General features: G+C 60.2%; 45 protein-coding genes, 2 tRNA genes and 1 pseudogene (2 of these 48 cut by a window edge). 34 read left to right on the forward strand and 14 right to left on the reverse strand.

Features of this window, described 5'->3' with window-relative positions; all coding sequences use genetic code 11:
- Both parC and CAF74_RS11895 read left to right on the forward strand, forming a co-directional pair.
- Positions 1 to 1065 carry the end of a DNA topoisomerase IV subunit A gene (gene parC, locus CAF74_RS11890; RefSeq protein ID WP_085746490.1) on the forward strand. 1200 nt of this gene lie to the left of the window's left edge, so only the last 1065 of its 2265 coding nucleotides appear in the window; the start codon falls outside the window, past its left edge; its stop codon occupies positions 1063 to 1065.
- A 177-nt stretch (positions 1066 to 1242) separates the two neighbouring features.
- A complete protein-coding gene (locus CAF74_RS11895) occupies positions 1243 to 1953 on the forward strand; it encodes a membrane integrity-associated transporter subunit PqiC (protein ID WP_085746491.1) in 711 nt (236 codons plus the stop codon).
- 379 nt (positions 1954 to 2332) lie between these two features.
- On the opposite strand, the gene CAF74_RS11900 is transcribed toward CAF74_RS11895, so the two are convergent.
- Entirely contained in the window at positions 2333 to 3841 is a 1509-nt protein-coding gene (locus CAF74_RS11900) for an AhpA/YtjB family protein (RefSeq protein ID WP_085746492.1), read from the reverse strand.
- Positions 3842 to 3975: 134 nt separating this feature from the next.
- Here CAF74_RS11900 and serB point away from each other — a divergent pair, with 134 nt between their 5' ends.
- Positions 3976 to 5190: a phosphoserine phosphatase SerB gene (serB, locus tag CAF74_RS11905; protein WP_039766615.1), complete on the forward strand. Its 1215-nt coding sequence runs from the start codon at positions 3976 to 3978 to the stop codon at positions 5188 to 5190.
- A gap of 39 nt (positions 5191 to 5229) precedes the next feature.
- Here the strand turns inward: serB and CAF74_RS11910 are convergent, their stop codons facing one another.
- Entirely contained in the window at positions 5230 to 6984 is a 1755-nt protein-coding gene (locus CAF74_RS11910) for a molecular chaperone (RefSeq protein WP_085746493.1), read from the reverse strand.
- 222 nt (positions 6985 to 7206) lie between these two features.
- Between CAF74_RS11910 and CAF74_RS11915 the strand changes: the two genes are divergently transcribed.
- Complete coding sequence (locus CAF74_RS11915) at positions 7207 to 7608, forward strand: lectin OAA (protein WP_085746494.1); 402 nt, start codon at positions 7207 to 7209, stop codon at positions 7606 to 7608.
- Between the two features lie 60 nt (positions 7609 to 7668).
- On the opposite strand, the gene asd is transcribed toward CAF74_RS11915, so the two are convergent.
- Genes asd through CAF74_RS11930 form a run of 3 tightly spaced genes read right to left on the reverse strand, consistent with a single transcriptional unit; the run spans position 7669 to position 10941 of the window.
- A complete protein-coding gene (gene asd, locus CAF74_RS11920; RefSeq protein ID WP_085746495.1) occupies positions 7669 to 8529 on the reverse strand; it encodes an archaetidylserine decarboxylase in 861 nt (286 codons plus the stop codon).
- Between the two features lie 18 nt (positions 8530 to 8547).
- Entirely contained in the window at positions 8548 to 9363 is an 816-nt protein-coding gene (locus CAF74_RS11925; RefSeq protein WP_064379082.1) for a rhodanese-like domain-containing protein, read from the reverse strand.
- 39 nt (positions 9364 to 9402) lie between these two features.
- Complete coding sequence (locus tag CAF74_RS11930) at positions 9403 to 10941, reverse strand: HDOD domain-containing protein (protein WP_085746496.1); 1539 nt, start codon at positions 10939 to 10941, stop codon at positions 9403 to 9405.
- Between the two features lie 167 nt (positions 10942 to 11108).
- On the opposite strand from CAF74_RS11930, the gene motA reads away from it, so the two are divergent.
- Both motA and motB read left to right on the forward strand, forming a co-directional pair.
- Positions 11109 to 11960, forward strand: a complete 852-nt coding sequence (motA, locus tag CAF74_RS11935; protein WP_007952169.1) for a flagellar motor stator protein MotA — start codon at positions 11109 to 11111, stop codon at positions 11958 to 11960.
- 3 nt (positions 11961 to 11963) lie between these two features.
- Complete coding sequence (gene motB, locus CAF74_RS11940; protein WP_085608491.1) at positions 11964 to 13031, forward strand: flagellar motor protein MotB; 1068 nt, start codon at positions 11964 to 11966, stop codon at positions 13029 to 13031.
- An 88-nt stretch (positions 13032 to 13119) separates the two neighbouring features.
- Here motB and CAF74_RS11945 read toward each other — a convergent pair whose 3' ends face one another.
- The 4 genes from CAF74_RS11945 to rsgA form a co-directional block, all read right to left on the reverse strand.
- Positions 13120 to 13611, reverse strand: a complete 492-nt coding sequence (locus tag CAF74_RS11945) for a toll/interleukin-1 receptor domain-containing protein (RefSeq protein WP_085746497.1) — start codon at positions 13609 to 13611, stop codon at positions 13120 to 13122.
- Complete coding sequence (locus CAF74_RS11950; RefSeq protein ID WP_085746498.1) at positions 13611 to 14570, reverse strand: caspase family protein; 960 nt, start codon at positions 14568 to 14570, stop codon at positions 13611 to 13613. The genes CAF74_RS11945 and CAF74_RS11950 overlap by 1 nt, the downstream gene beginning before the upstream one ends.
- 2 nt (positions 14571 to 14572) lie before the next feature.
- Positions 14573 to 14980, reverse strand: a complete 408-nt coding sequence (locus CAF74_RS11955; RefSeq protein ID WP_064379087.1) for a TIR domain-containing protein — start codon at positions 14978 to 14980, stop codon at positions 14573 to 14575.
- A 209-nt stretch (positions 14981 to 15189) separates the two neighbouring features.
- On the reverse strand, positions 15190 to 16221 hold the full coding sequence (gene rsgA / locus CAF74_RS11960; protein WP_039766628.1) for a small ribosomal subunit biogenesis GTPase RsgA: 1032 nt from the start codon (positions 16219 to 16221) through the stop codon (positions 15190 to 15192).
- 107 nt (positions 16222 to 16328) lie between these two features.
- Here rsgA and orn point away from each other — a divergent pair, with 107 nt between their 5' ends.
- From orn to CAF74_RS11990, 6 genes are all read left to right on the forward strand, one after another.
- A complete protein-coding gene (orn, locus tag CAF74_RS11965) occupies positions 16329 to 16871 on the forward strand; it encodes an oligoribonuclease (RefSeq protein ID WP_065258764.1) in 543 nt (180 codons plus the stop codon).
- Positions 16872 to 16954: 83 nt separating this feature from the next.
- Positions 16955 to 17566, forward strand: a complete 612-nt coding sequence (locus CAF74_RS11970; RefSeq protein ID WP_085746499.1) for a trimeric intracellular cation channel family protein — start codon at positions 16955 to 16957, stop codon at positions 17564 to 17566.
- 299 nt (positions 17567 to 17865) lie between these two features.
- Positions 17866 to 18897, forward strand: a complete 1032-nt coding sequence (locus CAF74_RS11975; protein ID WP_085746500.1) for a hypothetical protein — start codon at positions 17866 to 17868, stop codon at positions 18895 to 18897.
- Positions 18898 to 19307: 410 nt separating this feature from the next.
- On the forward strand, positions 19308 to 20252 hold the full coding sequence (locus CAF74_RS11980; RefSeq protein WP_139832902.1) for a hypothetical protein: 945 nt from the start codon (positions 19308 to 19310) through the stop codon (positions 20250 to 20252).
- Positions 20253 to 20343: 91 nt separating this feature from the next.
- A complete protein-coding gene (locus tag CAF74_RS11985; protein ID WP_256578368.1) occupies positions 20344 to 25107 on the forward strand; it encodes an RHS repeat-associated core domain-containing protein in 4764 nt (1587 codons plus the stop codon).
- Positions 25108 to 25450: 343 nt separating this feature from the next.
- On the forward strand, positions 25451 to 26941 hold the full coding sequence (locus CAF74_RS11990; protein ID WP_085746502.1) for a leucine-rich repeat domain-containing protein: 1491 nt from the start codon (positions 25451 to 25453) through the stop codon (positions 26939 to 26941).
- Positions 26942 to 26950: 9 nt separating this feature from the next.
- On the opposite strand, the gene queG is transcribed toward CAF74_RS11990, so the two are convergent.
- Positions 26951 to 28021 (reverse strand): tRNA epoxyqueuosine(34) reductase QueG, encoded by a 1071-nt coding sequence (queG, locus tag CAF74_RS11995; protein ID WP_085746503.1) that lies wholly within the window; start codon positions 28019 to 28021, stop codon positions 26951 to 26953.
- 63 nt (positions 28022 to 28084) lie between these two features.
- Between queG and CAF74_RS12000 the strand changes: the two genes are divergently transcribed.
- The 13 genes and pseudogenes from CAF74_RS12000 (at position 28085) to CAF74_RS29650 (ending at position 43077) form a co-directional block, all read left to right on the forward strand.
- Positions 28085 to 29584 (forward strand): NAD(P)H-hydrate dehydratase, encoded by a 1500-nt coding sequence (locus CAF74_RS12000; protein WP_085746504.1) that lies wholly within the window; start codon positions 28085 to 28087, stop codon positions 29582 to 29584.
- Complete coding sequence (gene tsaE, locus CAF74_RS12005; RefSeq protein ID WP_007950729.1) at positions 29572 to 30042, forward strand: tRNA (adenosine(37)-N6)-threonylcarbamoyltransferase complex ATPase subunit type 1 TsaE; 471 nt, start codon at positions 29572 to 29574, stop codon at positions 30040 to 30042. The genes CAF74_RS12000 and tsaE overlap by 13 nt, the downstream gene beginning before the upstream one ends.
- 51 nt (positions 30043 to 30093) lie before the next feature.
- Positions 30094 to 31479: an N-acetylmuramoyl-L-alanine amidase gene (locus tag CAF74_RS12010; RefSeq protein ID WP_371857334.1), complete on the forward strand. Its 1386-nt coding sequence runs from the start codon at positions 30094 to 30096 to the stop codon at positions 31477 to 31479.
- Positions 31476 to 33383 carry a DNA mismatch repair endonuclease MutL gene (gene mutL, locus CAF74_RS12015; RefSeq protein WP_085746506.1) on the forward strand — a complete coding sequence of 636 codons (1908 nt, stop codon included), beginning with the start codon at positions 31476 to 31478 and terminating at the stop codon, positions 33381 to 33383. The genes CAF74_RS12010 and mutL overlap by 4 nt, the downstream gene beginning before the upstream one ends.
- The gene (gene miaA / locus CAF74_RS12020; RefSeq protein ID WP_085746507.1) at positions 33383 to 34354 is read left to right on the forward strand and encodes a tRNA (adenosine(37)-N6)-dimethylallyltransferase MiaA; all 972 of its coding nucleotides are present in this window, start codon (positions 33383 to 33385) and stop codon (positions 34352 to 34354) included. The genes mutL and miaA overlap by 1 nt, the downstream gene beginning before the upstream one ends.
- Positions 34355 to 34447: 93 nt before the next feature.
- Positions 34448 to 34708, forward strand: a complete 261-nt coding sequence (hfq, locus tag CAF74_RS12025; protein WP_007902656.1) for an RNA chaperone Hfq — start codon at positions 34448 to 34450, stop codon at positions 34706 to 34708.
- 12 nt (positions 34709 to 34720) lie between these two features.
- Positions 34721 to 36022, forward strand: coding sequence for a ribosome rescue GTPase HflX (gene hflX / locus CAF74_RS12030; RefSeq protein ID WP_085746508.1), 1302 nt, complete (start codon positions 34721 to 34723; stop codon positions 36020 to 36022).
- A 96-nt stretch (positions 36023 to 36118) separates the two neighbouring features.
- The gene (gene hflK / locus CAF74_RS12035; RefSeq protein WP_039766653.1) at positions 36119 to 37288 is read left to right on the forward strand and encodes an FtsH protease activity modulator HflK; all 1170 of its coding nucleotides are present in this window, start codon (positions 36119 to 36121) and stop codon (positions 37286 to 37288) included.
- A complete protein-coding gene (gene hflC / locus CAF74_RS12040) occupies positions 37288 to 38157 on the forward strand; it encodes a protease modulator HflC (RefSeq protein ID WP_007950723.1) in 870 nt (289 codons plus the stop codon). The genes hflK and hflC overlap by 1 nt, the downstream gene beginning before the upstream one ends.
- 313 nt (positions 38158 to 38470) lie before the next feature.
- Complete coding sequence (locus CAF74_RS12045) at positions 38471 to 39658, forward strand: ATP phosphoribosyltransferase regulatory subunit (protein WP_085746509.1); 1188 nt, start codon at positions 38471 to 38473, stop codon at positions 39656 to 39658.
- Positions 39659 to 39712: 54 nt separating this feature from the next.
- Positions 39713 to 41002, forward strand: coding sequence for an adenylosuccinate synthase (locus CAF74_RS12050; RefSeq protein ID WP_085711159.1), 1290 nt, complete (start codon positions 39713 to 39715; stop codon positions 41000 to 41002).
- 1115 nt (positions 41003 to 42117) lie between these two features.
- Positions 42118 to 42171, forward strand: a pseudogene (locus CAF74_RS29645) (hypothetical protein); the annotation flags it as partial.
- Positions 42172 to 42372: 201 nt separating this feature from the next.
- Positions 42373 to 43077, forward strand: coding sequence for a methyl-accepting chemotaxis protein (locus CAF74_RS29650; RefSeq protein WP_371857335.1), 705 nt, complete (start codon positions 42373 to 42375; stop codon positions 43075 to 43077).
- A 41-nt stretch (positions 43078 to 43118) separates the two neighbouring features.
- Here CAF74_RS29650 and CAF74_RS12060 read toward each other — a convergent pair whose 3' ends face one another.
- From CAF74_RS12060 to CAF74_RS12075, 4 genes are all read right to left on the reverse strand, one after another.
- A complete protein-coding gene (locus CAF74_RS12060) occupies positions 43119 to 44684 on the reverse strand; it encodes an iron ABC transporter permease (RefSeq protein WP_085746510.1) in 1566 nt (521 codons plus the stop codon).
- Positions 44684 to 45694: an extracellular solute-binding protein gene (locus CAF74_RS12065; RefSeq protein ID WP_085746511.1), complete on the reverse strand. Its 1011-nt coding sequence runs from the start codon at positions 45692 to 45694 to the stop codon at positions 44684 to 44686. Before CAF74_RS12065 ends, CAF74_RS12060 begins: the two co-directional genes overlap by 1 nt.
- 192 nt (positions 45695 to 45886) lie before the next feature.
- Positions 45887 to 45973: transfer RNA gene (locus CAF74_RS12070), tRNA-Leu, on the reverse strand.
- 182 nt (positions 45974 to 46155) lie between these two features.
- A tRNA-Leu gene (locus CAF74_RS12075) sits at positions 46156 to 46242 on the reverse strand.
- Positions 46243 to 46467: 225 nt separating this feature from the next.
- Between CAF74_RS12075 and rnr the strand changes: the two genes are divergently transcribed.
- The 9 genes from rnr to CAF74_RS12120 form a co-directional block, all read left to right on the forward strand.
- Complete coding sequence (rnr, locus tag CAF74_RS12080; RefSeq protein WP_085746512.1) at positions 46468 to 49098, forward strand: ribonuclease R; 2631 nt, start codon at positions 46468 to 46470, stop codon at positions 49096 to 49098.
- The gene (gene rlmB, locus CAF74_RS12085; RefSeq protein WP_007950704.1) at positions 49095 to 49862 is read left to right on the forward strand and encodes a 23S rRNA (guanosine(2251)-2'-O)-methyltransferase RlmB; all 768 of its coding nucleotides are present in this window, start codon (positions 49095 to 49097) and stop codon (positions 49860 to 49862) included. The genes rnr and rlmB overlap by 4 nt, the downstream gene beginning before the upstream one ends.
- 307 nt (positions 49863 to 50169) lie before the next feature.
- A complete protein-coding gene (rpsF, locus tag CAF74_RS12090; protein WP_007950702.1) occupies positions 50170 to 50598 on the forward strand; it encodes a 30S ribosomal protein S6 in 429 nt (142 codons plus the stop codon).
- A gap of 28 nt (positions 50599 to 50626) precedes the next feature.
- On the forward strand, positions 50627 to 50857 hold the full coding sequence (rpsR, locus tag CAF74_RS12095; RefSeq protein WP_002551829.1) for a 30S ribosomal protein S18: 231 nt from the start codon (positions 50627 to 50629) through the stop codon (positions 50855 to 50857).
- Between the two features lie 36 nt (positions 50858 to 50893).
- Entirely contained in the window at positions 50894 to 51784 is an 891-nt protein-coding gene (locus CAF74_RS12100) for a hypothetical protein (protein ID WP_039766674.1), read from the forward strand.
- 19 nt (positions 51785 to 51803) lie between these two features.
- Positions 51804 to 52250: a 50S ribosomal protein L9 gene (gene rplI, locus CAF74_RS12105; RefSeq protein ID WP_003186385.1), complete on the forward strand. Its 447-nt coding sequence runs from the start codon at positions 51804 to 51806 to the stop codon at positions 52248 to 52250.
- Between the two features lie 120 nt (positions 52251 to 52370).
- Positions 52371 to 53768: a replicative DNA helicase gene (gene dnaB, locus CAF74_RS12110; protein ID WP_011332193.1), complete on the forward strand. Its 1398-nt coding sequence runs from the start codon at positions 52371 to 52373 to the stop codon at positions 53766 to 53768.
- A 112-nt stretch (positions 53769 to 53880) separates the two neighbouring features.
- Entirely contained in the window at positions 53881 to 56184 is a 2304-nt protein-coding gene (locus CAF74_RS12115) for a YgiQ family radical SAM protein (RefSeq protein WP_011332195.1), read from the forward strand.
- Positions 56185 to 56495: 311 nt separating this feature from the next.
- Positions 56496 to 57671, forward strand: partial view of a DUF2126 domain-containing protein gene (locus CAF74_RS12120; protein WP_085746513.1) — the beginning only. The gene runs 2100 nt beyond the window's last position; 1176 of the gene's 3276 nt are visible here — the first part of the coding sequence; it begins with the start codon at positions 56496 to 56498; its stop codon lies off the right edge, out of view.

Genomic DNA, 57671 nt, shown 5'->3' on the forward strand with positions numbered 1-57671 from the left:
ATCATCCGCACCGAGGAACACCCGAAAGCCAAGCTGATCGAGCGTTTTGCCCTCAGCGAGATCCAGGCCGACTACATCCTCGACACCCGCCTGCGTCAGTTGGCGCGACTGGAAGAGATGAAGCTGCGCGACGAGCAGGACGAACTGCTCAAGGAACAAGCCAAGCTGCAAGCCTTGCTGGGCAGCGAAGCCAAGCTGAAGAAGCTGGTTCGCACCGAGCTGTTGAAAGACGCTGAAACCTACGGCGATGACCGTCGGTCGCCAATCGTCGAGCGTGCCGAAGCCAAGGCGCTGACCGAACACGATCTGCTGCCGAACGAGAAAGTCACCGTCGTACTGTCGGAAAAAGGCTGGATCCGTTCGGCCAAAGGCCACGAGATCGACGCCACCGGCCTGTCGTACAAAGCCGGGGACGGCTTCAAGACCTCGGCGGCGGGGCGTTCGAACCAGTCGGCGGTGGTCATCGACTCCACGGGCCGCAGTTACTCGCTGGCCACCCACACCCTGCCATCGGCACGGGGCCAGGGCGAGCCGTTGACCGGCCGTCTGACGCCGCCGCCGGGCGCCACGTTCGAATGCGTGCTGATGCCTGAAGAGGACTCGCTGTACGTGATCGCCTCCGACGCCGGCTACGGTTTTGTGGTGAAAGGCGAAGACCTGCAAGCCAAGAACAAGGCCGGCAAGGCCCTGTTGAGCCTGCCGAACAACGCCAAGGTGATTGCGCCGCGTCCGGTCGCCGACCGCGAGCACAACTGGCTGGCCTCGGTGACGACCGAGGGTCGCCTGTTGATCTTCAAGATCAGCGATCTGCCACAATTAGGTAAGGGCAAAGGCAACAAGATCATCGGTATTTCCGGTGAGCGTGTGGCCAGTCGCGAAGAATATGTCACGGACATCGCCGTTCTTCCGGAAGGCGCCACCTTGGTGCTGCAGGCCGGAAAACGTACCTTGTCGCTAAAAGCCGACGACCTCGAACACTACAAAGGTGAACGTGGTCGTCGTGGTAACAAACTGCCACGTGGCTTCCAGCGGGTGGATGCGCTGCTCGTCGAAAACCTCAATTAAGCGTCCTAGAGCGCCGGATCTACGATTTAACCCGTAGATCGGCGCTTTGGCGCTGGAGTCGGAACGCATATTCACGGATGATATGGCCTTTCCAAGCGCCGGCGTGGCCGAGCGTTCTTCATATTTATTGAGTATTTTCACTGTGGTCAGCCTTGTGGCGGCCACCTGGACGGGATGATGACTTCTCTGCGCCCCCTTATTTTCCTGCTCGCCGGCGTTCTTGGCCTGGCGGGTTGCAGCGTTCACCAGCCGGTGTCGCTGTATCAGCTGGACAGCGGAAGTCCGGCCCAGCCTGCGCAAAGCGCGGGCATGGCAGTTTTGCTGGGCCCTGTGATCGTTGCCGATTACCTGCAACGGGAAACCCTGTTGCAGCGTCAACCGGATGGCAGCCTCCAAGCTTCGACCGATGGTCGCTGGGCCGGAAGCCTTTCGTCGGACATCGATCAGTTGCTGTTGCGTCAGGTTGCCGGGCATCTGGACAGTCAGCGCGTCGTGCTGGCGCCGGCCACTGTGGGCTTCACCCCGGATGTGCAGGTGCTGTTGACCATTACGCGTCTGGATTCTGGTCAATCGCAACCGGCGATCCTCGATGCGCAATGGCGTCTGATCGACCGCCGTGGCCAGGTGCGCGATAACCGCATCGTCCATCTGCAAGAGCAGCATGCCGGCACCACCGCCGCGCAGGTGCAGGCGCAAGGCGTGTTGTTGCAGCGTCTGGCCGAGCAGTTGTCGGTAGCGCTCAAGCCGTTGGCCAATCAGCCACCGGTCGCCGAAGCGCCGCGCAAACCGGCACCGAAACCGGCAGCACCGGCGGCGGAAGCCGAGAAGCAGCCGAAGATACCGATGGCTTCGCCGATTCGTACGGATATGGAAGTGTTTCGCTTCTAAGGCTGGATCGAGTCAGGACAGAGCCCGCCTTGTGCGGGCTTTGTCGTGTCTGGGCGTTGGTGGGACATGCATTGGTGTCCGACTCGAAAAGCCCCTCACCCTAACCCTCCCGAAACGTCGGACCGCCCGGAGGGAGAGGGGACTGATTGGGGGATATTCGGGAGGTACGCCGACTTGAAAGCTCGGCTGTGAATCCATAATCGACTCAAATTTTCAGGTCGACGGATAGCGTTATACACCTCAGTCAGTCCCCTCTCCCTCTGGGAGAGGGCTAGGGTGAGGGGCTGTTTGACGACGGGTGATATCACAATAACGCCACAAACAAAAAGCCCGCAGACAATCACTCGTCTGCGGGCTTCTTCACATCAAGGGCAAGGCCTCAGGCCCGACGCTCATGCATCCGCGCCAGTTGCCGCTCAAGCATCGACGGATAAGGCTCCATCAATCGCTCCACACAGCAAGCCCCTTCAGGGCTGGCAATCGGGCGGATCCGCGCACGCTGACGGATCAGCGCGTCGTCACCGATCTTGCGCTCCACCAGCAGCAGGTTGCGGCTGTGTTGCGACAGAGCCAGGGCGTCCTGGGCGGAGTCGGTCAGCAACAGGTCGATCTGGCTCAGGCCGAACAGCTCGTCGCCAAGTGTCAGGCCCAGCTGCAATTGCAGGGTGATGCCGCTGTCGGCGACTTCGATCTGCAACTGGTGGCCCAGCGCCCGCAGCAGCTCGCCGCAGCAGATAGCGTTGGTCAGGTAATCGTCGCCGCTGTCTTCGGTGTGGAACAGCATCAGCGTGCTGCCGTCGTTCAGGGTTTCGATTTCGCCCTGATACAGCGAAGCCGCCTGTTCCAGGCAATCGCGATAACGATCCTGCAACTCTTCCAGACGTGCGCGCGGCAAACGGCGCAGTTGCTCTTGCGAGCCCAGTTGCACCGCCAGCACCGCCGTGTGTTGCGGCACGCTTGGGGTCGGTCGGCGCACTGCCGGTTGCGCGGTTTCGTCCAGCGACTCGTCACGCAGATCGGCGAACGGATCTTCGTCATCGTCGTCTTCAACGGTGCTGACCACATGGCGTGGCGCAGGCTTCTGCGCGGCCATCGGGCGGCTCTCGTCGAAGCTCGGATCACGCAGGTTGCGCACTTCGAATTCCGGCTCGTCGTCCTCGAACTCGGGTTCCGCCTCAGGCTCCGGTTCGGCCGGCTCCGGGGCGTAGTTGGCGTGCAACTGGCGGGCAAGATCGCCGATCTCGTCCTGACGTTCGATACCCGGCGTGTATTCGTCGATCCGGCGCAACCACACGCGCAGTTGCAGCAGCGGCGTGGAGATGTGCCGGCCCAGACGCAGGCTCAGGGCCAGTGACAGTGCCAGCAGGATCGCACTCAGGATACCCATGCTTTGCAGGCTGATGGTCATCGGCTGCTGGAACTGATCCATGTCCAGGCTAATGCGCAGTTGCCCGGCGGTCACGTCCTGGAAAGTGATCTTGCTCTCGTACATGCCCTCGGCTTCGCCCAGCAGGCCGTGCTTGGGCCGCTGACCGGACTCGGCGAGGATGCGGTTGTCCACGCTGTAGATGGCGGCGTGGGCCACCAGCTTGTTCTTGGTCAGGTTGTTGAGCAGCACGTTGAGGCTGAGTATGTCGTTGGACACCAGCAGCTCGGTGGCGGAGGTGGCGGTCTGCGTGGTCAGGCTTTCGCCCAGCGCATCGGCCTGCTCGTGCATGGCCTGCTTGAACTGCAGGCCCATCACGCAGGCATAGATCACCAGGGCCAGGGCGACCAGGATCACGTTATGGCTGGCAATGCGCAATGCAATCGGTACACGGCGGTGGCGCAGTGCACGGAAGATCAGCAGGAAGAAGTTATCGGTTTTAACTGGCGTGGGCCGGTTCACTGAGCTCGGCTCTTTTGTCCGTGAAGTTGACGCGCAGTATAGCGACAGGCCCTAGACCGGCAAAGCGCTGGCGGTGCCCGATGGTCACTGAAAGTGGGTAGAATGCGGTTTTTTTCCAGTTGCGGGGGTGCGCGTTGCGCGAAATCGTCCTGATTAACATCACGGGAGTCGACCGTCCGGGTCTGACGGCGGCCATTACCGGTGTTCTGGCCCAGGGTGGTGTGAATATCCTCGACATCGGTCAGGCGGTGATCCACGACATGCTGTCGTTCGGCATCCTCGTGGAAATCCCCGATTCCGAGCAAGGCAAGTCGGTGCTCAAGGACATCCTGTTCAAGGGCTATGAGCTCGACCAGCAGGTGCGTTTCACCCCGGTGTCCGAAGAGGATTACCAGCAATGGGTGGGCAATCAGGGCAAGAAGCGTCATATCGTTACTCTGTTGACCCGCAAGGTCACCGCCGGCCAGTTGCAGGCCGTGAGCTCGATCACCGCCAAATACGGCCTGAACATCGACCATATCGACCGTCTGTCGGGTCGTATGCCGCTGGACACCCCGGCTGACAAGGGCAAGGGCTGCATCGAATTCTCCGTACGCGGTGAAGCGGCCGACCCGCAGGCCCTGCGCGCCGAATTCCTCAGCGTGGCTCAGGAGCTGAACGTCGACATCGCCTTCCAGGAAGATTCGCTGTTCCGTCGCAACCGTCGTCTGGCGGTGTTCGACATGGACTCGACCCTGATCGAAGCCGAGGTCATCGACGAACTGGCCAAAGCCGCCGGCGTCGGCGATCAGGTTTCGCAAATCACCGAGCGGGCAATGGCCGGCGAGCTGGACTTCCGCGCCAGCTTCAAAGAGCGTCTGGCGCTGCTCAAGGGGCTGGATGTCAGCGTGCTCGACTCGATCGGCGCCTCGCTGCGCCTGACCGAGGGTGCTGAAACCCTGTTCGCCGAACTCAAGCGTCTGGGCTACAAGACTGCGATCCTGTCGGGCGGCTTCACCTACTTCGCCAAACAGTTGCAGGCCAAACTCGGCATCGATTACGTGTTCGCCAATGAACTGGAAGTGGTCGACGGCAAGTGCACCGGCGTGGCAATCGAGCCGATCGTCGATGCTCAGCGCAAGGCCGATCTGCTGAAGCAGCTGGCTGAAAAAGAAGGTTTGCGTCTGGAGCAGACCATCGCCGTGGGCGACGGCGCCAACGACCTGCCGATGCTGGCGATTGCCGGTCTGGGCGTGGCCTTCCGCGCCAAGCCGCTGGTCAAGCAGTCGGCGAAGCAGGCGATCTCGACCCTCGGTCTGGATGGCGTGCTGTACCTGCTGGGCTTCCGGGATCGCGACGGGCAGCTCTGACATCGGCGCAGGATCGCAGCCTTCGGCTGCGGTCCTGGCTCAAAGGGATTTCCACAACGAGTCGAAATCCTCTTCGCTCCCGCCATTCCTGGCGGTTTCCAGCGAGCGATAGGCAAACTGATTGAAACTGTGAGTGCTGGCCACCCGCCGATCCAGCCCGGCGCGATGCTCTTCGCCCTGGGTGTTGATCAGCACTTTGTTGCCTTCCTGAAACGGCAGCCGTGGCGTCAGCAGCGTCGCCGGCAAGTCGATCGCACTGATCTCCGGTAACAGCAAACCGCGCAGGTACTGGCTGTGATCATCCCGCGAACGCACCAGTTGCAAACCGCACGGCCGCGCATGGGGCGCCACCAGTTCGATGCCCATTTGCGTACCGGCGCCGCGCACCTGGCGGATCCAGCGCACCACGGCAATGCTCCAGCCCTGATTGAGGCTGTCCTGAATTCCGACCATTTCCCCGGCCTGCAATTCGGCGGGTACATCCTTCGGCCAGGCCAGACAATAACCGCCGGGGCTGTGGTTGATCACCGGCAAGGCGTAGGTCGGGTAATGCGGCGGACTGTCGGCGTCGTCTTCATCGTCGATCAGCGGTTCGTAACGAATTTCCTCGTAGGGCAACAATTCATCGGATGTGCTTTGCGGCGCGGCATCGAACGCCTGGCTCCAGCTGTCCTTTTCGCCCTGAACCACCGCTCGGCTGAAATTCGCCGCACGGGCGCCGGGGTGCTTGAGCAGTTCGCTGAAGGTGCGTTCGCCGCCGAGGTAGAAGTGCAGGGCGCTCATGCCGACGCACACGGTCAGGTTGCCCTGGCCGACGGTGCGCTGGAAGCTGCGTTCGGCAGCTTCGCCCCAGGTGGCGTGCAAATGTTGCAGGGTGTCGAGCGTCAGGCCGGACGGCACGGGCAGCGGCGTGGTCGCATCCTGATGCAGCAGGTGGGCCTCGATGGCGTTCACCAGTGGTTGTGGATCGAAACCGAGCAGACTGGCTTGTTGCTCGCTACGGAATTGGGAGCGGTAACGCGGGCCGGCGTCGATCTCTGCCGAAACCGCGAACAACCCCTCGCCCGGATGGGCGGGATGCAGTTTCAGCCACGCACTCCACGGCTCCACTACTTGGGCCAGGCGCGCGATCTGATTCTGCCGCAACTGATTGCAACGGGCGCTGCCCAGCAGCAGGGCGGCGAGGTAGGTCTGTTCGACACTCAACTCGGCGGTGAGGCTGGCAAGGTCGTCGCGCACCCGGCGATGTTGCAGTTGCAGCTCGCAGGCGCAGCGAAACAATTGATGCAGTTCGAACCACAGCTGTTCCGGTGCGGCGCTGTACAGCTGCGTCGCGCGAACCAGTTGTCCTTTGAGCGCGTGAGCCGCCCGTTGCAGCGCTTCGCTCACCAGGGCTGCGCGATCCCGGGAATACTTGGGCGCGATCCGCAGAATGATCTGTTTGTAACCGATGGCCAGCTGACTTTGCAGGGCCTGGCACAGGTTGCTGATCTTGCGTGAGCGCTCATCGAGCATGATCGCCTGATGCAGAAAATGCCGTTCCAGATGCTGGCAGACGAAGTAAACCTCGGGTCGCAACAGTTCCAGCAGATGCAGGCGATTATCGCTTGGCGTCAGCAATTGATTGAGCTCACCTAAGCCTTGATACAGCAGGCGCGCGGTTTCGCCGATGTTTGCTTTCGGCAGGTCGGCGATCCAGCGCTTGAGGTCGCGCGGGGTGGCTTCACAGAAGGACAGGCGCAACTGCGTCGGGGTCGGGGCGCTCAGTTTTGGTTGGGAACGAGGCTCACTCATGCCGTGACAAGCTCCGGCGGCGAATAGGGCAATGCCAAAAACTCTAGCAGTTGTGGTCTGTTTCGCAGGCGATTGTCAGGGTTTTTTACCGTTGGTCTGCTGGCCTGGTGCCATTCCCGCAGGCGCTACTAGGCTCTCAGACGTGCGATCGGAAACGCACGGTTGCACGGCCTGCCGTCAACGTCGGGGCAGGTCTCCCGAAACTTCAAGGAGATGAGGTTCATGTCTAAATACGCAGTGGCAAATCAATGGGGCGGTAGTTCGGCACCCTGGCATCCGGGTGGAACCTGGGTGCTGGGCGCGCGGGACAACCAGAACGTCGTCGCGATCGAGATCAAGTCCGGCGACGGTGGCAAAACCTTTAACGGCACCATGACTTGCGCCGGCGAAGGCCCTATTGGCTTCAAGGCTCAGCGCACTGGCCAGAACCAGTACAACGTCGAAAACCAGTGGGGTGGCAACGATGCCCCGTGGCACCCAGGTGGCAAGTGGGTGATCGGCGGGCGGGATAACCAGAATGTTATCGCGTTGAGTGTCACATCCAATGACGGAGGGAAAAACCTCAGTGGCACCAATACCTACGCCAACGAAGGCCCGATCGGCTTCCGTGGGCAGATAGAGTAACGGCGCCACTCAGGTCGTGTCCGCCCCTTCGCAGACGTGCGAAAGGGCGGATCAACAGGTTCAGGCGTTGGACAGTGCCAGGGCCTGACCCATCTGTACCGGCGAGCCGGCTCTCAGTTCTTCAACCCATTTCACCTGATCTGGCCCGAACAGCACGATCGCGGTCGAACCCAGCTTGAAGCGCCCCAGTTCCGCACCTTTTTCCAGATGAATCGGCGCACGGGCGGCTTCGTCGTAACGGAAGGTTTTCAGCTCGCGCTTCGGCGGCGTGACCAAACCGGCCCATACGGTTTCGATCGATGCCACGATCATCGCGCCCACCAGCACCACGGCCATCGGCCCGCGCTCGGTGTCGAAGATGCACGCCACGCGCTCGTTGCGGGCGAACAGTTCAGGAACGTTTTCCGCGGTGGTCTGGTTGACCGAGAAGATCCGGCCCGGAATGTAGACCATTTCGCGCAGGGTGCCGGCCAGCGGCATGTGCACGCGGTGGTAGTCCTTCGGCGACAGGTAAACAGTCGCGAATTCACCGCCCATGAACGGCGCCGCATTGGCCGCGTCGCCGCCCAGCAGCTCCAGCACGCTGAAGCTGTGGCCCTTGGCCTGGAGGATACGACCGTGTTCGATCGGACCGAGCTGGCTGATCGTACCGTCGGCCGGGCTGAGGATTGCGCCCGGGGTCTGGTCCAGTGGACGTGCGCCGTCTTTCAGCGCGCGGGTGAAGAAGGCGTTGAAGTGCTCGTAAGCGGTCACGTCTTCAACCAGCGCCTGCGACATGTCCACTTGATAACGCTTGGCGAACCAGGTGGTGAAGGCATTCTTGAACCAGCGCACGCGGCACTCGGCGACGCAGCCGGCCAGGCGCGACAGCAGGTGATGAGGCAGCAGGTACTGGCTGATGATAAACAAACGCTCTTTCATGACTGTCCTTAAAAATCCTTAAAGCTCGACGGGGGTGTCGGGGTGGTTGCCCCATTCGCCCCAGGAACCGGCGTAGCCCTTGACCCGCGGATAACCGAGGGCCTTGGCCACCAGATAAGTGAAACCGGACCGGTGATGGGTCTGGCAGTGGGTAATGATCTCTTTGTCCTTGGTGATCCCGAGGTTTTCGAGGATCTGCGGCATGTCGGTACGGATGCGCAGTTGGCGCGCCTGATCCATGCCTGCCGTCCATTCGAAATTGACCGCGCCGGGGATGTGCCCGCCCTTGGCCGCCAGGACCTTTTCGCCGGAATACTCCAGCGGGCCTCGAGCGTCCCAGATCGCCAGGTCAGCGGCGCCGAGACGGCTCTGCAGGTATTCGCGGGTGGCGGTGGGTTCCTCGTGCAGGGTCAGGGCAACCGGGCCGCCCGCCGCTGGAGGAATCTGGATCGACATCGGCGAGCCTTCCGCCAGCCACGCCGGCAGACCGCCGTCGAGGTAGTGGTATTTGTCATGGCCGATCACGTCGAGCAGCCAGATGAAGCGCCCGGCCCAGCCGCCGCCTTCGTCGTCATAGACCACGTAGACCGCGTCTTTGCGATGGCCGAGTTCACCGAACAGTTCTTCGAGTTTCTCTTTGCTCGGCAACAGGCCCGGAGCCGGCGCCTGACCCAGCTGGGTGCGTTTCGGATCAACAAAACGTGCGCCGGGAATGTGTCCCTCGGCGTAGCGGGCGGCACTGGTCAGATCCACCAGAATCAGATCGCGGGATTCGAGGCGCGGCAGCAGGTCGCTCGGCTCGATCACCAGGGCCAGGCCAGAGAAATCAGACATGTGAGGTCTCCAGAGCACAAAGGGGAAGGATTGTAGCTGTCATTGGCCGCGCTGGCTAAAACTGTGCAGGGCTTTCTCGATGCACTGCGCGGTTTTGCCGAAGGCTTGCACGGTGATGTCGGCGAACGGCCCGCCACCCTGGTCGGCGACCACGATCATGATCACCCGGCCGTTGTTCACCAGTGAACGCAGGAACAGGTGCTCGCCCCGGAAAAGCGTGCGCAGCGAGGGCGGCAGCAGGGCGGAAAACTGGGCATTGTTGTCCGGGGTGATCCGCACTTGCGCCTGCTGCGCGAGCAAGCGTTGCAGCACCGAACTCTGGCTGACAACGAAATTGAGCGCAGCGGCTTCCTTCGGCAACCCCGAGGTTTGATGGACGCGCAGATTGGCGTGGCTGCGGTCGGCCATCAGGATCATCACCCGGCGCATGCCGCTGGCGACCAGCGCGTCACGGGCGGCGACAGTCAGGCTCATGGCATTGGTGAAGCGGCTTGGCACGGCCAGCAGCTCGGCGCATTGCCGGCGCCACTGGGTCAGATCTTCAGCGGATGGCGCCGCAGCCGGCAGCATTCCGGCAGGCAGACGACGGGTGCCCCACGGCCAGAGCAGCGAAACCGCCGGGTGCCACAGATCCGGCATGGAATGATGGCGAGCGCTGACGGCGGCCTGTTGGTGCAACTGTTGTTGCACCTCGTCCATCGAGATTTGCAGATAGAGGCTGGTCAGGAATTGCCAGCGCTCGCTGTGCGGACTGTCCCAGGCCTGTTGCGCCGAGAGTGCCAGACCGTTGGCCAGTAACACGGTGTTGGCCGGCTGATTGAGCCAGCGACGCAGGGTCGGATCGTCGTCGAGGCGGTTTTGCTGGCGCAACGGATGATCCACATCGCGGGCAATGCGCAGGACCTTGACCAGTTCGCGCTGCTCGGTCAGCAGCAGCCGATAACCTTGTTGCACCCAGATCGGCAGACGCCAGGCTTCCACCAGCGCTTCGCCGATTTTCAGCAGGCGCACGCCGAACAGCTGCTTTTCCACGACGCGCGCTGATTCGCCCTTGTGGATAACCCGCACTTCCCACTCTTCAAGCAATTGGGGAAAGGTCAGTGCCAACGGCCACAGCGGCGACAGAAACAGCAGGCTGCCCCAATGGATGTCCTGCCACAAACGTGCGAGGCGGCTGGCGAAAAAGCCGTTGGCCTGTTGCGTGGCGTGCTGGCTGATCATCTGCAACTGGCGCAGGGCCTGGGGGATCTGTGCGGAAGGTTCGGCGGGCAGGCGCGCGAGCAGTTCTTCGGTGCGGCCAAGGCCGAGGCGATTGATCGCCACTTCGAGGTTTTCCGCCGGCGCAGTCATGTTGCCGTGGGTGTGGCGGTTGGCTTCGCGGATGATGCTCAGAGCCAGTGCCGGGCTGTCCTGCATCAGGTCGGCGATGTCGCGCAGCGAGCTGCGGTCATCGCGAATCGCCCGGCAGACCCGGTCATGGGCATCTTGCGGCACCGGCAGGCGAACGCTGTCGAGCAGCTTCACCCAGCCATCGAGTGTGGTCGGTTTTACGTGTGGGACGTTCGTTTCATTAGCCATGTCTGGACGAGATCTTCACTGACTGTAGACGCGCCCGGCATGGGCTAAATTGGCTTTTCGCCTGAACTGGCTATAGTCTGGCGCAGTTTTGCCGATAAGTAGAAGAAGAGATTTTTTAACTTCCGAATATGACCTTGAACCCGACTTAAACAAGTACCTTTCTACCTATGGCTAAAATTATCGGCATCATCGTCGTATTCGCGAGCGTGCTCGGCGGATACGTGCTCTCCCACGGCAAGATTGCCGCCCTGATCCAGCCTTTCGAGGTAATGATCATCGGTGGTGCTGCACTCGGTGCATTCCTGCAGGCCAACCCCGGCTACATGACGATGCACGTGCTCAAGAAATCCCTGAGCATGTTCAGTTCGCGTTTCAGCCACACGTTCTATCTGGAAGTGCTGGGCCTGATCTACGAGATCCTCAACAAGAGCCGCCGCGAAGGCATGATGGCCATCGAAGGCGATATCGAAGACGCCGCCGCGAGCCCGATCTTCGCCAAGTACCCGGCGGTGCTGAAAGACGAACGCATGACCGCGTTCATCTGCGATTACCTGCGCATCATGTCCTCCGGCAACATGGCTCCCCATGAGCTGGAAGGCCTGTTCGACATGGAACTGTACAGCCTGAAGGAAGACCTCGAACATCCGTCCCACGCGGTGAACGGCATTGCCGACGCCATGCCGGGTTTCGGTATCGTCGCGGCGGTACTGGGTATCGTGGTGACCATGGCCTCCCTGGGTGAGGGCGATCAGAAGTCCATCGGTCTGCACGTGGGTGCGGCACTCGTGGGTACCTTCTTCGGTATTCTCGCGGCGTACGGTTTCTTCGGCCCGCTGGCGCACTCCCTGGCGCACGATGCCAAGGAAGAGCTGAACGTCTACGAAGCCATCAAGGCCTCGCTGGTGGCTTCGGCTTCCGGCATGCCGCCGTCGCTGGCTGTCGAGTTCGGTCGCAAGGTGCTGTACCCGGCTCACCGTCCAAGCTTTGCCGAGCTGGAACAAGCCGTTCGCGGTCGCTAAGTCATGGAAAATAACCAGCCGATAATCATCAAGCGCGTCAAGCGCATCGCCGGCGGGCATCACGGCGGGGCGTGGAAGATCGCCTTCGCCGATTTCGCGACGGCGATGATGGCGTTCTTCCTGGTGTTGTGGCTGCTGTCCACCGCGACCCCGGAACAGAAGATCGCCATCGCCGGTTACTTCAAGGACCCGGTCGGTTTCTCCGAGAGCGGCACGCCGTACATCATCGATCTGGGCGGCACGCCGACCCTGGCGCCGGAAAACACTCTCAACCCTGAAGTGAAGTCGCAGCCGCAACCGGACAAGGTCACGGTCGACACCGAACAGGTTGAAGGCATGGCCGAGCAGGTCGAGAAGGAACGCCTGGAACTGTTGCTGCAGGAACTGCAGAACAAGGTCGACGAGAACCCGCAACTGCAGAAGTTCAAGGACCAGATCCTGTTCGAGATCACGCCGAACGGCTTGCGCATCCAGATCATGGACGCCGAGAACCGACCGATGTTCGACTCCGGTTCTGCACGCCTGAAGCCGTACTTCGAAGACATCCTGCTGGCCATGGCCGACACCATCAAGGCGGTGCCGAACAAGATCAGCATCAGTGGTCACACCGATGCCAAGCCTTACGTGGGCAACGGCGATTTCGGCAACTGGGAGCTTTCGGCCAACCGTGCCAACGCCGCCCGGCGTGCATTGGTGGCGGGCAGTTATCCGGATGCTCAAGTGGCGCGGGTTGTTGGTTACGCCTCGTCGGCACTGTTCGACAAGGAGAACCCGTTCAACCCGGTCAACCGCCGCATCGACATCGTGGTGCTGACCAAAAAGGCCCAGGCGGCCATCGAAGGTTCGCAAGGTGCCGACCCGTCGCAACCGGCAGATCAAGGCCAGAACGGCGCCGCGCCGGCCACCCCGGTCGACCCGAACGCCTTGCCGGCGGATCAGCAGCCGGTACCGGCCCACGAGTTGCGCGAACGGCTGAACCTGTTCGACGACCCGCTGCCGAAACCGACCGAGCCGGGCGCAGCGGCACCAGCCCCGGCGCCTGCTGCACCGGCTCCCGCGCCGAAGCAGTGACCCACAAAAAAGCCGACAGCGATGTCGGCTTTTTTGTGTCCGGTGGGAAGGCTGGTCACAGACGTATTCCCTGCGGCGCTCGGGCTGACTAAAACCCGCGTCGAATACGGTTTTTCAGCGCGTCATGAAACACTTCGGCGTTTTGTCGGTTGGCGGTTCGCGCTGACTGATTTGCCGTGACCGAATCCAGGGTCATGGAGCGCTTGACGCTTCCTTCGGTGCGGTAAGCATCGATGAAGAAGTCCAGATCCCGATCGGTGCTCAGCTTTGGCCATTTGTCCAGGTAGTGCGGAAGCTCCGCCGGCCCGGTTCTGAACGAGCAGATTCGTCGGTGGCTGATGGTCGCCTCGCCGATTTCGAACGGCACCCACCACGACAGTGCGGTCTTTTCCGACACCACGGCCAGCAGGTGGCTGCACTCGGTGATGTTACGGGTGATGACACCCGTGATGTCGTCGGTGGTCTGGGACTCAGGGTCCAGTACATCAAGGTAGGTCTTGATATTGGCCAGAACCAGGCGGCTGTTGATGGCAATCGCCTGAGCGCGATCGCCGTGGCGGTAGCTGATGAATACGGGCATCAGAAATGTCCTTTGAGCGCGAGCTCTCGGTAATAGGCGCCGAGTGCGGTGAGGCGGCAGCCAGTGGAATTGAGGGCGGCGTAATACATGTGCTCGGCGTCGACCGGTTCGATCAGGCTGTGACGGTTGCACATCTGCAACTGTTTGAAGACATCGCCGTGATCGGGATCGAATGCCGCTTCGGTGGGTTCGTAGCTGGGATCGAGCCGGAAGACGAAGCTCGGCTCGGGAAACCAGTCCTTGAGCTTGCGCAGTGTTTCTTCGGCAATCAGCGGCGCGACTTCGCGCAGCGGTACAAATTGCGACACGTTGGTCTTGAACACCGGCCGCTGTTCCCATGCCCCCAGCGCATTGTCGACAAACGAATACACACTGCCCGGCGTGACCTTGCCCAATACATTGGCTGCGCCGCCGTGCAGGGCTTGCAACAGCAGATCGGTGAACACCCCGTGGCCACGGCTTTCCAGCGCCGATTGTTCTTTCTTGCAGGCCGTCAGGATGGTCATGCCTTCGCCGATCACGCTGCTGCCACCGCGCAGACTGCGCATGGCACCTGCTGCGCCGGCCTGGCAGCAATCCAGGATGATGATCTTGTTCTTGATGTGCGGTGCCTGATCGGCCCACGTCAGAATGTCGCTGATGCGAATGCCTTCGCCGCCGTGCCGGAAGTCCTGTGGAATCAGCAGTCCTTCGTCGATGCTGGTGTCGAACTGGCCATGGCCTGCGAAGTACAACAGCGCCACATCGCAGTCGCCGGAAAACAGCTCCCGGATCTGTTGCTTCATCGTGTCGAGTGTCAGGTTCTCCTCGGCTGAAGTCAGTACCTTGCTGCTGAAGTTCGGCCGCCCGTTGGCGTGGCGCTCCAGTACCGAGGCCATTGCCATCGCATCGTTGTTACAGCCGCTCAGTGGCGCGACGTGGGTGTAGTGGTTGATGCCGATAAACAGTCCCTTGCGCATGGTTACACCGCCGTGTGCAGGCGGATGGCCTTGATGATGCTCTGGGTGTTCCACGCACACTCGGCATGTGCGGCATTGCGTACAACGGTGGAAATCCGTTCGGCACCGAACGGTTTGATCGCGATGATCACCTTGCCCATGCGTCTGGCGATCTCGATTTCCTTGTTGATCCACTTGCTGTAGGTCGAATACATGCCGGCCATGATCAACACCGCCGAGCACGGCCGGATCTTGTTTTCGATCGCCTCTTCAAGCTGCTTGTCGGTGCGTGCACCCATGATCGGATTGTGCGGTGGCACGGAAAAGTTCTTGAAGCAGAAGTCGGGTTGAGCGCCGAGCAGGCGCACCAGATTGTCGTGGGCGTGGGGGTGGTTCCACGAGTGACTGATGAACAAATGATAGGTCTGCATGGGGTTCCTCGGAGATCGCATAGGTGCGAAGGAAGAACCCAATTTAGGCCTATGGAAGGGCGCTACAAGGTCTGGGCGGGAAAAGAGAAATGTCCTGCAAACTGAAGTAATCAGGCTTACAGAAAGGGCTTGTGTTTAAGGTGAGGGTGGGAACGCCGCCAGGTTCCGACAACCGGCAGCCCTTGGTGAAGGGCCGCCGACAGGGCTGTTTAGTAGCCGTTTTCCGGCAAACTGGCGATGATCGAGCGGTAGCTGTTCATCCGCTGCTGCTGCACGCGGCCGTCTTCCAGGGCCTTGAGCAGTGCGCATCCCGGTTCGCGATCGTGCTTGCAGTCGCGGAAGCGGCAGGTGCCGAGCAGGTCGTTGAACTCGATGAAACCGGCTTCGACGTCGGCGCGGCTGACGTGGCCGAGGCCGAATTCACGGATGCCCGGGGAGTCGATCAGTTCGCCGCCGCCAGGGAAGTGGAACAGGCGCGCGGTGGTCGTGGTGTGCGTGCCCTGGCCGGACAACTCGGACAGCGGGCCGACACGGGTTTCGACTTCCGGCAGCAGGCTGTTGACCAGGGACGACTTGCCGACACCGGACTGGCCGACGAACACGCTGATGCGCCCGTCGAGCTGCTTCTGCAATTGCTCCATGCCGTTGCCGTGGTGCGCCGAGACTTCCAGCACCGGATAACCCAGCGTGCGATAGACCGCCAACAGGGCATTCAGCGCCGGGGCGTTCTGTTCGTCGATCAGGTCGAATTTGTTCAGCAGCAGCAACGGGCGGATGCCAGCGTGCTCGGCGGCGACCAGATAACGGTCGATCAGGTTCGCATGGGGCTCGGGCAGCGGGGCGAACACGATGACGATCATGTCGACGTTGGCGGCCACCGGTTTGAGCTGGCCACGGCTGTCCGGGCGGCACAGTTCGGTGGTGCGCGGCAGTTGCGCCACGATCACGCCGATGCCCTGGTTGCCGGCGCGCCAGACTACCCGGTCGCCGGTGACCAGTGCCGGCAGGTTGGCCCGCAGGTGGCAGCGGAAGACCTGGCCGGCCAGCTCACCGTCAACGGCCTCGACCTCGACCTGCACCCCGAAGTGGGCGATCACCAGGCCGTGCTGTTCCGGGCCGAGGTCGCCGCCTTCGAGCGCCTCGACAGCCGAGGACTCGCGTTTGGCGGCGCGGGCGGCGCGCTCGCCCTGAATCTTTTCGATGCGCCAGTTTTGACGACGATTGAGTTGGCGTTTGGCCATGGGTGTTCCGTCTGAAGAATGCAGCGATTAGGTAAAACGGCCGCGAGTTTAGCACGCCCGGCAGGCTGCCTAGGCTAAACTGCGCAGCATTGCTCAGGAGCCGAAATATGCAAAACCCGCAGAATCTGATCTGGATCGACCTGGAAATGACCGGTCTCGATCCGGAAAACGACGTGATCATCGAAATGGCCACCATCGTCACCGACAGTGACCTGAACACCTTGGCCGAAGGCCCGGTGATCGCCATCCACCACAGCGACGAAGTCCTCGCCCGCATGGATGAGTGGAACACCCGCACTCACGGCAACTCCGGCCTGACCCAGCGCGTGCGTGAAAGCCGCGTGAGCATGGCCGAGGCTGAAGCCGAAACCATCGCCTTCCTGGAGAAGTGGGTGCCGAAGGGCAAGTCGCCGATCTGTGGCAACAGCATCTGCCAGGATCGCCGCTTCCTTTATACCCACATGAAGTCGCTGGAAAGCTACTTCCACTACCGCAACCTCGACGTCTCCACGCTCAAGGAACTGGCCGCGCGCTGGGCGCCGGACGTGCGTGACAGCTTCAAGAAGGGCAGCACTCACCTGGCGCTGGACGACATCCGCGAATCCATCGCCGAGCTGCAGCACTACCGCAAGCATTTCATCAAGTTCTGAGATCGGCACCCACGCCGGGGTGCCCTCTTTTGGTGCCTCGGCGAAGTGAGTAGACTGCGCGCCTTCCTGCCAGGATCGCCACCATGTTGCTGATGCTCTACCTCGTCGCCATTACTGCCGAAGCCATGACCGGCGCCCTGTCTGCGGGCCGTCGCGGCATGGACTGGTTCGGCGTGGTGCTGATCGCCTGCGTCACGGCATTGGGCGGTGGTTCGGTGCGCGACGTGCTGCTCGGGCATTACCCGCTGACCTGGGTCAAACACCCGGAATATCTGGTACTGACCACAGTCGCGGCGATGATCACCGTGTTCACGGCTCGCTGGATGCGCCATCTGCGCTCGCTGTTTCTGGTGCTCGACGCGGTCGGTCTGGTGGCGTTCACCCTGATCGGCTGCATGACCGCCCTGGAAATGGGCCACGGCATGCTGGTGGCCTCGGTCAGCGGCGTGATCACCGGGGTATTCGGCGGCATCCTGCGCGACATCTTCTGCAACGACATCCCGCTGATCTTCCGCCGTGAGCTGTACGCCAGCGTCTCGTTCGCTGCGGCCTGGTGCTACATGCTGTGTCTGTTCCTGAACGTGCCGGGCGAGCAGGCGATTCTGATCACGCTATTTGGTGGCTTCCTGTTGCGCCTGCTGGCGATTCGTTTTCATTGGGAAATGCCGAAGTTCGTTTATAACGACGAACATTGAGACCTTGCGCAAATGAATTCGTAGCTGTTCTGCCAGCGAATGATTTTTTCGCTATCTGTGTTGTCGAGTGCGGCTGCTTTACGTTCTTCGTGGTTTTTTTTCTTTCGAACTTACATTTTATGATGAATGTATCTCGGAGTTAATGTGGCCGGGTTTTTCAAATTGCTGATTCGGCTTTCATTTTAGCTACAGGTTCTTACATTTAAATTTTTTGCCGGTTTGTGGTTGCATGTTATTCATGTCTCACTTCGCTTTTGCGTTGGAGGTATGGAATGACGTCAAACACAAGGAGTAAAAATATGAGTGAGCTTAACGAAGTATCAGGAAACCAGTTGGTCCATCCTGAAAGGCTGGACAATATCGACTTGAAGGTGAAGTTCGACTCTTCGTCATTAACGCGAAGTAAAGTGCTGTACGGCAACGGCCGTATGCAAGTAAAGGTTCAGGTGCTGGTATCGGGTTATGATGGAAACGGGGATCGCATTCTGGTTCCAGCAGAAGTCATGAATACGGTTGAACTTATTCACTACAACACCGGGAGAACCTTGCGCGATGGCTGGAGTGCCAGTACCGAACAAGGTCGATTTACGTTGGAAGCGCCGGTGATACAGGATGCAGCACAACCCTCTGACGATGAGCCGGATGATGGTATCCACCCGCAAGTGCGCACATTCTGGGTATCGTCCTCGGGTAGCGGCACGACGCAAATCGCGGCAAGTGTTTCTTTGAACGGGGCAACTATCCGAAGCAATGGAACCGGTCTTTCCGGTTTTCAGGACAGCAGTGTCACTCTGGACGCTCAGGTGCCGGTTACCTACTCGGTAGAACAGTTTCGCTGGACTTCGAACAGACGAGGCAATGAGGAGCCGGGAAACCGGATCTGGAACTACTATCTCGGACTTGTTTATCAGGGACAGCAGATCAAACTGGTGGACTGGGTTTCTTCGAAAGGTACGGATGATGTCAAGTTTGCCTATGGCAACTGGATATATGCGTCGAAAACCAACTATTTGAAGGGGATTCTGGTAAGGCCGAATAAAACTGATGTCACTGTGGCGCTACCTGTTAATGACAATACCTTTGTAAATTATATATTTCGAGATCACGCTCTGGATTCTTCGGCAAAGACCAAAGAGTATGTCGTCAGAGTCAATGATCGTCACGGCGAGTTGACCGTCGTGCAAGCGCTTTCCGAGTTCGCATACACGGCGGCCGAATCCAGTGCGGATGGCGTGTTTCCCTTTCTCGCAATCGACCAATATGGCACGGAGCACAAGTTGGCCATTCGGACCAACTCTGAAAAGCGTGAGTTCTTTCTGGAGCGGGGATGAGTCTGCGGCGAGGTGCATTCACTACTTGAGTTCTTTTCGTCGAAAAGGATCTGACCTTGCCAATTAAATATACAGCGGTGCCGACACCTTTATAGATTGGAGGTGCGCGTGGCAGCGCGCGCTTGGTTTTCTGATATCGCCCGATTTGTTGCTACGGTTAATTTAGCCGTTTTCTCGCAGTTTTAAATGATTGCGGGAAAACGGTTTTTTATTGTGCGTAATTAAATGTCCGTTTGTTGAAGAGGGTATTGAGCAGTTCAGAGTCGGAAGTGAGTTTGTCGTTGTTTCATTGTGTGTGATTACATGTTGTCACTGGTTGTCTGTTTTATTTGTTTTTGGAGCGTGTATCAATGAGTTGGCGTGAATGCTATTCAAGCTTCGCGATAACTTTTTTGTTTAAGGGGTTTGATATGTCTGAAGAAGGTTTGATTATCCAGCGTATTGAAGTGAAGTTCGATTCTTCGGCGGCCATTCGCCATAAAGCACTTTATGCCAACGGTCGCATGCAGATTCGGGTGTTGGTGCTGATTTCTGGTGAAGATGCGCAAGGCAACGCTGTTTCGCTCCATGGCCACTCTGCTCTGGAGACACTTCGGTTGATTGACTATAACTCCGCCGCACCGCTGACAGGTGACTGGACAGCGAGCTCCCGGGAGAATCATTTTGCCCACGACATTAAGGGGGGGCACGCACGGGTCTCGCCATTGGTGCCTGCCGCCGGCAATCGATTGTCCGACCCTTCGGAGGTCGTCCAGGTTTTTGAGTACTGGGTTTCCAGCAGTCGCTCGGGGTCGATGCAGATTGCTGCCGAGGTCATCCTGGATGGCAAAAGGTATCGAAGCAACGGCCAGGACGGCCGCGACAGCAGTATCACCTTGGAGGCCATCTCACCCAGGCAATATCCGATCGCCAATTTCATGCTGGCCAGGACAAGGGTGCTGGATCGGCCAGGTCTGTTTGAAAGGATGGAGCAGCACAGTCTGACCTTAAACGCAGAAGGTCGTCTGATTCATTTGCTCGAATGGTCCAGCGGTACGGTACAGCAGGAAACCGAATATCCAAGCGAGTTTTTCTATTCCGGCGATGCAACAAAAATGTCGGCCGGTTTGAGAAGTTATATCGGTTACATCGGTCCTGCTTTCAGCGATCAGGTGACCGCGCGCACGCCGAGTGGCTTTCGGACGTTGCGTCAGGATCCCGGTACGATCTCGATAATCAGCCATATAACAGCAGAACTCCAAAGTAAGGTGATACGCCGGGAGTTTCTGGATCTAAATGTCTACGACGAGTATGGCACCGAACATCGGATACGTATAAACCCGGATATTGCAAATCGGTCATTCACATTAAGTTGAAATGCATTTTTCAATTTGACGCTCTCTTGGCGTTGCTCTGCAATCTTCTTGCACAAACAGTTTGTCGCAAATAAATGACGGGATGTTAGTTATGAGTAACCACTCTCCGGAGTCCGTGCATTCGAATGCATTCAATTTTGGTGATTTTGTAGCCGGCGGGGTCGATCCCAGAACCGGCGTTTATACCTGTTCGTTATCCCTTGGGTCTATTCAGTCCGTCGACCTTAACGGCCCTTCATTCAATCTTGCGTTGAATTTCAATCCGTTGAATTCGCGCAATGCCGGTTATGGCGCTGGCTGGTCCTTGTCGATCACCCATTATGACTTGCGCAGTAAGGTTATGACGTTCTCCAGCGGCGAGCGCTACAAAGCTGTCGAGTCGCGGGGAGCCTTGCATTTCAAGGAAATGAAGCTGGAAAGCGCCAAGGTTCTGAAAACTGCTGATGGACGATACGAGATCCGATACAAGGATGGTCGACGTGAAGTGCTCAGGGTCCATGGGGCGACCAACATCGCGGTTCCCGAGACGATATTCGCAGCCAATGGCGTGAGTATTTCCCTGAAGTACAGGACGTTCAATGAGCAGCCGATGCTGATCGAGATCAGCGACTTCCAAAGAACGTTGCTCAAGATCGCCCGCAAAGACACAAGGGTGATTCTGACCCGGCATCCGGAGACGCCCTCCAGCGCTGAGTTTGCTCTGACGCTCAGAAACGATCAGGTCAACGCCATCGATTTGCCGGAAGGTGGGGGCTGGAAGCTGCAGTACGCAGACGGTTATCTGACCCGAGTTGAATCGCCCCTGGGTGCCGTGGAAAACATTCGCTACAAGGAAGTCGGCCATCTATTTCCGACCGTCGAGGGTGATCAAAGCCTGCCTTGCGTCATTGCCCACGATATTTACGCCAGATACGGGCAACCGAAGGTCAGCAAGATCTACACCTATTCGGACCATAATTACCTTGGGCACGGCGTTGCAGCGGATCCCCAGGACGATGGCGATCCTCTTTTCCGCGCCGTGGGGGGCTATCAGTACTCCAGCGAAGAGCGGCTGATTGTCGGGAACAAAGTCCACACCCGTATCAAGCGAACCTACAACAAGTTCCATTTGTTGATCTCCGAGGTGACCACTTGCGGTAATGCGCAAACAACAGTTGCAACGCGGTACTACTGTGACGTGAGACTGCCTTTCACCCAGCAGCCCGCGCAGTTCCGGATGCCTGAAGTCCAGACCCTGACTTACGAGGACCTGACGACAAAAGAGAAGCGTTCCGAGGCCTCTGTCACTGAATACGATGCCATCGGCAACCTGCTCAAACAGGTCGGGGCGGACGGGGTGACAACGCGGTTTGAATACTATCCGGCGACCCAGACACCGGATTGTCCAGCGGATCCGCTGGAGTTTGTCCGCTTCCTGAAGCAAAAAACCGTGGCTCCCGCGACGGGTGGCGGTGCGTCCATCGTCACGCGTTATCGCTATGCCTTGCTCTCCGTGCTCAAGGGCGGGACGCTGGCCAGTGTGGTGCCTGTCGAGGAAAAATCTTTCGAGTGGGTCGCAGATCGCGAAGTTCTTCGTTCGACCCTTGCGCTGACTTATCTGGAAACACCGGACAACCCTCTTACACACGGCCTCCTGGAGCAGCAGAAGGTCACTCGCAACGGCACGACGACTTGTATCAAGCATGCCTACACGACCGACGATTTCTCCTTGCGGCTGAAGACAACCTTGCAGGGGTTCGACGGTACAGCGAGTTCGACCGAGCAAACGCTTTCCACCCTGAGTGGTTTGACGCTGTCCGAGCGCGATGCTGACGACAGTGTGGTTACATTCGAATACGACAAGCTTGGACGTCGTGTACGCAAGACGCTTGTCTCTGGCACGACGAATGTTGCTTCGTATCAATGGCGTCACGAAACGGCCAAGGTAGACGTGCCGGCCACGGTGGTTCTGACCGATCCGTCGGGAGGCATGCAAAAAGTTACCTATGACGCGTTGGGGAGGGTCATAGGCGTTGAAGAAAAGGATTGCGACAACCCGGATCCGGCAGGCTCATTTCCGATGCGAGCGGTCTATGCCGCGCTCCATGATGGGGTCGGACGACTGACTGAGCAGACCCGCACCGACTGGTGGGACGGTGTTGCACGTCCTGTGAAATCGCAGGTGTTTTACGACAACTGGGGTCAGATCAAGGAGACTCGCCATGCCGACGGGCGAGTCGAGTATAACGAGTTCGACCCGGTGGCTCGCCAGCAGAAGCGCTGGCAGCAAGGCCTGGGTAAAACTGTCACTGTCTTCAATGCCTTCGGCAAGCCGGACAGCCTTGAAGTCTTCGACCTCAAGGCGCAAAGCCTTGGCAAAACCGTCTTTGAGTACGACGGATTGGGTCGAACGATCAGTCAAACCGACCCCGCCGGGAACAGGACCGGTTATGAGTACGATACGTACGATCGACTGTTTCGCAGTGTTTTGCCGGACGGGCATGCGGTGCAGACCGATTTTGCCGTCCACAGCACCGAGGTTTTGCCGGTCGCGATCAGAGTCGCCGGGAAACTGTTGGGGCAGCAAGTCTTCGATGGTTTGAATCGGCTGACCGAGCTTTCGGTGGGCGGGCGCAAGTCAGTTGCAGTTTATCCGGCCGGCAAGACTCAGCCCACATCGCACACGAGTGCGGCAGGGGAAACGACCGAGCTTGTTTATTCATCGGGTCCGGGTGGCGCCTTGACTGAGCGCAAAGCGCTAACAGGAGGCGGAGGGCTTACCCGTTTCACCTACGATGAACGAAACGGCAGAATGGAAAGTTGCGTCGAGCAAGGACGTGAGAATCTGTTCGAGTACTTTCCGTCCGGGCGTCTGAAGTCGGAAACAACCCGCTTTGACGGGCAGCGCCGGACGACCTCCCATACCTACTCGCTGGCGGGGCGCCCTCTGGAACACGTGGACGTATCGGGCACGCGGCACAAAACCGAGTACGACATCTGGGGGCGCGAAACCTTGCACAGGCAAGGCCCGATAGAAACTCGATACTTCTATGGCAAGGCTGGTTTGCTTGAGCGGATCGAAACCCGGGATACCCTGTCCGGGCATCATATCCTCACGCATCTGACCTACGATGATATCGGTCGTGAGCTGACCCGCCGTTTTGAAGTCAACGGGTTACCCTCTCAAACGCTGAGCTCCAGTTACACCGTGACGGGCAAGCTGGCGCAGAAGGTTCTCAAACGCGGCTTCATGGTGTTGCGCGATGAGCGGTTTTCTTACGATGCACGCGGTCGACTCATCCAGTACGACTGTGAAGGGATCCAGCGACCGCGGGACCCTTATGGCAAGGAAATTATCCAGCAAACATTCACGTTCGATGCGCTGGATAACATTCTCTCCTTGCAAACCACGTTCCCTCTGGGTGTCAACGTGACGACGTTCAGTTTCAGCGAACAGGATCCGGCCCAGTTGGTCGGGGTTCAACATTCTCATGCCGACTATCCGGCACCGGTCACCCTGGAATACGACGCCAACGGCCGGATGATCAAGGACGATAAGGGCCGTACTCTGGCCTACGACACGTTTGGCCGCCTGACTCAGGTTATCGATTCACGTGGGGAGGTCCTGCGTGGTTACCGATACGACGGCTTCGATCGGCTGGTCGAGCTGTCGCAATCCGGAAAGTCGGCGGTGCAGCGCTTCTATCACCACAACAAAATGAGCAACGAAGTCAGTGGTCCTGAATCACGCAGTGTCGTGCGACACGGCCGTCTGATATTGGGACAGCAGCAACTGGGAGCGGATGCGGGTATCCGGCTTTTCGGGGCTGACCAGCAGCAGAGCGTGCTGAGTCGCTCGCATGGCGAACAATCGCTCGACAGCGCCTACAGTCCCTACGGGCATCGGCCTGTCGAGGGAGGCCTGTTCAGTCAGGCGGGTTTCAATGGCGAGCAACTGGATGAGGTCACCGGTCTGTATCTGCTGGGCAATGGTTACCGGGCCTACAGCCCGACACTGATGCGCTTCATCAGCCCGGACAGCCTGAGTCCGTTCGATGCAGGCGGCTTGAATGCTTACGCCTATTGCCTTGGCGATCCGGTTAACCGAGTGGATCCTACGGGGCATGTTTCCTGGCAGTCGATTGCCGGGGTTGCGCTAGCAGCACTGGGGACTGCGGTGAGTTTTCTGACGCTGGGAGCGGCCTCGCCACTGGGTGTGCTGGCCATCGGGCTGGGAGTCGCCTCGGGTGTTACCGCTATCGCCAGCGAGCTGGCTCATGAACTGGCCCCGGATTCTTCGGCGGGTGACGTCCTTGGCTACATCAGTCTGGGACTTGGGTTGGCATCCCTTGGCGCCGGCCTGGCGGGTCAGGCTATCAAAGGTGCCAGCAGGTTGGCGGGGGCTTTCAAGTCAGGGTTGAGCACTAATCCTCGCGAGGCCGCCAGAGCCATGGCGAGTGGAATGGGGGGGCGAAGCACTTCGGGAACGAGCGCAGGTCCACGAAAATGGACATACAAGACACAGGGCTTCAGAGGGACGGTAGATGGTCAAAAAACAGGAAGAGGCGCCATTCCCGGCTTCGAAGACCTTGATGACATTTCAAGGGATAAATTCTTCCGTTTCAAGGATGCAATCAAGGACGGAGGAAAGTCTCCAAGCGAAGCTGCAAATGGTCTTGGGGGCAAGACTTATTACAATGAGATGGTCCCTTTCAAGTCTCCCAACCCGCGTCAGCTCCGCGACCCAGGTTACTTCAATGACACGGGTTACACGGAAATCAGGCTTAACCAGGCCACACGTCTGTTTTTCTTTGCGAACCATGACACCCGGACGGTAACCATGCATGCGTTTGGTCATACCGTTCGAGGCGCTTGATGGGCCTGGCGTGCCATGGCCGGGAGGGCAGCGCCCACTCGTGCTTTTGCCGGATACACTCTGAGGAATGATCCGGTCGCGCCTTCGGTGGTTCCAAGAGGAATCGCTGAAGGCGCCTTTTCTCTTTAATTTACTGATCAGGCAATCAACGCGCCTCCAGGCTGCAGTGTGAGCATGCAGGCTCATGCGGTAGACATATGTACGACAGTGCGCAGCAAGCACGGCGGTATGATGGTTTTTCGAGGGCCAGACAATTCAGGTTTGGCTGACTGACCTGCGCGTTCGATACGGTTCGCGTAGCACTCCGTTATCAGTGCAACCCAATCTCAAGGATGAGAGTTTCATGGCTGACAAATCACCCAGGATCAAACCTGGCTCCAGCAAAATAAATGACTCTGCTGCCGATGGTTCTCATCGTGTGCCCAGAGGGGATTCTCCCCTCTCAGCCCTGCCGCATCGCCCGGATCCGCGACCGTCTCTTTTCCTGCCGGATCCTGTCACGACGGCGCAGATAACCAATCCCAGGCCGAGCGTGGAGCTTTTCGCGATCAATGAAGTAGCGGGAGTTGCCTCGCCCACTTCTTTCGCGGACTACCGGGTGCCCGCCCGAAAAAATCTCGGCGAGGTCGATGCGCAGGGCGTTCGGGAGTTCAAGCAGCGCCAGTATGTGGCTGTTTCCGACGATCATTTCGTACAAGTGGTTCGGGATACCGAAAGCGGCCTTTTTCGCGCGACGGTCGCCAGAGAACTCAAGGCTTCCGGTCCGCTGATGGAGCCGGACGCCGAGGGCAGGTACTGGCACCCTATAGCATCAGGGAACCCGTTGGATCGAGGCGATGCCCCGTCGGGGCTGGCGCGCAATGTAGATGAGCGTCTGGCAGCGTTGTTTCCGACCATGGCCCAGGATGCTCGGACTTCCATGCACCGCGAGCGATTGACGGGTGATCCGCTGCTGGCAGTGGCCCGGCTGGAAGCGGAATACTTCACTCTGTTGAAGGATCTTGGCGCGTGGGCCGGGCAGGTGCCGTCCCGGCACCCGGTCACGGGGTTGCCCCTGACAAGTACCGAGATTGGCGTGCAGAGAACAAGCCGAGAGCGTTTTGCACAGGAACTTCAGGACAATTGGTCCCGGAAGGCAACCAGCGCCAATCCGTATTCGCCATCGACGCTGGATTACGATCTCGATGTACTTGGCAGCCTGCCTCGTTTGTCGGCGGATTTCAGCCATGTTCGCGAGTTGAGTCTGACCAGCACTGCCCCGTTGGAAGACAGCGCCTTTCTCGCGAGTTTTCCGGGTGTGCGGTATCTCACCCTGTCGGGCTTTGCCCTGAAATCGTTTCCCGTTGAGGTTTACCAGATGAGGGAACTGGTGACGCTGACCTTGGACAACTGTGACATACGGCTCACCGAAGCCAGCGTCGAAGGCCTCGCCCACATTGAACAACTGACGCTGCTGGACTTGAGCAACAACCCGCTCGGGCTGTCGCCCGACCTCAGATTCATGAGGCGCCTGGACAGTCTTTATCTCTCGGATACGGGGCTGAACGAGGTGCCTGTCGGGCTATTTGAAAGCGAAAGCCTGGCATTTGCCGATCTGCGCAATAACGAAATTGAACACTTGCCAGACGAACTTTTTGAGGTGCCGGATATTCAACAGGTCAATTTTAACTTTCGAAACAATCCGCTGGATGAGGCCACTCTGCAGCGAGTCAGTGCCTATATCGAGGCCGCTGGCCTGGATAGGAGAGTCCTGATTCAAGTTGATGGAGAAAACCAGATACAACCGCAGATTTTAGACTTCGAAGGTGAGGACAGTGGTGTGGAGAGTTCGTGAGTGAGGGCATCACGTACTTTCATCGAGATGCTGGCGCAACGCCCACTCCACATGTTCTCTAACCAACTCTGACGGATGATCCCGTCGCGCCTTCAATGCTTCCAGCACCGGAATCGTTGAAGGCGCGTTGCCCAATCCCACCGCCAGATTGCGCAGCCAACGCTCGTAACCCGCGCGGCGCAACGGCGAACCCTCGGTGCTGCTGAGGAATTTGTCTTCATCCCACAAGAACAGCTCGGCCAGTTCGGCATTGTCCAGATTGTGCCGTGGCTTGAAATCGCTTTCGCCGGACGGGCGGGCGAAGCGGTTCCACGGGCAGCAGATCTGGCAATCGTCGCAGCCGAACACCCGGTTGCCGATCAGCGGTCGCAGGTCTTCGGGGATGGCGTTTTTCAGTTCGATGGTCAGGTAGGAAATGCAGCGTCGCGCGTCCAGCACATACGGGCCGACGAAGGCGTTGGTCGGGCAGATGTCGAGGCACGCGGTGCAGCGTCCGCAGTGTTCGGTGCTGTGGGGTTCATCCACCGGCAGGGGCAGGTCGACGAACAGCTCACTGAGAAAGAAGTAACTGCCGGCCTTGCGGTTCAGCACCAGGGTGTTTTTACCGATCCAGCCCAGCCCGGCCTGTTCGGCGATGGCCTTTTCCAGCACCGGCGCACTGTCGACGAAGGCGCGGAAGCCGAACGGGCCGATCTCTGATTGAATCCTGTCCGCCAGTTGTTGAACGCGTTTACGGATCAACTTGTGATAATCGCGGCCCAAGGCATAACGCGAGATGTAGGCCTTTTCCGGTTTTGCCAGCAATTGCGCCATTTGCGTGTCGCCCGGCAGGTAGTCCATGCGCAGTGAGACTACGCGCAAGGTGCCCGGCACCAGCTCTTCGGGGTGCGAGCGTTTGCTGCCGTGGGCGCCCATGTAATCCATTTCGCCGTGGTAGCCGGCCTCGAGCCAGCGTTGCAGGTGCTGCTCATGCTCGGCCAGATCCAGACCGCTGATGCCGACTTGCTGGAAGCCCAGCTCGCGGCCCCAGTCCTTGATGGATTGGGCGAGGGCAGGCAGATCTGTGGTGATGGCGGACATGAGGCGAGAGAAACCGGAGCTGAGGTGCGTATAATTCTGCCAGACATCGGAGCCCGAAGACGCATGCCGCACACTAAAGATCAATTACCCGACGCGCTGTACCGTGCCGCGCAGGTGCGCGAACTCGACGCACGGCTGATCGCCGCCGGCACGCCGGGCTTCGAATTGATGCAGCGTGCCGCCCATGCCACCTGGCGCGCACTGGTACGCCAATGGCCGGCCGCGAATGAATTGACGGTGCTGGCCGGGCACGGCAACAACGCCGGCGATGGTTATCTGGTGGCGGCGCTCGCGCATCGGGCGGGTTGGCAGGCTCAGGTGCTGGCTGTCGGCGACCCGCAGCGTTTGAAGGGCGATGCTGCCGTGGCGCACGCCGAAGCCGTAGCCGCCGGTGTCTCGATTGCCCCTTGGGATCTGTCCTGCGAGTTGCGCGGCATCGTTGTTGACGCGTTGCTTGGCACCGGCCTGAGCGGCGACGTGCGTGAGCCCTATGCCGCTGCGATTGCGGCGATCAATGCCAGCAGACTGCCGGTGGTGGCGGTCGATATTCCTTCCGGATTGTGCGCCGACACTGGTCATGCGCTGGGTGATGCGGTGCGCGCTGACCTCACCGTGACTTTCATCGGCCTGAAGCTCGGGCTGTTCACGGGCGCGGCGGCGGATCACGTCGGCGAACTGCTGTTTAACGATCTGCAGGCCTCGGCCGAAAACTTCACTGACATTCCAGCCGCCGCTCAACGTCTCAACGCGATTAACCTGCCGCGTCTGGCGGCCCGTACGCCGGCGGCGCACAAGGGGCGTTTTGGCCATGTGCTGCTGATCGGCGGCGATCACGGTTTTGGCGGAGCAATTCTGTTGAGCACCGAAAGTGCGTTGCGCAGCGGGGCCGGGATGGTTTCGCTGGCGACCCGTCCGGAACATGTGCCGGCGGCGTTGAGCCGGGTGCCGGAAGCCATGGTGCTGGGCACTTCTTCGGCCAATCAATTGATGGGGCTGCTGGAAAGGGTGTCCATGCTGGTGGTCGGGCCGGGGCTTGGGCAGGCGAGTTGGGGGCGGGCGCTGTTGTCGGCCGCTGCCAATGCCTCGCTGCCGCAGGTGTGGGATGCCGATGCACTGAACCTGCTGGCCTCCGGTTTTGTCAGTCTGCCCAAGGATTGCGTGATCACGCCGCATCCGGGAGAGGCGGCGCGGCTGCTGGGGATCAGCACTGCCGAGGTGCAGGCCGATCGTCCGGCGGCGGCGCTGGCGTTGAGCGAAAAATATACAGCGGTGGTGGTGCTCAAAGGCGCAGGCAGTCTGATTGCTCATCCCGATGGTCGTCTGGCGCTGTGTCATCAAGGCCATCCGGCCATGGCTACTGCCGGTCTTGGCGATGTATTGGCCGGTCTGGTCGGCGCGCTGCTTGCCCAAGGTATGAATGCGTTCGACGCGGCGTGTCTGGCGGTCTGGCTGCACGCCAACGCTGGGGCGCAACAAGGTAAATTCGGCCGTGGGCTGGCGGCCAGTGATCTGATTCCAGCCATTCGTCAGTTGTTGGAGGAGCATGCACCGTGTCTGAAGTAACCCTGTACCTGGCCGATGAACAGGCCATGAGCGACTTTGGCGCACGCATCGCCCGTATCACCCAGGGCCATGGTCTGATCTTTCTCGAAGGCAACCTCGGGATGGGCAAAACCACGCTGTCGCGGGGCATCATTCGCGGTCTGGGGCACGTGGGGGCGGTGAAAAGTCCGACCTTCACGTTGGTCGAGCCCTACGAGATCGGTGACGTCCGGGCGTTTCACTTCGACCTGTATCGCCTGGTCGATCCGGAAGAGCTGGAGTTTCTCGGGATTCGCGACTATTTCGAAGACGACGCCCTGTGCCTGATCGAATGGCCCGATAAAGGTGCAGGCTTTTTGCCAAAGCCTGACCTGACCATTACCATTAGCCCGCAAGACAGCGGACGTTCGCTGACCATTTTATCCCAGGGCTCGCGCGGCGAGGCCTGGTGTGCCGCTTTGGCATTGGAAACCAATTGAATGATGGGGTTAGGTATGCGCTTTCGCGCGTTGGTGGCTGCCGCTGGACTGATGTTGATGGCAGTAACCGTCAACGCTGTGGCCGAGACGAAGGTCAACAGCGTGCGCCTGTGGCGGGCGCCGGACAACACGCGACTGGTGTTCGACCTGACAGGCCCGGTGCAACACAGCGTCTTCACGCTGACCGCGCCGGATCGTCTGGTGATCGACATCAACGGCGCCACCCTCGGCGCGCCGCTGAATGTGCAGACCGCCAATACGCCGATCACCGCCATGCGCTCGGCCCAACGTACGCCGACCGACCTGCGGGTGGTCATCGACCTGAAAAAAGCCGTCACCCCGAAAAGCTTCTCGCTGGCGCCGAATGCGCAATATGGCAACCGTCTGGTGGTCGATCTGTTCGACAACCCGGCTGACGCCGCACCACCGCCGACACCTGCGCCGACCCCAACGGTTGCGACCGTGCCTGCGGTGCCGGTCACCCCGGCCGAGCCTGCGATCAAACTGCCACCGGCCCCGGCCGGCAAGCGCGACATCATTGTGGTGATCGACGCCGGCCACGGTGGCGAAGACCCGGGTGCGTCCGGTTCTCGCGGTCAGCGCGAGAAAGACGTGGTACTGCAGATCGCCCGCGAGTTGCAGCGTCAGGTCAACGGCATGAAAGGCTTCCGCGCCGAACTGACCCGTACCGGCGACTACTTCATCCCGTTGCGCGGCCGTACCGAGATTGCTCGCAAGAAGGGCGCCGACCTGTTCGTCTCGATCCACGCCGACGCCGCGCCGTCTGCTGCGGCCTTCGGTGCGTCGGTGTTCGCCCTGTCCGATCGTGGCGCCACTTCGGAAACCGCCCGTTGGCTGGCCGACAGCGAAAACCGATCCGACCTGATCGGCGGTGCCGGCAACGTCAGTCTCGATGACAAGGACCGGATGCTGGCCGGCGTTCTGCTCGACCTGTCGATGACCGCCTCGCTGACCTCCAGCCTCAACGTCGGCCAGAAAGTCCTGACCAACATTGGCCGAGTCACCCCGCTGCACAAACAGCGCGTGGAACAGGCCGGGTTCATGGTGCTGAAGTCGCCGGACATCCCGTCGATTCTGGTGGAAACCGGCTTCATCTCCAACGCCAACGAAGCAAACAAACTCTCGGCAGCGAGCCACCAGCAGGCGCTGGCGCGTTCGATCAGCAGCGGCGTGCGTCAGTTCTTCCAGCAGAATCCGCCACCGGGCACTTACATCGCCTGGCTGCGTGATTCGGGCAAGATTGCTCAGGGGCCGCGTGATCACCGGGTAGGTCCGGGTGAAACCGTGGCGATGATTGCCGTGCGTTACCAGATTTCGCCGGCCACGTTGCGCAGCGCCAACAATCTGAAAAGCGATGATCTGAAAGTCGGTCAGCACCTGACCATTCCCGGCACCGAACTGGCGTCCAAAGAATGAATCAGGTCCTGAACGCTGCGCGCATCGAACTGCTCAGCCCGCGGCTGGCGAACCAGATCGCCGCCGGTGAGGTGGTCGAACGCCCGGCCTCGGTGATCAAGGAGCTGCTGGAAAACAGCCTCGACTCCGGCGCCAAACGTATCGACGTCGATGTTGAACAGGGCGGCGTCAAACTGCTGCGTGTGCGTGACGACGGCAGCGGTATTTCCGCCGATGACCTGCCGCTGGCCCTGGCGCGTCACGCCACCAGCAAGATCCGCAACCTGGAAGATCTTGAGCAAGTAATGAGCCTGGGTTTCCGGGGCGAGGCTTTGGCATCGATCAGCTCCGTGGCGCGCCTGACCCTGACCTCGCGCACTCGCGATGCCGATCAGGCCTGGCAGGTCGAGACCGAAGGCCGCGACATGGCGCCCCGCGTGCAGCCGGCGGCGCATCCGGTCGGCACGTCGGTGGAAGTCCGTGACCTGTTCTTCAACACCCCGGCGCGACGCAAATTCCTCAAGACTGAAAAAACCGAATTCGATCACCTGCAAGAAGTGATCAAGCGTCTGGCGCTGGCGCGTTTCGACGTGGCGTTCCATCTGCGTCACAACGGCAAGACCATCCTCAGCCTGCACGAAGCCCACGATGACGCGGCGCGCGCACGGCGTGTGGCGGCGATCTGCGGTTCGGGCTTCCTTGAGCAGGCGTTGCCGATCGAGATCGAGCGCAATGGCCTGCATTTGTGGGGTTGGGTCGGTCTGCCGACCTTCAACCGCAGTCAGGCGGACTTGCAGTATTTCTTCGTCAACGGCCGTGCGGTGCGCGACAAACTGGTGGCCCACGCGGTGCGTCAGGCTTATCGCGATGTGCTGTTCAATGGCCGGCACCCGACGTTCGCGCTGTTTTTCGAGGTCGACCCGGCAGCAGTAGACGTCAACGTACACCCGACCAAACACGAAGTGCGCTTCCGTGACGGGCGCATGGTGCATGACTTCCTTTATGGCACCTTACACCGTGCCCTCGGCGATGTGAGGCCGGAAGATCAGCTTGCCGGTTCGGTCACCACCGCGATCGTCCGGCCAACCGGCCTTGAAGCCGGTGAGTTCGGGCCGCAGGGCGAAATGCGTCTGGCGGCCAATGCGCTGCTGGAGCAGCCGCAGGCGCAACCGGCGTTCAATACCTCGTCGGGTGCCAGCGCTGGCGGCGCTTATCAGTATCAATACACGCCGCGTCCGCAATCGAGCGTGCCGGTAGCCGAGGCCCAGGCCGCGTACCGCGAGTTTTTTGCGCCGCTTCCCGAGGCCAACGCCAATGCATTGCCAGCCGGTCAGGAAGACATTCCGCCGCTGGGCTATGCGCTGGCGCAGCTCAAGGGCATCTACATTCTGTCCGAGAACGCCCAAGGCCTGGTTTTGGTGGACATGCACGCCGCTCACGAGCGCATCATGTACGAGCGTCTGAAGATCGCCATGGCCAGCGAAGGCCTGAGCGGCCAGCCGCTGCTGGTGCCGGAATCGCTGGCGGTCAGTCAGCGCGAGGCCGATTGCGCCGAAGAACATGCGGCGTGGTTCCAGCGCCTCGGTTTTGAATTGCAGCGCCTTGGCCCGGAAACCCTGGCCATCCGGCAGATTCCGGCCCTGCTCAAGCAGGCCGAAGCCAACCGTCTGGTGGGTGATGTGCTGTCGGACTTGATGGAATACGGCACCAGCGACCGGATCCAGGCACATCTGAACGAATTGCTCGGCACCATGGCCTGCCACGGCGCGATCCGCGCCAACCGGCGCCTGGCCCTGCCGGAAATGAACGGCCTGCTGCGTGATATGGAGAACACGGAGCGCAGCGGTCAATGCAACCATGGCCGACCGACCTGGACCCAACTGGGCCTGGACGATCTGGACAAACTGTTCCTGCGCGGTCGTTGATGAGCCAGCTTCCTCCAGCGATTTTCCTGATGGGCCCGACCGCTGCGGGCAAGACCGATCTGGCCATCGAGCTGACCAAGGTACTGCCGTGCGAGCTGATCAGCGTCGATTCGGCGCTGGTCTATCGCGGCATGGACATCGGCACCGCCAAACCGTCCAAAGAACTGCTGGCCGAGTTTCCGCACCGGTTGATCGACATTCTCGACCCGGCCGAAGCCTATTCGGCAGCGGATTTCCGCCGCGATGCGCTCCAGGCCATGGCCGAGATCACCGCACGCGGAAAAATTCCGCTGCTGGTGGGCGGCACGATGCTCTATTACAAGGCTTTGATCGAAGGTCTGGCGGACATGCCGGCGGCCGATCCCGAGGTTCGCGCGCAAATCGAAGAAGAGGCTGCACGCCTTGGCTGGCAGGCCCTGCACGATCAACTGGCGGTCATCGATCCGGAGTCTGCGGCACGCATTCATCCGAACGATCCACAACGACTGAGTCGTGCGCTGGAAGTTTACCGGGTCAGCGGTCAGAGCATGACTGAACTGCGGCTGAAACAATCTGTACAAAGTACCGAAGCGGCCGCATCGGGACTGCAACAATTGCCCTATACTGTCGCGAACCTGGCGATTGCTCCAACTAATCGGCAGGTACTGCACGAGCGCATTAAACAAAGATTCACAAATATGCTGGAACAGGGATTCATCGACGAGGTCGTAGCCCTGCGTAATAGAAGTGACCTGCATGCCGGGTTGCCGTCTATACGTGCGGTAGGCTACCGCCAGGTCTGGGACTTCCTGGATGGCAAGCTGACGTCGGCCGAGATGCAGGAGCGGGGCATCATCGCCACGCGCCAATTGGCCAAACGCCAGTTCACCTGGCTGCGCAGCTGGAAAGATTTACACTGGCTCGACAGTCTGGATTGCGACAATCTGCCACGCGCCTTGAAATACCTTGGGACGATCTCCATATTGAGCTGAGTCCTTGCAATTGCCGTCTATCCTTGGGGGTGTGGCGGCAAAAGCCATCTGTTTACCTATTTTTTATATTGAATCCTTAAAGGAGTGCGGCACATGTCAAAAGGGCATTCGCTACAAGACCCTTACTTGAATACTTTACGTAAAGAGAAAGTGGGGGTTTCCATCTACCTGGTGAACGGGATCAAACTGCAAGGCACGATCGAGTCGTTCGACCAGTTCGTTATCCTGCTGAAGAACACCGTCAGCCAGATGGTTTACAAACACGCTATCTCTACAGTCGTGCCGGTTCGTCCAATTCGTCTGCCAAGCGCAACCGAATCCGAAGCAGGTGACGCTGAGCCAGGTAACGCCTGATAGGAGTCTCCTTTGTTCTTTGAGCGCCACGGTGGTGGTGAACGAGTCATCCTCGTTCACTTGGATGGACAGGACCCTGAGGCGCGCGAAGATCCGCAGGAGTTTCAGGAACTGGCAAATTCGGCTGGCGCCGAGACCGTTGCGTTTTTTAACGTGCCGCGTCATCGGCCAACCGCCAAATACCTGATTGGCAGCGGCAAGGTCGAGCAACTGCGCGACCTGGTCCACGCCGAAGAAGCCGATCTGGTGATCTTCAATCACGTCCTCACGCCCAGTCAGGAACGTAACCTCGAACGTGTTTTCGAGTGTCGCGTGATCGACCGTACCGGTCTGATTCTCGATATTTTCGCCCAACGCGCCCGTACCCATGAGGGCAAGCTCCAGGTAGAACTGGCCCAGCTTGACCACATGAGCACCCGGCTGGTTCGCGGCTGGACTCACCTTGAGCGTCAAGGTGGTGGTATCGGCATGCGCGGCCCGGGTGAAACCCAGCTCGAAACCGACCGGCGACTGCTGCGGGTTCGCCTGCGCCAGATCAAGGGCCGTCTGGAAAAAGTGCGCAGCCAGCGCGAACAGTCGCGTCGTGGCCGCTCGCGTGCGGATATCCCTACCGTGTCTCTGGTGGGATACACCAACGCCGGCAAGTCCACGCTGTTCAATAACGTGACCAAGTCCGACGTGTACGCGGCTGACCAGCTGTTCGCCACGCTCGACCCGACCCTGCGCCGTCTGGATCTGGACGACCTGGGGCCGATTGTCCTGGCCGACACGGTAGGGTTCATCCGCCACTTGCCACACAAACTGGTCGAGGCATTTCGGTCTACGCTCGAAGAGTCGAGCAACTCCGATCTGCTGCTGCACGTGATCGATGCGGCCGAACCGGATCGCATGTTGCAGATCGAGCAGGTGATGGTAGTGCTGGGCGAGATCGGTGCCCAGGACTTGCCGATCCTCGAGGTCTATAACAAACTCGATTTGCTTGAAGGCGTTGAGCCACAAATCCAGCGCGATGAAAACGGCAAGCCCCAGCGGGTTTGGCTGTCGGCGCGTGATGGCACCGGTCTGGAATTGCTCGAGCAGGCGATTGCCGAGTTGTTGGGCAGCGACCTGTTCGTGGGAACCTTGCGCCTGCCTCAGCGGTTCGCGCGTCTGCGTGCGCAGTTCTTCGAACTGGGCGCGGTACAGAAAGAAGAACACGACGAAGAAGGGGTCAGCTTGCTGGCCGTTCGATTGCCACGCTCGGAGCTCAATCGACTGGTGAGTCGTGAAGGCGTTGTGCCGACGGAGTTCATCGAGCAACACACTTTGCAATAAAAGCCTGGCAAAGCGGTTGTGCCGCAACGGCAGGCATTCTGTAGCATTGGTCGGCGCGCCGTGGGTGCGTCTTTGCTTTATCAGATGGAGAGCGCTATGGCTTGGAATGAGCCGGGTGGCAACTCGAACAATCAGGATCCTTGGGGTGGCAAGCGTCGCAACAACGGCGACCGCAAGGGGCCGCCGGATCTCGACGAGGCCTTCCGAAAGCTGCAGGAAAGCCTGAACGGGTTGTTCGGTGGTGGAAAAAAACGCGGTGATGACGGTGGTGGCTCGGGCAAGAGCGGCGGCTTCGGCGGCCTGCTCGGCATCGGCCTTGTCGTGCTGGCGGCCGTCTGGCTGTATAGCGCGGTATATGTCGTGGACGAGCAGGAGCAAGCCGTGGTGCTGCGCTTCGGCAAGTACTACGAGACTGTCGGTCCCGGCCTGAACATCTACTTCCCGCCGATCGACAAGAAGTACATGGAGAACGTCACGCGTGAGCGTGCCTACACCAAGCAGGGCCAGATGCTGACCGAAGACGAGAACATCGTCGAAGTGCCGCTGACCGTGCAGTACAAGATCAGCAACCTGCAGGACTTCGTGCTGAACGTCGACCAGCCGGAAATCAGCCTGCAACATGCGACCGACAGTGCGCTGCGCCATGTGGTGGGTTCCACCGCGATGGACCAGGTGCTGACCGAAGGTCGTGAGCTGATGGCCAGCGAGATCAAGGAGCGTCTGCAACGCTTCCTCGATACCTATCGCACCGGTATCACCGTCACCCAGGTCAACGTACAGAGCGCAGCGGCACCGCGTGAAGTGCAGGAAGCTTTCGATGACGTGATCCGCGCCCGTGAAGACGAGCAGCGTTCGCGCAACCAGGCTGAAACCTACGCCAACGGCGTGGTGCCGGAAGCCCGTGGTCAGGCCCAGCGCATCCTCGAAGATGCCAACGGTTACCGTGACGAAACGGTCTCGCGGGCCAAGGGTGAGGCGGATCGCTTCACCAAGCTGGTTGCCGAGTATCGCAAGGCGCCCGAGGTCACTCGTCAGCGTCTATATCTGGACACCATGCAGGAAGTCTTCAGCAGCACCAGCAAGGTTCTCGTGACCGGCAACAAGAACGGCCAGAGCAACCTGCTTTACCTGCCGCTGGACAAGATGATTCAGAACAGTTCGGGCAGCAATGCACCGGTCACCGGTTCGGCTGCCGCCAGCAACAACACGGACGTCACGCCGCATGTCACTGACGTGCCGCAGTCGCGCACAAGGGAGACCCGCTGATGAGCAATAAATCGCTGATCGCCCTGATCGTTGGCGTTGTCGTGGTACTGGTTGGCTGGAACTGCTTCTACATCGTTGCTCAGACCGAGCGCGCGGTGTTGCTGCAATTCGGTCGCGTGGTTCAGGCTGACGTTCAGCCGGGTCTGCATGTGAAGGTTCCTTACGTTAACCAGGTGCGTAAATTCGACGCACGTCTGATGACGCTGGATGCACCGACACAACGCTTCCTGACGCTGGAAAAGAAAGCCGTGATGGTCGATGCCTACGCCAAGTGGCGCGTGAAGGATGCCGAGCGCTTCTACACCGCAACGTCCGGCCTCAAGCAGATCGCCGACGAGCGTCTGTCCCGTCGTCTGGAATCGGGCCTGCGTGACCAGTTTGGTAAACGCACCCTGCACGAAGTGGTATCCGGTGAGCGCGATGCGCTGATGGCCGATATCACCGCGTCGCTGAACAAGATGGCGGAGAAAGAGCTGGGTATCGAAGTGGTCGATGTCCGGGTCAAGGCCATCGATCTGCCGAAAGAAGTGAACCGCAGCGTGTTCGAACGTATGAGCACCGAGCGTGAGCGTGAAGCTCGCGAGCACCGCGCCAAGGGTAACGAGCTGGCCGAAGGCATCCGTGCCGACGCCGATCGTCAACGCCGCGTGCTGCTGGCTGAAGCCTATCGTGAATCCGAAGAGATTCGCGGTGACGGTGACGCCCAGGCCGCTGCGATCTACTCCAAGGCCTACGGCCAGGATCAGGAGTTCTACGGTTTCTACCGTAGCCTGCGTGCCTACCGTGAAAGCTTCGCGAACAAATCCGACGTCCTGGTCCTCGACCCAAGCAGCGACTTCTTCCGTTACCTGGAAAAGTCCAAGCCTTGATACGACGTTGACCTGAATCATTCCGCCCGGCGGCTAAAACCTCGGGCGGGGTGATCCTTTGGGAAAACGTGTGTATGATGCGGCAGCCGGGAAATTCCCGGCTTTTTTGCGTCTGCACGTTTGATTGCTGTTTTTGTTGCAGAAGATCGGGTTGAATGGCCCGACAGTTTTTCGAGGAAAGTGATGGGCGAAGCCGGTAACAGGCCTTTCGCCGCGTCGTTCATGCGCGTGCGTTTTGAACGGGCCGGTCATTTTCTGCTTCACTCAAGGCTCGCCCTCGGGCTGGCCGCCCGGATCTAAGGGGAATGGCGTAATGGCAACGGTAGACCGCTGGCTGCTGCCAGATGGCATCGAAGAAGTACTGCCACCGGAAGCGGCGCGCATTGAAGTCGCGCGTCGTCAGGTGTTGGATCTGTTCCAGAGCTGGGGTTACGAGTTTGTCGTGACTCCCCATATCGAGTACCTGGAATCCCTGCTGACCGGCGCGGGCCAGGACCTGGATCTGCGTACCTTCAAGGTCATCGACCCGCAATCGGGCCGGCAGATGGGGTTCCGTGCCGACATCACGCCGCAAGTGGCGCGCATCGATGCGCACACCCTGCGTCGCGAAGGCCCGAGCCGTCTGTGCTACGCCGGCAGCGTGCTGCATGCCCAGCCGCGTGCCTTGTCGTCCTCGCGCAGCCCGATCCAGCTGGGTGCCGAGTTGTACGGCGATGCCAGCCCGAGCAGCGACGTCGAAGTCATCAGCCTGATGCTGGCGATGCTGCAACTGGCCGATGTGCCGGACGTGCACATGGACCTCGGGCATGTCGGCATCTACCGCGGTCTGGCCCAGGCGGCCGGTCTGTCGGGTGAGGTCGAGCAGCAGTTGTTCGACGCGTTGCAACGCAAGGCCATCGACGAGGTCATTACCCTGACCGAAGGCCTGCCGGCCGATCTGTCCGGCATGTTACGCGCGCTGGTCGACCTGTGCGGCGGCCGTGAAGTACTGAGCGCTGCCCGCGAGCGTCTGGCCAATGCGCCGGCGCCGGTACTGGCGGCACTGGAAGACTTGCTGGCGATCGCCGAGCGTCTGTCGGCGCGCTTCCCTGAGCTGCCGCTGTACTTCGATCTGGGCGAGTTGCGCGGTTACCACTACCACACCGGTGTGGTGTTCGCGGTGTTCGTGCCGGGCGTTGGCCAGTCCATCGCTCAGGGCGGTCGTTACGACGACATCGGCGCCGACTTCGGTCGCGCCCGTCCGGCCACCGGCTTCTCCACCGATTTGAAAACCCTGGTGACCCTGGGGCGTGCTGAGATCGAGCTACCGTCTGGCGGTATCTGGATGCCTGACAGTACGGATGCGGCACTCTGGCAGCAGGTTTGCCAGTTGCGCAGTGAGGGTCAGCGTGTCGTTCAGGCATTGCCTGGACAACCTTTGGCCGCCGCCCGTGATGCGGACTGCGACCGGCAATTGATCCAGCAGAACGGGCTTTGGCAAGTATCGCCACTGGCTTCTTGAGTTTTCCTGCCGGCTGAAGCCGGCACCAAGTTTGCGCGAATGAGGACAAGTGTTATGGGTAAGAATGTCGTAGTCCTGGGCACCCAATGGGGTGATGAGGGCAAAGGCAAGATCGTTGATCTGCTGACCGAACATGCTGCCGCCGTAGTGCGCTACCAGGGTGGCCACAACGCCGGTCACACTCTGGTGATCGATGGTGAAAAAACCGTCTTGCACCTGATCCCGTCGGGCGTGCTGCGCGAAGGCGTGCAGTGCCTGATCGGCAACGGCGTGGTGGTTGCACCCGACGCCCTGCTGCGCGAGATCACCAAGCTGGAAGAGAAAGGCGTACCGGTGCGCGAGCGCCTGCGCATCAGCCCTTCCTGCCCGTTGATCCTGTCCTTCCACGTGGCACTGGACCAGGCCCGTGAAAAGGCCCGCGGCGAGCTGAAGATCGGTACGACCGGTCGCGGCATCGGCCCGGCTTACGAAGACAAGGTTGCACGTCGCGGCCTGCGTGTTGGCGATCTGCTCAACATGCCGCGCTTTGAAGACAAGCTGCGTGAACTGGTGGACTACCACAACTTCATGCTGGTCGGTTACTACAAAGAGCCTGCCATCGAGTTCGAAAAGACGCTGGCCGAGTGCAAGGAATACGCCGAGCTGCTCAAGCCGCTGATGCTGGACGTGACTGCCGAGCTGCACGACCTGCGTCGCGCCGGCAAAGACATCATGTTCGAAGGCGCCCAGGGTTCGTTGCTCGACATCGACCACGGTACCTATCCGTACGTGACCAGCTCCAACACCACCGCGGGTGGCGTGGCGACCGGTTCGGGCGTTGGCCCGATGTTCCTGGACTACATCCTGGGCATCACCAAGGCTTACACCACTCGCGTAGGTTCGGGCCCATTCCCGACCGAGCTGTTCGACGAAGTCGGCGCGCACCTGGCCAAGCAAGGTCACGAGTTCGGCGCTACCACCGGCCGTGCCCGTCGTTGCGGCTGGTTCGACGCCGTTATCCTGCGTCGCGCTATCGATGTGAACAGCATCTCCGGCATCTGCCTGACCAAGCTGGACGTACTCGACGGCCTGGAAACCATCAACATCTGCACCGGCTACAAAGATGCACAAGGCAACGCCGTTGCTCCAACTGACGCTGACAGCTACGTAGGCCTGCAGCCTGTGTACGAAGAAGTGCCGGGCTGGACCGAATCGACCGTGGGTGCCAAAACCCTGGAAGAGCTGCCGGCCAACGCTCGTGCCTACATCAAACGCGTTGAAGAGTTGATCGGCGCGCCGATCGACATTATTTCGACGGGTCCGGATCGCAACGAAACCATCGTTCTGCGTCATCCGTTCGCTTGATAAGTCGTTGATGTAAAAACACAAAGGCCCCTTCATCGGGGCCTTTGTCGTTTATGCCTGTTGGACGGCATGACCTTTGCTGTGATTCTGTCTACAAGAGTGCCATCAAATTAATGGCGTCAGAAGTAGAGGGATTCAAAGTGTCAGCCGTTCTCTCACTGTTACAAAGCCGTCTGTTGCGGCCTGTGTTCGTTACCCTTGGTATCGCCCTTTTGGTGCAAGTGCTGGTGGCCGTCGCCCTGACGCGGAGCACCGTCACCGCGCTGGAAGCCGATCTCGGCTCTCGTCTGGGCGCCGACAGCCAGAAGTTGTCCGGTGAACTGGAGCAGGCCGGGCGCGAAGTCACGTCGAGCCTCGACAATCTCTCCTCGAGTACCCGTCAGCGTCTTACCGCCGGTCTTTCCTCGCGTCTGAAGGAAGAGCAGGCGCAACTGCGTGCGACTCTGGAAAAAGACCTGAAGGATTCGGCCAATGACATGGCCCAGTTGCTGGCCTCGGTGGCGCCTCGCGCCATGTGGGACAGCGACGTGCCGACCTTGTCCGAGTTCGCCCGCCGGGCCCAGCGCAATCCCAACGTGCTGTTCGTGGTGTATGACGACGCCACCGGCCAGCATCTGACCCGCTACCTCAACCGCGAAAACCCGATCAACAAGGCCCTTTTGGAAAAAGGCCAGGGTGAGCGGGCGCTGGATAAAGTGCTGGATGCGGCGAAGAACGATCCGTCGGTCTACTACCTCGAAGCCTCGATCAACCCCAATGGCGTGGAAATCGGCAAGGTGCTGATGGGTGTCTCGACTGCTTCGGTCGAAACCGATCTGGCGGCGCTCGATCAGCGCTTCACGGCGTTGATTGCCAGCAGCGATCAACTGGTCGGTGACAGCCTCAAAGGCGCTGCTGCCGACAGCGCCACCGCCATGCGCGCGCGCCTGCAATCGGCGCAATCCACGGCTGCCGAAATGAAGGCCAACACCACCAGTACAGTGCAGGACGCAGCAGCAACTCTGCGCTGGCGTATCGGCATGGGCCTGGCGCTGGTCGGTGCCGGGGTGCTGTTGCTGCTGGCGGTGGTGCTCGGTCATCGAGTGGTCAATCGCCTGAAGATGCTCAACGCCGCCATGGATGATCTGGCAGCAGGTGAGGGCGATCTGACCAAACGCGTGCAGATCAACAGCAAGGACGAAATCGGCGACATGGCGTCGGCGGTCAACCGCTTTGTGGACAAGTTGCAGCCGATCGTGCGCGAGGCCGGGGATGTGGCTCAGCGTACCGGTGTGGAAATCGGTGCGATGACCTTGCGCAATGCCGGTGCCGATGCGGCGGCCGGGATGCAGCGTGATGAAGTGGCCGAAAGTCTGCGGGCCCTGTCGCAAATGGCCGATGAAGCTCAATCGGAAAGCCATGCGATGCAGGCTGCGTTGAAGCAGGTGGTGGATATTCGCCAGGCCACCGACGAGAACACTCGCACTTCGGCCAAGGTCGGCAGCCTGATCGAGGCGCTGGCGGGGCAGGTCGATACCGGGGCGAAAGTCATCGAGCGGCTGGCGCAGCAGAGCGAGCAGATCGAAGTGGTGCTGACCGTGATTCACGGCATCGCCGAGCAGACCAACCTGCTGGCGCTCAACGCGGCCATCGAAGCGGCCCGGGCCGGCGAGACCGGTCGCGGGTTTGCAGTGGTGGCGGATGAAGTCCGCGCGTTGGCGAGCAAGACCCAAAGCTCCACGGGCGACATTCAGGCGCATATCGTGGCGCTGCAGCAGGGTGCCCGTGAGGCGGTCGAGGCGATCGGTCAGGCCGGGCGTCAGGCCAGCGAAGGTTTGCTGGTGCTGCGTGACAGCGCACGGTTGCAGCAATCGGTGCAGGCGTCGGTCGAGCAGGTGCATGCGGCGATTGGCCTGGCGACTCAGGCAGCGGCGCATCATGCGCAAGGCGCGCAGGCCGTGCGTGGGCGGGTCGAGACGATTCATGCCCAGGCCGAGAAAGCCGCTCAGGCGGTGGTCGAGACCACGGCCAGCGGCAAGGTGCTGGATGGTCTGGCGGCGCAGCTCAAGGCGAGTCTTGGGCAGTTCCGGGCCTGATCTCGCGGGCAAAAAAAATCGCAGCCTCGGCTGCGATTTTTTTATCGGCTCAAATACATCCGGGTCGTCAGCAGATACACCGGCAATCCGGACACCACAATCAACAACGCCGCATAGGGCGCTGCGGCTGCGAACTCGACATTCGCGGTGTGCGCCCAGACTTCGGTCGCTAATGTGTTGAGCCCCGTCGGACTCAACAGCAGTGTCGCCGTCAGTTCTTTCATGGCATCCAGAAACACCAGAGCGAACGCCGCACCCAGTGCCGGGAAGATGATCGGCAGGGTCACTCGACAGAACGCCGTGAATGAAGAAGCGCCCAACGTGCGGGCTGCTTCTTCGAGTTGCGGTGCGGCCTTGTTCAGCGCCGTGCGGATCGGCGCCTGAGCCAGTGGCAGAAACAGCAGTGCATAAGCGATCAGCAACAGCGCGGAGGTCTGATACAGCGCCGGCACGTAATGCAGGGCGAAATACACCAGCGTCAATGCGATCACCAATCCCGGCAGGGCGTGCAGTAGATAGGGCAGGCGCTCGGCCCAGATCGCCAGTTGGCCTTTGTAGCGCACCACCAGCAATCCGACCGGCACCGCCAGCACCAGGCACAATCCCGCGCCACCCAGCGACAGCGCCAGTGACGACAGCAATGCTTCGGTGATTGCTGCCACCGGGAAGGCTGCTGACGACCCCACGGCGAGCCAGTAGGCCAGCATGCCCAGCGGAATCCCGCTGCCGACAATCGCCAGCATCAGGCAATACAGCTGACCGGCAATCGCCCAAGGCCCGAGTCGCACTTGTTCAGCCCGACGCGCCGCGCCCTGGCCAGTGCGCACATGACGGCCCTTGCCGCGCACGCGCAACTCCAGCCACAACAGCATCAGGCACAGCGCCAGCAACACTGCCGACAGCATTGCCGCGTTGGCATTGCTGAATTCCAGTTCGAATTGCTGATAGATCGCGGTGGTGAAGGTTTGCAGGCCGATGATCGACAGTGCGCCGAATTCCACCAGCATGTGCAATGCGATCAGCAATGAGCCGGCCAGCAGCGAAGGCCAGAGCAGGGGCAGGGTGACGCGGAAAAACACGCCCCAGCGATTCTGTCCCAGTGTGCGAGCCGACTCTTCAAGGGAGGGATCAAGATTGCGCAGTGTGGCGGCCACTGGCAGAAAGATCAGCGGGTACTTCGACAGGCTCATCACAAGAATCGCCCCGCCGAGTCCTTCGAACTGCGCGCTGAGCGAAACCCAGGTGAAGCTGCTGACAAATGCCGGCACCGCGAACGGCAGGCAAAGAATCACGCCCCACAGCCGTCGGCCTGGCAGATTGCTGCGCTCCAGCAACCACGCCAGCGACAGGCCGATCACGCCACAGGTCACGGTTACGCCAACCATCAGCGCCAGCGTGTTGCGCAGCAGGCTGAACACATACGGGCGCCACAGCAAGTGCAGCGCCTCGGACCAGCCTGCTTGCCAGGCTTTGAGCCCGACGTAGGCCAGCGGCAACAGGCTCATGACCACCAGCAACAACACCGGCAGCACCAGCCAGATCGACGGCCGCTTGCGCCGTGGCACGTAACCCCCGCGTGTAGCGGGGGCGGATAACGATGCGGTCATCAGTTCAGGCCAACTTCGCGTTCCAGCTCCAAAGCTTCTTCGGCATTACCGAGATCGGCCGGCGTGACGTCCGGCGCTTCCAGTTCACTGAAAGGTTTGAGGCCGCGATCCGATTCCATGCCTTTATGCAGCGGGTATTCGGCGGTGGTCTGGGTGATCACGCGCTGGCCTTCTTCGCTGGCCATGTAGGCGAGGAATTGCTGGGCTTCTTTTGGATGTTTGCTGGATTTCAGCACGGCTGCGCTGGACACGGTGATCAGGCCGCCAACGTCACCGCCGGTGAAGTAATGCAGTTTCGAATCAAGCTGGCCTTTTTCCCGTTGCAGGGCGAACCAGTAATAGTTGTTCACCAGCACGGTGGCGACTTCGCCGTTTTCCACAGCCTTGAGGGCGACCATGTTGTTGCTGTAGGTCTTGCCGAAGGCGCGCAGACCGGTCAGCCATTCTTCGGCGGCTTCGCGGCCGTGTTTCTTGATGATGGCGACAGCCTGTTCCTGGAACGCGCCGCTGGTCGGTACGAAACCGACCTTGCCTTGCCACTGCGGGTCGGCGAAATCCAGTACCGATTTCGGCAGGTCCTTTTCATCGACCAGTTTCGGGTTGAAGGCCACTACACGAACCCTGGCGGTGACGCCGATCCAGGTGCCGTTACCGGCGACGTATTCTTTCGGCAGAACGGCGAGGGTCGCGTCGTCGGCCTTGGCCAGCAGGCCTTGCTCGCCGAGGTTGTTCAGCGGCGGGGATTCTTCGGTGTAGATGACGTCGGCGGGGGAGCGGTCGCCTTCTTCGATGATCTGGCTGGCCAGCTGATTGCTGCTGCCCTTGCGGACATTGACGTGAATGCCGGTCTTGGCTTCGAAGGCTTTGGCGATCGCGTCGCCGACTTCCTTGTGTTGACCGTTGTAGAGAGTCAGGGAAACCGCGTCGGCAGCCTGGGTGAGGGGAGTGGCGAGTGCCAGGCCGAGCAGGGTGAAGGTCAAGCCGCGGCGCAGGGTATTTCGAAACATCATTCGCAGGGTTCCTCACTGTCGCATTGCAAAAACTTGCAACAATGATAAACGATATTGTTTCTCAAGTGCGCCTTGCGGGGAGGGAGTTGGTCTGGTAGGCGTTGGGGCTCAGACTTTTCCAGCCCCCGAAAACGCAAAAACCCGCTTTCGCGGGTTTTTGTGAGATTCAAGATCGTGACCTTGAATTTGAATTGGTGCCCAGAAGAAGACTCGAACTTCCACGACCGTAAGGTCACCAGCACCTGAAGCTGGCGTGTCTACCAATTTCACCATCTGGGCTTCATCTTCAGCGTTGCCGCTGTTGATGTGGCGCACTATACGGAGCGCCTTTTGATCTGTAAACCCCTGATTTGATTTTAATAAATCATTTTCAGAAAAAAGGCGGGGCGCAGAATGCAAAAAACCCGCTTTCGCGGGTTTTTGTGTGAGTCTTGAAACTGATCTAGTCTCAAACTCGAAATTGGTGCCCAGGAGAAGACTCGAACTTCCACGACCGTAAGGTCACCAGCACCTGAAGCTGGCGTGTCTACCAATTTCACCACCTGGGCATCTCGTCAACGTGTGTACGTCGTCGATGGCGCGCACTATACGGAGCGCCTTTTTAACTGTAAACCCCTGCCAGCAAAAAAAATGATTTTTTTTACCAGCGGTGTTCAAAACGCCCTCCAAGCGTCGATACAAGGCTCCAGACGCGTCTTATATAGTCGGAAATTTCCCGTTTGATGGCGCCTATGCCAAACTAACCCGCATATAGACAAGGTGAAAACTCTCTAATGGCCGATTGGCAGTCCCTCGATCCCGAGGCCGCTCGTGAAGCGGAAAAATATGAAAACCCTATTCCCAGCCGCGAACTGATCCTTCAGCACCTTGCTGATCGGGGTTCGCCTGCTGCCCGCGAGCAACTGGTCGAAGAGTTTGGTCTGACCACAGAAGACCAGATCGAAGCCCTGCGCCGCCGCCTGCGCGCCATGGAGCGCGACGCTCAACTGATCTACACCCGCCGTGGCACGTATGCGCCGGTGGACAAGCTCGACCTGATCCTCGGTCGCATCAGCGGTCACCGCGACGGCTTCGGCTTCCTGGTGCCGGATGACGGCTCCGACGACCTGTTCATGAGCCCGGCGCAAATGCGTCTGGTGTTCGACGGCGACCGTGCCCTGGCCCGTGTCTCCGGCCTGGACCGTCGCGGTCGTCGCGAAGGCGTGATCGTCGAAGTGGTGTCCCGTGCCCACGAAAGCATCGTCGGCCGCTACTTCGAAGAAGGCGGTATCGGCTTCGTCGTCGCGGACAACCCGAAGATCCAGCAGGAAGTGCTGGTGACGCCGGGCCGTAACGCCAACGCCCAGATCGGTCAGTTCGTCGAGGTGAAAATCACCCACTGGCCGACCCCGCGCTTCCAGCCGCAAGGTGACGTGATCGAAGTCGTCGGCAACTACATGGCGCCGGGCATGGAAATCGATGTCGCCCTGCGCACCTACGACATTCCGCACGTCTGGCCTGAAGCCGTGCTGAAGGAAGCCGGCAAGCTCAAGCCGGAAGTCGAAGAGAAAGACAAAGAGAAGCGCGTCGACCTGCGCCATCTGCCGTTCGTCACCATCGACGGCGAAGATGCCCGCGACTTCGACGACGCGGTTTACTGCGAAGCCAAGCCCGGCAAGCTGCGCCTGTTTTCCGGCGGCTGGAAGTTGTACGTGGCGATTGCCGACGTTTCCAGCTACGTGAAGATCGGTTCGGCTCTGGACAATGAAGCCCAGGTGCGCGGCAACTCGGTGTACTTCCCCGAGCGCGTGGTGCCGATGCTGCCGGAGCAGCTCTCCAACGGCCTGTGCTCGCTGAATCCACATGTCGATCGTCTGGCCATGGTTTGCGAGATGACCATCTCCAAGTCCGGCGAAATGACCGACTACTGCTTCTATGAAGCGGTGATCCATTCCCACGCTCGTCTGACCTACAACAAGGTCAGTGCGATGCTGGAAACGCCGAAAGCCACCGAAGGTCGCAAGTTGCGCGGTGAATACACCGACGTCTTGCCGCACCTCAAACAGCTCTACGCGCTGTACAAGGTATTGCTGGCTGCCCGTCACGTGCGTGGCGCGATCGATTTCGAAACGCAGGAAACCCGGATCATCTTCGGTTCCGAGCGCAAGATTGCCGAAATCCGTCCGACCACCCGTAACGATGCACACAAGCTGATCGAGGAATGCATGCTGGCGGCCAACGTGGCCACTGCCGAGTTCCTGAAAAAGCACGAAATCCCTGCGTTGTACCGCGTCCACGATGGCCCGCCACCGGAGCGTCTGGAAAAACTGCGCGCGTTCCTCGGTGAGCTCGGTCTGTCCCTGCACAAAGGCAAGGATGGTCCATCGCCGAAGGATTATCAGGCCCTGTTGGCCAGCATCAAGGACCGTCCGGATTTCCACCTGATCCAGACCGTGATGCTGCGTTCCCTGAGCCAGGCGGTGTACAGCGCCCAGAACGAAGGCCACTTCGGCCTGAATTACGAAGCCTATACCCACTTCACCTCGCCGATCCGTCGTTACCCGGACCTGCTCACGCACCGGGCGATCCGCAGCGTGATCCATTCGAAACAGGATACTCCGCACGTTCGTCGTGCCGGGGCGATGACCATTCCGAAGGCGCGCATCTATCCGTACGACGAAGCAGCGCTGGAGCAACTCGGCGAGCAGTGCTCGATGAGCGAGCGCCGTGCCGATGAAGCGACCCGCGACGTAGTGAACTGGCTCAAGTGCGAGTTCATGAAAGACCGCGTGGGCGAATCGTTCCCGGGCGTGATCACCGCCGTGACCGGTTTCGGCCTGTTCGTCGAGCTGACCGATATCTACGTCGAAGGTCTGGTGCACGTTACGGCGCTGCCGGGCGACTACTACCACTTCGACCCTGTGCATCACCGCCTGGCGGGCGAGCGCACCGGTCGCAGCTTCCGTCTTGGCGATACCGTTGAAGTGCGCGTGATGCGCGTCGATCTCGACGAGCGCAAGATCGACTTCGAAATGGCTGAAAAAACCATCAGCGCGCCGATCGGCCGCAAGAAGCGTGGCGCCGAAACGACTGCTCCTGCAGCCAAGGTTGTGGAAGAAAAAGCTCCGGCAAAATCCACCGGCCGTCGTCCGGCCAAGGAAAAGGTTGCCGAGGCTTATCGCCCGAGCGACGCCGTGGCGAAAAACGCCGAGCTGCGCAAAAGCCGTGAAATGAAGAAGGCCTTGCTGGCCGACGCCAAAAACGGTGGTAAAGCGGCGTCCGGGGGAAAGACCGGACGGTCGGCGCCTGAAAAGGCCTCCGGCGGCAAGCCAGCCAAACCGAGCAAACACCGTAAAGGCCCGCCGAAAGCGGGTTCCGCTCCAGCCAAAAGTGGCGGGGCGCGTAAACCGAAGGCGAAGTCATGAGTCAGTTGGAAAAAATCTACGGCGTTCACGCGGTAGAAGCGTTGCTGCGTCACCACCCTAAACGCGTCAAGCAGATCTGGCTGGCTGAAAGCCGCAACGATCCGCGCGTGCAGACGCTGATCGAGCTGGCCAACGAAAACCGGGTTCAGATCGGTCAGGCCGAGCGCCGTGAAATGGATGCCTGGGTCGAAGGCGTGCACCAGGGCGTGGTGGCGGACGTCAGTCCGAGCCAGGTCTGGGGCGAAGCGATGCTCGACGAGCTGCTCGATCGCACCGAAGGCGCACCGCTGTTGCTGGTGCTCGACGGCGTGACCGACCCGCACAACCTTGGCGCCTGCCTGCGTTCGGCGGATGCTGCCGGTGCGCTGGCGGTCATCGTGCCAAAAGACAAGTCGGCCACCCTGACCCCTGTGGTGCGTAAAGTGGCTTGCGGCGCGGCGGAAGTGATTCCGCTGGTGGCCGTCACCAACCTTGCGCGCACCCTGGAAAAGCTTCAGCAGCGTGGGTTGTGGATTGTCGGCACGGCGGGTGAGGCCGAGGTCAGCATCTATGACCAGGACCTGACCGGCCCGACCATCCTGATCATGGGCGCAGAAGGCAAAGGCATGCGTCGCCTGACCCGCGAGCATTGCGATTACCTGGTACACCTGCCGATGGCTGGTAGCGTCAGCAGTCTCAACGTCTCGGTTGCGACCGGCGTGTGCCTGTTCGAAGCCCAGCGCCAACGCGGTGCGAAGGCCAAGGCAGCTGCCAAAAAAGCTTAAGCATCACGCCTTTCAAAATGTGGGAGCGAGCCTGCTCGCGAAGCGGAGTTACATTCAGCATCATTGTTGGATGTTAAGCCGCCATCGCGAGCTGGCTCGCTCCCACAGTGCTTTGTGGGGTGACCCGGATTGGTGACTGTTCAAATAATCACCAATTGCCTTGCACCTCTTCAGTCCCTTCTCTACAATTGCGCCCCTTGCTGTGGCGGCAGGCATGCATGTGCCCCGCGCCAGCAAGTCCATAAGTGTCATTCACTCCTTGTCTGACCGTTTTTGAGCGGCAGGCTACAACCCGTAAGGAGCATTCATGCGTCATTACGAAATCATCTTTCTGGTCCACCCTGACCAGAGCGAGCAAGTCGGCGGCATGGTTGAGCGTTACACCAAGCTGATCGAAGAAGACGGCGGCAAAATCCACCGTCTGGAAGACTGGGGCCGTCGTCAACTGGCCTACGCAATCAACAATGTTCACAAGGCTCACTACGTGATGCTGAACGTTGAGTGCACCGGCAAGGCCCTGGCCGAGCTGGAAGACAACTTCCGCTACAACGATGCTGTGATCCGTAACCTGGTCATCCGTCGCGACGAAGCCGTTACCGGCCAGTCCGAGATGCTCAAGGCTGAAGAAAACCGCAGTGAGCGCCGTGAGCGTCGCGAACGTCCTGAGCACGATGGCAGCGCCGATGGCGATGACAGCGATAGCGACAGCGACAACAGCGATAACGCTGACGAGTAATCCACGGACCTTTTAAGGAGCCTATCAAATGGCACGTTTCTTCCGTCGTCGTAAATTCTGCCGCTTCACCGCTGAAGACGTGAAGGAGATCGATTACAAAGATCTCAACACTCTGAAAGCCTACGTATCCGAGACCGGCAAAATCGTTCCAAGCCGCATCACCGGTACCAAAGCTCGTTATCAGCGTCAGCTGGCCACCGCTATCAAGCGCGCCCGCTTCCTGGCCCTGCTGGCCTACACCGACAGCCACGGCCGCTGAGACCGGGCAGTCGACAAGTAGCAAAGGATTGAATGCATGCGTGCCTTAGCTGAGTTCATCATGCGCGGCCGCATGCAGGCCACTCTCGTAGTGGCCGGGTGTGCAACATTGCCGTTGTTGTATTGGTTGGGTGCTGCCGCCGGGAGCCTGGTGCTTCTGCGGCGCGGATTGACCGACGCCCTGGGCGTCGTGTCGCTGGGACTGCTGCCGGCATTGATATGGTGGTTGTATGCCGATGACCCACGGGCACTTCTGGTGCTGCTGGGGTCTTCGGGGCTTGCGCTGGTGTTGCGCGCAAGCGAGTCCTGGGTCCGCACGCTGCTGGTCAGCGTAGCCATGGGGCTGGTGTTTTCAGTGGTGCTCGGGGCGGCGTTTGCGCCCCAGATCGAGATGCTGGCGCAGGCCTTGGTAAAGGTCATGCCCGCGCTTCTCGGTGATGCCTACCAACAATTGTCGGTAGACGAGCAGGCGCGTTTCGCGTCGCTGATCGCACCGGTCCTGACCGGCCTGATTGCGGCCTTGTTGCAGATCGTCAGCGTGCTGAGCCTGATTGTCGGGCGTTACTGGCAGGCGTTGTTGTACAACCCGGGTGGTTTTGGTCGCGAGTTTCGCGCCATCCGGATCCCGCTGGGACCGGCGATGTTACTGCTGGCGTTGATGCTTCTGGGCCCGAATCTCGGTGCACAGATGGCCATGTTGACGCCGTTGTGCAGTGTACCGCTGGTGTTCGCCGGGCTGGCCCTGATTCACGGGCTGGTGGCGCAAAGGCGACTGGCCGGTTTCTGGCTGGTGGGGTTGTACGTGACGCTGTTGCTGTTCATGCAGCTGATCTATCCGTTGCTCGTGGTTCTGGCCATTGTCGACAGCCTGATTGATTTTCGCGGTCGGGTGTCGAAAGACACCGATAACGCGAACGGTGAAGGTTAAAAGTTAAGAGGATTTCCACATGCAACTGATCCTTCTGGAAAAAATCGCCAACCTGGGCAACCTGGGCGACAAAGTAAACGTTAAGGCCGGTTACGGCCGTAACTACCTGCTGCCTTTCGGCAAAGCCACCGCTGCGACCGCTGCCAACCTGGCTGCGTTCGAAGAGCGTCGCGCTGAGCTGGAAAAAGCCGCCGCAGACCGTAAAGCATCGGCTGAAAGCCGTGCTGCCCAACTGGCCGAGCTGGAAGTGACCATCACTGCCACCGCTGGCGACGAAGGCAAGCTGTTCGGTTCGATCGGTACTCACGACATCGCTGACGCACTGACCGCCTCCGGCGTTGAAGTTGCGAAAAGCGAAGTTCGTCTGCCGAACGGCACCATCCGCAACGTGGGTGAATTCGACGTGGCTGTGCACCTGCACGCCGAAGTTGAAGCCACCGTACGCGTTGTCGTGGTAGCAGCTTAAGCAACACCCTGATCGACTGGCGGCTTGTCCGTCAGACGGTTAACATCGGGCACGATCCTGTTTACAGGTCGTGCCCTTTGTCTTTCTGCACTCCCTGCTTTTCCTGATTAAAAAGTGGCCATGAACGAAATCTCCGCTCCCGAGCAATACGATCTGCAAACCGCCGCGCTGAAGGTGCCGCCGCATTCCATCGAGGCCGAACAGGCCGTGCTCGGTGGTCTGATGCTGGACAACAACGCATGGGAACGTGTGCTCGATCAAGTCTCCGACGGCGATTTCTACCGACATGACCACCGTCTGATTTTCCGTGCGATCGCCAAACTGGCCGATCAGAACCTGCCGATCGACGTCGTGACCCTTGCCGAGCAACTGGACAAGGAAGGTCAGACCTCGCAGGTCGGCGGCCTCGGTTACCTTGGCGAGCTGGCGAAAAACACGCCGTCCGTCGCCAACATCAAGGCCTATGCGCAGATCGTCCGCCAGCGTGCGACGTTGCGTCAGCTGATCGGTATCAGCACCGAAATTGCCGACAGCGCCTTCAACCCCGAAGGCCGCACCGCCGAGGAAATCCTCGACGAAGCCGAGCGGCAGATTTTCGCGATTGCCGAGGCCCGGCCAAAAACCGGCGGTCCGGTGGGCGTGAATGACCTGTTGACCAAGGCCATCGACCGCATCGACACCCTGTTCAACACCGCCGACTCGATCACCGGCCTGTCCACCGGCTACACCGACCTCGACGAGAAGACCAGCGGCCTGCAACCGGCCGACTTGATCATCGTCGCCGGCCGTCCGTCGATGGGTAAGACCACCTTCGCGATGAACCTGGTGGAAAACGCCGTACTGCGCAGCGACAAGGTGGTGCTGGTGTACTCCCTCGAGATGCCAGGTGAATCGCTGATCATGCGTATGCTGTCGTCCCTCGGTCGTATCGACCAGACCAAGGTGCGTTCCGGCCAGCTGGAAGACGACGACTGGCCGCGCCTGACCTCGGCGGTCAACCTGCTCAACGACCGCAAGCTGTTCATCGATGACACCGCCGGCATCAGCCCGTCGGAGATGCGTGCCCGGACCCGGCGTCTGGTGCGCGAGCACGGCGACATCGGCCTGATCATGATCGACTACCTGCAGCTGATGCAGATCCCCGGCTCCAGCGGTGACAACCGGACCAACGAGATTTCCGAGATCTCCCGATCCCTGAAAGCCCTGGCCAAGGAATTCAACTGCCCGGTAGTCGCCCTGTCGCAGCTCAACCGTTCCCTGGAACAACGTCCCAACAAGCGTCCGGTGAACTCCGACTTGCGGGAATCCGGAGCGATCGAGCAGGACGCCGACGTGATCATGTTCGTGTACCGGGACGAGGTGTATCACCCGGAAACCGAACACAAGGGCATCGCCGAAATCATCATCGGCAAGCAGCGGAACGGCCCGATCGGCTTCATCCGCCTGGCCTTCATTGGCAAGTACACCCGCTTCGAAAACCTCGCGCCGGGCAGCTATAACTTCGACGACGACGAGTAAGTCTGTCGTCGTCTGAAAGCCCCTGATATTTCCGACCACAGCCGTCGGAATTGGTCATTTTTTGTGCTATATTCCGCGCCCGCGATTTTGCACCTCAACACCGGTCATCGACATGCAAGCAGCCAAGCCGTTATTTGACTATCCAAAATACTGGGCCGAATGTTTCGGGCCGGCGCCATTCCTGCCGATGAGCAGGGAGGAGATGGATCAGCTTGGCTGGGATTCCTGCGACATCATCATTGTTACGGGAGATGCCTACGTCGATCACCCGTCGTTCGGCATGGCGATCATCGGCCGGCTGCTGGAGTCGCAAGGCTTCCGCGTCGGGATCATCGCGCAGCCTAACTGGCAGTCCAAAGACGACTTCATGAAGCTCGGCGAGCCGAACCTGTTCTTCGGCGTCGCGGCCGGCAACATGGACTCGATGATCAACCGCTACACCGCGGACAAGAAAATCCGTTCCGACGACGCCTACACCCCGGGTGGCATGGCGGGCAAACGTCCGGATCGCGCGAGCCTGGTTTATAGCCAGCGCTGCAAGGAAGCCTACAAGCACGTGCCGATCGTGCTCGGCGGCATCGAAGCCTCCCTGCGCCGCATCGCCCACTACGACTACTGGCAGGATCGCGTGCGCAATTCGATTCTGATCGACGCCAGCGCCGACATCCTGCTGTACGGCAACGCCGAGCGCGCGATTGTCGAAGTCGCCCAGCGTCTGTCCTACGGTCACAAGATCGAAGACATCACCGATGTGCGCGGCACCGCGTTCATCCGTCGCGACACGCCGGCGGGCTGGTACGAAGTCGACTCCACGCGCATCGACCGTCCGGGCAAGATCGACAAGATCATCAACCCGTACGTCAACACCCAGGACACTCAGGCCTGCGCGATCGAGCAGGAGAAGGGTCCGGTTGAAGATCCGGAAGAAGCCAAGGTCGTGCAGATCCTGGCCAGCCCGAAAATGACCCGCGACAAGACCGTGATCCGCCTGCCGTCGATGGAAAAGGTGCGTAACGACCCGGTCCTGTACGCCCACGCCAACCGCGTGCTGCATCTGGAAACCAACCCGGGCAACGCCCGTGCGCTGGTGCAGAAGCATGGCGAGATCGACGTCTGGTTCAACCCGCCTCCGATTCCGATGACCACCGAAGAAATGGACTACGTGTTCGGCATGCCTTACGCACGTGTTCCGCACCCTGCGTACGGCAAGGAAAAGATCCCGGCCTACGACATGATCCGTTTCTCGGTAAACATCATGCGTGGCTGCTTCGGTGGCTGCACTTTCTGCTCGATCACCGAGCACGAAGGCCGGATCATCCAGAACCGCTCCGAAGAGTCGATCATTCGCGAAATCGAAGAGATCCGCGACAAGGTGCCGGGTTTCACCGGCGTCATTTCCGACCTCGGCGGCCCGACCGCAAACATGTACCGCATCGCCTGCAAGAGCCCGGAAATCGAATCCGCGTGCCGCAAGCCGTCCTGCGTGTTCCCGGGCATCTGCCCGAACCTGAACACCGACCACTCGTCGCTGATTCAGCTGTACCGCAGCGCCCGTGCCTTGCCGGGTGTGAAGAAGATTTTGATCGCCTCCGGCCTGCGTTACGACCTCGCGGTCGAATCGCCGGAGTACGTCAAGGAGCTGGTGACCCACCATGTCGGCGGTTACCTGAAGATCGCCCCGGAACACACCGAGGAAGGTCCGCTCAACCAGATGATGAAACCGGGGATCGGCACCTACGATCGCTTCAAACGCATGTTCGAGAAGTACACCAAGGAAGCGGGGAAAGAGCAGTACCTGATTCCGTACTTCATCGCCGCGCACCCGGGCACCACCGACGAAGACATGATGAACCTGGCCCTGTGGCTCAAGGGCAACGGATTCCGTGCCGACCAGGTGCAGGCGTTCTACCCGTCGCCGATGGCCACCGCTACCGCGATGTACCACTCGGGCAAGAACCCGCTGCGCAAGGTCACCTACAAGAGCGACGGCGTGACCATCGTCAAGAGCGAGGAGCAGCGTCGTCTGCACAAGGCGTTCCTGCGTTATCACGACCCGAAAGGCTGGCCGATGCTGCGTGAAGCGCTGACCCGCATGGGCCGCGCCGACCTGATCGGGCCGGGCAAGCACCAGTTGATCCCGCTGCATCAGCCGGCCACCGACAGCTACCAGAGTGCCCGTCGCAAGAACTCGACGCCGGCCGGCAGCCACAAGGTCGCGAAAGAGAAGACCACCAAGATCCTCACCCAGCACACCGGTCTGCCTCCACGCGCCAGCGACGGCGGCAATCCTTGGGACAAGCGTGAACAGGCCAAGGCCGCGGCATTCGCCCGCAACCAGCAGGCCGCCAAGGAGCGCAAGGAAGCCGCGAAAGGCAAAGGGCCGAAACCGGCACGCAAGCCGGTCGTACCGCGCTAAAGAGAACGCCAACCTTCGGGTTGGCGTTTTGCATTTAGGAGCTAAATGATCGTTCCCACGTCGAACCGTCTGCGTGGGAATGCCTCCAGGGACGCAGAGCGTCACGGGCTGCATTCCTACGCGGGAGCGTGGGAACGATCAAGTATCCGGCCGCTTTCGCAACATTTGCGTGCAACTGTGCCAAACCATTTCAACGCATCGCCCGATTTTGGTGCTGTACTGCCCTAAGCATTCCGGGAAAGCGCCCAAGCCTCTGCATGGCATAAGTCTTGCGCGCTTTCGAATACGCTTGGGCTCGCAGGAGGCACGCCGTGTCGATTCATGTCGCATTGCATCACGTCACCCATTACCGCTACGACCGCGCTGTCGAACTCGGCCCGCAGATCGTGCGGCTGCGCCCGGCTGCCCACAGCCGCACGCGGATTCTGTCCTATTCACTGAAAGTCTCGCCCGAGCAGCACTTCATCAACTGGCAGCAGGACCCTCAGGGCAACTACCTCGCACGGCTGGTGTTCCCCGAGAAAACCGCCGAACTGCGGATCGAGGTCGATCTGCTGGCCGAGATGGCGGTGTTCAACCCGTTCGACTTTTTCCTCGAGCCCTACGCCGAGAAAATCCCCTTCGCCTACGCCGCCGATGAACGCAAGGAGCTGGCGCCGTACCTCGAAACCCTGCCGCTGACGCCGAAATTCAAGGCCTATCTGGACGCCATCGACCGCACGCCGCTGCCGGCCGTGGATTTCCTGGTGGCGCTCAACCAGCGTTTGAGCGAAGACATCAATTACCTGATCCGCATGGAGCCGGGCGTACAGACCCCGGAACACACCCTCGAACACGCCTCCGGCTCCTGCCGGGATTCGGCGTGGCTGCTGGTGCAACTGCTGCGCAACCTCGGGCTGGCGGCGCGTTTCGTCTCCGGTTACCTGATTCAACTGACCGCCGACGTGAAAAGCCTCGACGGGCCGTCCGGCACCGAAGTGGACTTCACCGACCTGCACGCGTGGTGCGAAGTGTATCTGCCCGGCGCAGGCTGGATCGGCCTTGATGCGACTTCCGGACTGTTCGCCGGTGAAGGGCATATCCCGCTGGCCTGCAGTCCCGATCCATCGTCGGCGGCGCCGATCAGCGGTCTGGTGGAACCTTGCGAATGCGAGTTTAGCCACGAAATGTCCGTGGAGCGGATCTGGGAAGCGCCGCGGGTCACCAAGCCCTACACCGATGAGCAATGGCTGGCGATCCAGACGCTGGGCCGGCAGATCGATGCCGATCTGCTGGAAGGCGATGTGCGCCTGACCATGGGCGGCGAACCGACCTTCGTATCCATCGACGACCCCGACGGCGCCGAATGGAACACCGCTGCGCTTGGGCCGGACAAACGCCGGCTCTCCGCCGAACTGTTCCAGCGCCTGCGCAAGCATTACGCGCCCAAAGGGCTGGTGCATTTCGGCCAGGGCAAGTGGTATCCCGGCGAGCAACTGCCGCGCTGG

The organism is Pseudomonas sp. R45(2017) (genome assembly GCF_002112305.1).
In the GTDB taxonomy this organism is placed as follows: Bacteria; Pseudomonadota; Gammaproteobacteria; order Pseudomonadales; family Pseudomonadaceae; genus Aquipseudomonas; species Aquipseudomonas paraglycinae.

Excerpts from the sequence above, each read along its gene's own strand:
- CAF74_RS11895 (WP_085746491.1), top strand. The coding sequence starts at position 1,243 with ATGACTTCTCTGCGCCCCCTTATTTTCCTGCTCGCCGGCGTTCTTGGC.
- CAF74_RS11910 (WP_085746493.1), bottom strand. The coding sequence starts at position 6,984 with ATGAGTGAGCCTCGTTCCCAACCAAAACTGAGCGCCCCGACCCCGACG.
- CAF74_RS11915 (WP_085746494.1), top strand. The coding sequence starts at position 7,207 with ATGTCTAAATACGCAGTGGCAAATCAATGGGGCGGTAGTTCGGCACCC.
- asd (WP_085746495.1), bottom strand. The coding sequence starts at position 8,529 with ATGAAAGAGCGTTTGTTTATCATCAGCCAGTACCTGCTGCCTCATCAC.
- CAF74_RS11925 (WP_064379082.1), bottom strand. The coding sequence starts at position 9,363 with ATGTCTGATTTCTCTGGCCTGGCCCTGGTGATCGAGCCGAGCGACCTG.
- CAF74_RS11930 (WP_085746496.1), bottom strand. The coding sequence starts at position 10,941 with ATGGCTAATGAAACGAACGTCCCACACGTAAAACCGACCACACTCGAT.
- motA (WP_007952169.1), top strand. The coding sequence starts at position 11,109 with ATGGCTAAAATTATCGGCATCATCGTCGTATTCGCGAGCGTGCTCGGC.
- motB (WP_085608491.1), top strand. The coding sequence starts at position 11,964 with ATGGAAAATAACCAGCCGATAATCATCAAGCGCGTCAAGCGCATCGCC.
- CAF74_RS11945 (WP_085746497.1), bottom strand. The coding sequence starts at position 13,611 with ATGCCCGTATTCATCAGCTACCGCCACGGCGATCGCGCTCAGGCGATT.
- CAF74_RS11950 (WP_085746498.1), bottom strand. The coding sequence starts at position 14,570 with ATGCGCAAGGGACTGTTTATCGGCATCAACCACTACACCCACGTCGCG.
- CAF74_RS11955 (WP_064379087.1), bottom strand. The coding sequence starts at position 14,980 with ATGCAGACCTATCATTTGTTCATCAGTCACTCGTGGAACCACCCCCAC.
- rsgA (WP_039766628.1), bottom strand. The coding sequence starts at position 16,221 with ATGGCCAAACGCCAACTCAATCGTCGTCAAAACTGGCGCATCGAAAAG.
- orn (WP_065258764.1), top strand. The coding sequence starts at position 16,329 with ATGCAAAACCCGCAGAATCTGATCTGGATCGACCTGGAAATGACCGGT.
- CAF74_RS11970 (WP_085746499.1), top strand. The coding sequence starts at position 16,955 with ATGTTGCTGATGCTCTACCTCGTCGCCATTACTGCCGAAGCCATGACC.
- CAF74_RS11975 (WP_085746500.1), top strand. The coding sequence starts at position 17,866 with ATGAGTGAGCTTAACGAAGTATCAGGAAACCAGTTGGTCCATCCTGAA.
- CAF74_RS11980 (WP_139832902.1), top strand. The coding sequence starts at position 19,308 with ATGTCTGAAGAAGGTTTGATTATCCAGCGTATTGAAGTGAAGTTCGAT.
- CAF74_RS11985 (WP_256578368.1), top strand. The coding sequence starts at position 20,344 with ATGAGTAACCACTCTCCGGAGTCCGTGCATTCGAATGCATTCAATTTT.
- CAF74_RS11990 (WP_085746502.1), top strand. The coding sequence starts at position 25,451 with ATGGCTGACAAATCACCCAGGATCAAACCTGGCTCCAGCAAAATAAAT.
- queG (WP_085746503.1), bottom strand. The coding sequence starts at position 28,021 with ATGTCCGCCATCACCACAGATCTGCCTGCCCTCGCCCAATCCATCAAG.
- CAF74_RS12000 (WP_085746504.1), top strand. The coding sequence starts at position 28,085 with ATGCCGCACACTAAAGATCAATTACCCGACGCGCTGTACCGTGCCGCG.
- CAF74_RS12010 (WP_371857334.1), top strand. The coding sequence starts at position 30,094 with ATGTTGATGGCAGTAACCGTCAACGCTGTGGCCGAGACGAAGGTCAAC.
- mutL (WP_085746506.1), top strand. The coding sequence starts at position 31,476 with ATGAATCAGGTCCTGAACGCTGCGCGCATCGAACTGCTCAGCCCGCGG.
- miaA (WP_085746507.1), top strand. The coding sequence starts at position 33,383 with ATGAGCCAGCTTCCTCCAGCGATTTTCCTGATGGGCCCGACCGCTGCG.
- hfq (WP_007902656.1), top strand. The coding sequence starts at position 34,448 with ATGTCAAAAGGGCATTCGCTACAAGACCCTTACTTGAATACTTTACGT.
- hflK (WP_039766653.1), top strand. The coding sequence starts at position 36,119 with ATGGCTTGGAATGAGCCGGGTGGCAACTCGAACAATCAGGATCCTTGG.
- hflC (WP_007950723.1), top strand. The coding sequence starts at position 37,288 with ATGAGCAATAAATCGCTGATCGCCCTGATCGTTGGCGTTGTCGTGGTA.
- CAF74_RS12045 (WP_085746509.1), top strand. The coding sequence starts at position 38,471 with ATGGCAACGGTAGACCGCTGGCTGCTGCCAGATGGCATCGAAGAAGTA.
- CAF74_RS12050 (WP_085711159.1), top strand. The coding sequence starts at position 39,713 with ATGGGTAAGAATGTCGTAGTCCTGGGCACCCAATGGGGTGATGAGGGC.
- CAF74_RS29650 (WP_371857335.1), top strand. The coding sequence starts at position 42,373 with ATGGCCGATGAAGCTCAATCGGAAAGCCATGCGATGCAGGCTGCGTTG.
- CAF74_RS12060 (WP_085746510.1), bottom strand. The coding sequence starts at position 44,684 with ATGACCGCATCGTTATCCGCCCCCGCTACACGCGGGGGTTACGTGCCA.
- CAF74_RS12065 (WP_085746511.1), bottom strand. The coding sequence starts at position 45,694 with ATGATGTTTCGAAATACCCTGCGCCGCGGCTTGACCTTCACCCTGCTC.
- rnr (WP_085746512.1), top strand. The coding sequence starts at position 46,468 with ATGGCCGATTGGCAGTCCCTCGATCCCGAGGCCGCTCGTGAAGCGGAA.
- rlmB (WP_007950704.1), top strand. The coding sequence starts at position 49,095 with ATGAGTCAGTTGGAAAAAATCTACGGCGTTCACGCGGTAGAAGCGTTG.
- rpsF (WP_007950702.1), top strand. The coding sequence starts at position 50,170 with ATGCGTCATTACGAAATCATCTTTCTGGTCCACCCTGACCAGAGCGAG.
- rpsR (WP_002551829.1), top strand. The coding sequence starts at position 50,627 with ATGGCACGTTTCTTCCGTCGTCGTAAATTCTGCCGCTTCACCGCTGAA.
- CAF74_RS12100 (WP_039766674.1), top strand. The coding sequence starts at position 50,894 with ATGCGTGCCTTAGCTGAGTTCATCATGCGCGGCCGCATGCAGGCCACT.
- rplI (WP_003186385.1), top strand. The coding sequence starts at position 51,804 with ATGCAACTGATCCTTCTGGAAAAAATCGCCAACCTGGGCAACCTGGGC.
- dnaB (WP_011332193.1), top strand. The coding sequence starts at position 52,371 with ATGAACGAAATCTCCGCTCCCGAGCAATACGATCTGCAAACCGCCGCG.
- CAF74_RS12115 (WP_011332195.1), top strand. The coding sequence starts at position 53,881 with ATGCAAGCAGCCAAGCCGTTATTTGACTATCCAAAATACTGGGCCGAA.